We start from the raw sequence: 57,088 nt of genomic DNA, 5'->3' as shown, positions 1-57,088 counted from the left end.
CGCCGATGGTAGTTGGGGGCTTCCCCCTGTGAGAGTAGGACGTTGCCGGGCGATTAAAGCACAATCCAATAGGGTTGTGTTTTTTTGTGTGCATAAAATGATTGCTCAAGGTGTTGAAGAGCTCTAGTCTGAAGGAGCAGTATCTTCTAAGAAAAAGCCGATGGTAGCAGTATGAATGAGCTTCATTGAACTAGCTCATGTCCCCCTATAAGACGAGCTTATTTCTTTTCGTAAGCTACATGAGTTTCTTTTTGAAGTAGCGTGGTGATCACCATCCCTGTAAAAGAGGAATGGCGAGCAAGTGACGTGGTCGGGCACTTAAAAGCATTCCATTATGGATTGCTTTTTTATGTATAAAAGATTAGTTATAGATGTATCTAACTAAAGCTCACAAGTTGATTTGTTTTGCTGATCTCCTACTTAAACAGGATAGAGATGGACCAAATGAAAAAATTTTACTTGGATAGGCACAAAAGATACTTAAATAGAATAGAGTGAAAAAGAAGAGACGTTTAAAAATGTGATGGGCGGCCGATAATGATGGCAGGGGTGATGGAGTGTTGAAAACCAGAGTCATGCACATACGGCTAACAAATGTTTGTGTCATCTGTAAGGAGAATAAACAAGAAGGAATTCATATTGTTCATGCTTTTTTCTGTGCCAATTGTGAAGAAGAAATTGTAAAATCAGATGTCAAAACTCGGGTGTACGATAACTATGTGAAAAAGGTAAAGACTGCTTCTACATTTCTATATGATTAAAAATAATCTGTCTTAAGTAAGAAGAAAACGCTATGAATAGTAAATTTCATAAATATGAACGAAAAACCTAGTCAACTCCTTCTCTATTTATAGTTGCTAGGTTTTTTCATATATTGATGAACAAGTAATAGATAAACATGATAAGGAAGGTATCTCGTTCTAACTTGCATAGCTAATATTGGTATAATAGACAAATGGACAAGTTTGTTTATTAGTGATATCTAAACAACTTACAGGAGGGACGATCGTATCTTGCAACATAAAAATGTACCTTTAATTGAAGCAATAAAAGAACATCAACAGAAAAGCAAAGCTTCCTTTCATGTGCCAGGGCATAAAAATGGTCTCTATTTTCATGAAAGCTTACATAATGACTTTAGAAATGTACTGCCTTATGATGTAACAGAATTAGAAGGTTTGGATGATTTACATGCTCCCTCAGGACCTATAAAAGATGCCCAACGTAAGGCTGCACAGCTTTACGGCGCAGAAGAAACATTCTTTTTGGTAGGTGGAACAACCGTTGGCAATTTGGCGATGGTTTATGCCTTATTTGAACCTAGAGATGTCGTTTTTATTCAACGGAATAGTCACAAATCCGTTTTTCATGCGGCACAAATTGCTGGCGTTACCCCGATTCTTCTTACACCAGAGTATGATGCAATGTCAGGTCTGCCGATGGGAATTAATAGTGAGATATTACAGAAAGCAATAGCTCTTTATCCAGAAGCGAAGGGGTTGATACTAACATATCCAAACTATTTCGGGGTTAGTATAGATGTTTTACCGACGATTGAACTCGCAAAACAACACGATCTGCTTGTGTTAGTTGATGAAGCACATGCGCCTCATTATTGTTTAGGACGTCCGTTTCCACCATCGACTTTAGCTCTTGGTGCAGATGCTGTTGTTCAATCGGCGCATAAAATGCTCCCTGCTTTAACGATGAGTTCCTTTTTACATATTGGATCAACTCTTTCAAACGACCAACAGCAATGTCTTAAAGAAGCACTAACGATGTTTCAATCCAGCAGTCCATCTTACTTATTAATGGCTTCTCTTGATGGTGCTAGAGCTTATGTCGACTCATTAGACGATCAAATATTGAAGCGTATTCTTGCAGGAGTTGAGGAGCTAAAGCAAGAATTAGCTACTATAGACCAAATCAAAGTAATGAATTGGGATGAAGAAAGGTACCATTCTGATCCATTAAAAGTTACAATTAAATCAACAACAACCTTAACAGGATATGAACTGCAAAAGCTTTTCTATGAAGTAGGTCTCTTTCCTGAAATGGCTGATGAGAAACATGTTTTACTCGTACTTGGATTAGGGATATCTTCTATTGGGAAAGATGCATTGGAAAAGTTAAAAGAACTTCTTTCACCTTATCAAATTGTTGTAGAGAAGAATGATCGATTATCGACGAGACAAGAAAATGAGATTAGTAAGCTTCATGTTTTCCCTAGTAAAATCCGATCTTTACCTAAAAAGGCAGTTCCTCTTTCAAATGCAAATGGATTGATCGCGGCAGAAACACTTATTCCGTATCCACCAGGTGTTCCTTTAGTGTTAGCAGGAGAAAAAATAAATCAAGGGTTACTTATGAAGATTAAACAATTAAAACAGGCGGGAGCAAGATTTCAGGGGCATGAGGAAGGGTTTGAAACGGTTTTCGTTATTGATTCGGAGGAGAAAGAATGAATAAAGGGTATTTTATTACAGTTGAAGGCGGCGAAGGAGCTGGTAAGACAAGTGTCTTAGATCGAGTGGAATCTGCTCTTAAAGAGAAAGGGTATTCAGTGCTAAGGACGAGAGAGCCTGGTGGCATTCGAATCTCTGAAAAGATTCGTACGGTTATTTTAGATGTTAATCATACTGAAATGGATCGTCGTACAGAGGCTTTGCTCTACGCGGCCGCTCGTCGCCAGCATTTAGTCGAAAAGGTTATTCCAGCATTAAATGAGGGATACATTGTTCTTTGTGACCGTTTTGTTGATAGTAGCTTGGTTTATCAGGGTTATGCAAGAGGAATTGGCTTTGAAGAAGTGAAAGCTATTAATGAATTTGCCATTGAAGGGTATATGCCTGATTTAACGCTATACTTTGATGTTGATCCAAAAGTTGGTCTAACGCGTATTCAGGCAGATAATAACCGTGAAATAAATCGACTGGATCAGGAAAAAATGCAGTTCCATAAACGTGTACACGAAGGTTATAAAATGGTTCTTGATCAGTTTGGTCATCGGATGAAACGTATTGATGCAAATCAAACATTTGATGATGTTTATAAAGATGCGTTGCAGCAAATCGATTTGTTTTTACAATCTAAAAAGATAAATTGAAGCATTATACCAAGGCACTTACGCTTGCATATTCTATTGATAAAGGAGCTGATGAAGATGAAATTAATTATGGCAGTTGTTCAAGATAAGGATAGTAACCGCCTGTCGGATGCCTTAGTAAAGGCTAATCATCGTGCTACGAAACTAGCTAGTACAGGAGGATTTTTGAAGGCTGGTAATACGACCTTTTTAATTGGAACAGAGAATGAGCATGTCGAAAATGTCATGTCTATCATTAAAGAAAATTGCCAAAGTCGCAATCAGCTTGTTGCACCAATATCACCGATGGGCGGTAATGCCGATTCATATGTTCCTTATCCTGTTGAGGTACAGGTTGGTGGGGCAACCGTCTTTGTCTTACCAGTTGAGAGATTTGAACAATTTTAAAGGTGTGTAGATAAATGGATTCATGGGAGCAATTAAAAGAAATACAACCGAGAGTCGTGCAGTTACTTATGAAGACAATGGAAAAGGATCGTCTTGCTCATGCTTATTTGTTTGAGGGGAGCAGGGGAACAGGAAAAAAACGAGTAGCTCTTCAACTAGCGAAGAGCTTCTTTTGTCGAAATATAGATCATGTAGAGGCTTGTCAAACATGCAGTGATTGTAAACGAATTGAAAATGGGAACCATCCAGATGTTCATATCATTGAACCTGATGGACAATCGATTAAGAAGCATCAGGTAGAGTATTTGCAAAAGGAATTTACGTATCGAGGCGTTGAATCGGACAAGAAGGTCTACATCGTAAATCATGCTGACTTAATGACGGCAAGTGCGGCTAATAGTCTCCTGAAATTTTTGGAGGAGCCAACATCACCTACGCTCGCGTTATTATTAACGGAACAAGGCCAGAGAATATTGCCGACGATCCAATCGCGTAGTCAACTGTTGACCTTTGCACCGCTATCAAGACAATTATTTTTAGACAAGCTTGAAAAAGAAGGGAATTCTAGTGTGATTTCCAGTTTATTAGCTAGTTTAACAACAAGTTACGAGGAAGCGATGCACTTAATAGAAGGGGATTGGATTGCACAAGCACGAAGCGTAGTGATACAATTGATGGAAGAGCTTTATAATAGACCAAATCAAGTTCTTTTCACGCTGCAAGAGAAGTGGTTACCTCTTTTTAAAGAAAGATGGCAGCAAGAAATTGGTCTAGATATGATCCTCTTATGGTTAAGAGATCTGATGTATACAAAGGTCGGAAAGGTTGATTCCATCACCTTTATTGACCAAAAAAAGGAATTTGAACAACATGCGCTCTTAAGCTCGCAGGATCGATTGAGCCAAAAGATGTCTTCAGTCCTTGAGGCGAAAAGGCATCTTATCGCCAATGTGAATCCTCAGCTATTAATGGAGAAGCTGTTGCTTAATATACAGGAGGGATAGAAGATTGCATCAAGTTGTGGGCGTTCGCTTTAAGAAAGCGGGCAAAATCTATTATTTCTCCCCTGGTACGTTTCAGTTGGAGAAAGGGGAAACAGTAATTGTTGAGACATCACGAGGCGTTGAATATGGCCGGGTTGTCATTGGAACAAAATCTGTCGGCGAAAATGATGTTGTTCTCCCATTAAAACAAGTGATCAGAATCGCAACAAAGAAAGACAAGTTGACTGTTCAAGAAAATCTTGATGCTGCAAAGAAGGCGTTTGACGTTTGTACGCAGAAGATTACAGAGCATGAGCTCGATATGAAGCTTGTCGATGTTGAATATACATTTGATCGAAATAAGGTTTTGTTTTACTTTACAGCGGATGGTCGAATCGATTTTAGAGAGCTAGTGAAGGACCTAGCAGCGATTTTCCGCACGAGAATTGAATTGCGTCAAATTGGGGTTCGTGATGAAGCAAAAATGCTTGGTGGTATTGGACCATGTGGACGAGTGCTCTGCTGCTCTTCGTTTCTAGGAGACTTTGAACCAGTTTCGATTAAAATGGCAAAAGATCAGAATCTTTCCTTAAACCCTGCGAAAATTTCAGGTTTATGTGGCCGACTAATGTGCTGCCTGAAATACGAGAATGATATGTATGAATCAGCAAAACAAGAGCTTCCTGATGTTGGTAAACGTATTCAGACTCCTCATGGAAAAGGGAAAGTGATCGGGCTTAATTTATTAGAACGTCTTATTCAAGTTGAATTGTCTGATGGAGAACGCGTGCTCGAATTTACGATGGATGAGTTAATGAATAAAGAAGTTGTGTCGACAGAAGCCGCAGAATAATGAGGTGGGAGCAGCGTGGACAAAAAGGCAATTTTTACACAGGTGAGCCAACTTGAAGAACGGCTGGGTGAGCTGCATCATGAATTGCGCGGATTAAAAGATCAGCTTGCCTATTTAATAGAAGAAAACCATGCCCTGCGCATTGAAAATGAGAATCTCCGTGAACGTCTTGAGTCGCAAGATGAGAATCAATTGGAGAAAGGATCAAATAAGCAATCGCGTGCTAAAAAGTCGTTTATCGGTGAAGGTTATGATAATTTAGCGAGGCTGTACCAAGAAGGCTTCCACGTCTGTAATACGCACTATGGAAGTATTCGTTCAGATGGAGATGATTGCTTGTTCTGCCTTTCATTTTTGCATCAAAAATAATGGGCTGACAGTTACGGGGACAGACCTTTCGTGCAAATCGAGAGGTCTGTTCTTTCTTTTAATAAATATTCAAGGAGTGCACGGGAACAGTGGAATTATTAGATGATGAGAGACTAGACTATATTGCAGGAACAGAATTAAAGGTGATCCAAAGCCCAACTGTGTTTTCATTTTCCATTGATGCGGTTTTGTTAGCCCGCTTTGTCCGTGTTCCGATCCAAAAGGGACGCATTCTTGATCTATGTACGGGGAACGGGGTGGTTCCATTACTCCTTTCGACAAGAACAAAGGCTGAATTAATTGGAATTGAAATTCAAAACAGGCTAGTTCATATAGCTGAGCGAACAGTGGAATTGAACGAATTAAATGAACGAATACGGTTGGTTTGTGCTGATTTGAATCATATGCCTGATGATATCGTTCGGTCATCGTTCGATGTGATTACGTGCAATCCTCCTTACTTTGAAACGGTGACCGAAGAAGAACGGAATCGCAATTTACATTTGGCGATTGCTCGTCATGAAATTCATTGTTCACTTGAAGATGTCATTCGGGTATGTAGTCAATATGTAAAGCAAAAGGGGAAAGTGGCGCTTGTTCATCGGCCGGAACGATTAACTGATATTTTGACTCTCATGCGTTCCTATCGTATTGAACCAAAGCGAATCCAGTTTATTTATCCGAAAGTAGGAAAAGAAGCGAATATGGTCCTTGTTGAAGGGATCAAAGATGGAAAATCAGGAGTCACTTGTCTTGAGCCATTAACTGTATACAATGAAAATGGTGAATATACTAGTCAGTTCCATGAGGTGTATATTGGACGATGAATCATTTTATTTATATTCTCGAATGTAAGGATGGTACATGGTATACCGGATATACCACCGATGTTGAAAGAAGACTGAAGATGCATGAACAAGGGAAAGGGGCAAAGTACACACGGGGGAGAGGCCCCTTTTCTCTTGTGTATCAAAAAGCGTATCAGACGAAAGCGGAAGCATTGCGAGCTGAATATGATTTGAAGCAGCTAAAGCGTAAACAAAAAGAAGAATTTGTGGACAGAAAGGAAAACCAAGATGAAACAACAAAATAGTTTTTTAGATGAAGGAACAGAAGGTGTCCTTTATCTTGTCCCCACTCCAATTGGAAATCTTGAAGATATGACCTATCGTGCGGTTCGGATTTTAAAGGAAGCAGATCTTGTTGCAGCAGAAGATACGAGACAGACAATGAAGCTATTGCGTCATTTCGAAATTGAAGCATCACTTGTCAGTTATCATGAACATAACAAGGAGAAGGCTGGATTATCTCTAATCGAGCACATCAAGAATGGAAAAGTGGTTGCCCTCGTTAGTGATGCGGGCATGCCTGCTATTTCTGATCCCGGTCAAGAGTTAGTTCGTGAGGCAATAGAGGAAGATATCCGTGTGATAGCTCTTCCTGGTGCTAATGCTGCGCTGACTAGTCTCATTGCCTCTGGACTACCGACTTATCAATTTCAGTTCATTGGGTTTTTACCACGGCAAAATAAACAGAGGCTTGAGCTGTTAGAGCAAGTAAAGCAAAGCACGGCAACATTGCTGTTCTATGAATCTCCGCATCGTTTAAAGGAAGCATTGCAAGCTATGTTTCAGGTACTCGGTAATCGCCAAGTGAGCATTTGTCGGGAATTAACGAAGAAGTTTGAAGAATATCAGCGAGGGACTCTTGAAGAAGCGATTGAGTGGTGTGAGCACGGAATGATTAAAGGTGAGTTTTGTTTAGTCGTAGAAGGGCGTACAGAGGAGGAGCAAGCTGATAAATGGTGGGATACATTATCAGAGATTCAACACGTTAACCATTATATTGAATTAGGCATGTCGTCAAAGGATGCCATTAAGCAAGTAGCTCGGGAGCGTGACGTTTCAAAAAGAGATGTGTATGCAGCTTATCATCAAACGTAAGAAAGAATATAAACGCTACATGTTTAAATAAAAAAAGGATCTGGAAAACTAGATCCTTTTTAACAATGATGATTTTAATTAAGCTTGTGTTGTACGAGAAAGGTAATCTTGAAGATCTTTTAAGATTTCTTCTGCACCTTGTGGGCTAAGAATGATTTTGCCATTTGCGATTGATAAGTTATCATCAGATACTTCACCAGTGATTTGGCAAGTCATGTTTGGCTTGTACTTTTTCAAGATAATACGCTCGTTATCAACATAGATTTCAAGAGCATCCTTTTCAGCAATATCAAGTGTACGACGAAGTTCAATTGGAATAACTACGCGTCCTAATTCATCAACCTTACGAACAATACCAGTGGATTTCATATTAAATCGTCTCCTCTCAGACTTATACATGTTTATTTTTATGTGTCATTTTTCGACATTTTTCTATCTGAACTAAGAATACCAGTGTTTCCAAAAGGAGTCAATTACTTTTTTCTGTATTTTTATGATAAATAGTTGGAAATTTTTTATTTGTACCAAAAATACTAATAAAATGCTAATAAAACGCTAATTTTGATGTGAGGTGATAAAAGAATGTTGGAAATTTCTCCTGAATTAGTAGAAAAAATCAAGGGAATAAATGGTTTATTTAGAAGTGTATATAGTCATTCAACAGATGAAAAAAAGATAATTCGACAAAAATTGAAGGAATCTGGCGCTATCATTCGACAAATACAACGCTTTTCGACAAAATATTTGTCAAATTGGTTAATTGGACGTGAGGTAGCAGCGGTCGATGGTTCTGTTAATCAGACAAAAGGAGATGCTCCTCATCTGCTTTATTTATTTCAAGGACTAGCGAAAACAACATCAGGAGTTGAGTGTTTGACCACAGATATTTATGCTCCTTTAATTGATGAGAAAAGGTCAGAAGAAGAAGGAGTGAACTGGAGAGCGCATATTTTAGCAAAGCTTGAATTAGAGGCTGCTTATCAGCTCCTTGAAAAAAGGGATATTGCGCTTCTTTTGATGGACGGGGCTTTGTATCATTACCGCATTGATGCTCCTGATGAGTGGGAAAGACTCAGAAAAAAAGCGCTGGACCAACAGGTTCTTTTAGTTGGCGTTTCAGAAGAGATTACAACAGAGAATTTGGTTCAGTTAGATTCTTTTGCAAACTACCGGAAGCGGCCCAAAGCTTATGATCGAGATCTTCTGTTTGGCGTATTAGCACAGGAAGAAATGCTTTATATTGAACAAATTCAACATAAAGCAGGACTTCAATCCGTTTGGATGAGATTAAGTACAGACCCAGCAATTACTGGTTTTGATTTATTAGAAGAGCAAGCGCATATGAAAAATGAGGTAGCCAGTCTTTTATTAACATTAACGCCACAACATGGTAGAGGTATTCCATTATGGCTTGATTATGTTGACAGAGAAGTGAGAGTGACAGATAAACTCGTCGAAGCTCTTGTTGAACAATATATCGATTCAGAAATCAGGCAACGTTTTTTTGTGAAAAAGCGTCATGGAAGGCCTTATTAAAAGATAAAGGAGGCAGAATTCAATGCAAATAGTTGGTGTAACAACCCAGCATGAGGTGTATGTCGCCTCAAAGACACATAAATTTCGAATGAATGAAATGCTTGTGATGGAAGATGAAGACTTATATCAGCCCAAAGGAGAAGTAGTCGAAACGTTTTCCTATAACCGTTATATTCCGATGGGTTTTGACAAAGGTTTAGCAGATGATCAAGTGCTGAAAACATTAGAACATATTGGCTATGACATCGGTGCTGATGATATTCATTTAGCGAAGGTGCGTTTATTTGCAGAAGCGGTTCAACCGATTCAGACAGGAGCTAAGGTAAGACATCCTCATTTTGATGAAATTTCTTCATTATTAGTTAAAGCAAAACCCGAGGAAGGGCTCATTCTTGGTGAGGTGAAATCTACTGATTTTATTGATCCAACACTTCCTGAATCGTTAAAAGGATTGCTTCAAATTCAAGATCATGACGGGATTAGAGAGCAAAACGGGGTGCCATTCATCTTTGATATTAGAGCGATGCAGCAATATCCGCATATTGGTGTGTTTGGCGGATCTGGTTCTGGTAAATCATTTGGATTACGTGTCGTACTAGAAGAGTTAATGAAACTCCGCATTCCTACATTAGTATTTGATCCACATTTTGAAATGAATTTTGCCGCGAAAGCAGAAGGGGTAACTGAGGCAAAATCATATCAAGATCGTTATATTGTCGTTCAAATTGGTCAAGATGTTGGTGTAGATTTTTCTGCGCTTTCTGTTAGAGATGTGGAGCGACTGTTGTCGGCTGCAGGTTCATTAACTGAATCGATGGTTAATGTTATTCAAACGATTCATAAGCGAAAGGATAGCTATCAGTCTTTTAGTGATCGAGTGTCGAATTTAGCAAGTGCACTTGAATTAGGAAAGCAAAAAGTAGAAGCAATGGTACATGATGCTGGAATGTCACGAGAAGAGCTTGCACGCTATGATACATACCGTAAGCTTCTTGATCAATTTGGCAGCCTGCCACTTGCATCGGTTAAGGGGATTCAGTGGCGCGTCAATCGGCTTTATCAAGCGGGTTTGTTTCAACAAAATATTCGTTCAATTGAACAAGGCATTCATGCTGGTCAGCTAGTTGTGGTTCAAGGCCCTGTTTGGTTACTTCAAGTATTCTCAAGCTATGTCGTTGGTGCTCTTTATGGAAAAAGACGTACATATAAGGATGCGAAGCTCCAGCAACAGCAGGGAGAATTCTTTCCTCCTTTTGTGATTGTGACAGATGAAGCTCATAATTTTGCGCCAAAAGGATACGACGCGCCTGCTAAATCTGTTTTAAAGGAAATTGCGCAAGAGGGGAGGAAGTACGGGGTGTTCCTCGTTTTTGCGACGCAGCGCCCGACGTTACTTGATGAAACGATTACCGCACAGCTCAATTCGAAATTTGTTTTTCGGACGGTGCGTGGAACAGATATTCAAACGATTAAGGAAGAAACGGATTTAACGCATGAAGAAGGGAAACGCCTCCCGTATCTTCGTTCAGGCGATGTATTTGTCTCCTCAGCGATTATGGGAAGAACGATGGCAGTAAGGATCAGGCTTGCTCATTCATCAAGTCCACACACATTAAATCCATTTGATGAATTAAAAGAAATGAATAAAAAAGATACAGATCAATTAGTAGAAATACTCGATCCGCATTTGCCAATGGCTGAGATGAGTATTATGAACCATCTAACAGAATTAAACGCCGCGGCTAAGAAAAGTTGGGATGTTCAGACGTGGAAAAAGGAATTAGAACGGCTAAGTAATGAAGGGGTGATCAAAAAAGAAAAAACCCCATTCGCAACGCTTTATACGCGACCTTGACAGGGATGGACGGAATTCGGTATATTTTGGGTAGTATGAAGGTATAATTGATGAATAAGGTGACATCCGATGAAGGGATAAGTACGGCAGGTTTGTCTATAGGTAGCGCGTGCTATGCAGAGAGCCGGGGTAGCTGGAAACCGGTATAGATGATGGTTGGAAAATGGTCCTGGGAGGAATTCGTTTTCGAGTGTGCATGATGATGATGCCATAAGGGAACGACGTAGCTGGCGTTAACAGAGGAAGTCAAAGCGAATTGACTTCGTGAGCCTTTTTGCTGTGAAGTGAAAAGGGAAGCTGGGTGGTACCACGTGAGAGTCGCTCTCGTCCCGATGCGGATGAGGGCTTTTTCTATGCAAAAAAAGAGGAGGATATGAACGTGACAGAACAAAAAAAGACATTTTACTTAACGACACCAATTTATTATCCGAGTGATAAGCTCCATATTGGACATGCGTATACGACGGTTGCTGGTGATGCGATGGCAAGGTACAAGCGCTTACGTGGCTATGAGGTGCGCTATTTAACAGGGACAGATGAACATGGACAGAAAATTGAACAAAAGGCGGCCGATAAAGGGCAAACACCGCAGCAGTTCACAGACGAAATTGTCGCTGGTATTCAAGATCTTTGGAAAAAGCTTGATATTTCTTATGATGATTTTATTCGTACAACAGAAGAACGCCATAAGAAGGTTGTTGCGCAAATTTTTGAGCGCTTGCTTGCACAAGGAGACATTTACTTGGATGAGTATGAGGGCTGGTATTCGATTCCAGATGAAACCTTCTATACAGAAAGACAGCTTGTTGATCCGATTAAGGATGAGAATGGCAAGATTATTGGTGGAAAGAGCCCAGATAGTGGACATCCTGTTGAAAAGGTTCGTGAACAATCGTATTTCTTTAAAATGAGTAAATATGCCGATAGGTTGCTGAAATATTATGAAGAAAATCCATCGTTTATCCAACCTGAATCGCGTAAAAATGAAATGATTAACAATTTTATTAAGCCAGGTCTTGAAGACTTAGCGGTTTCAAGAACATCTTTTACATGGGGTGTTCAAGTACCAAGCAATCCAAAGCATGTTGTTTATGTATGGATTGATGCGTTATCTAACTATATTACTGCTCTTGGTTATGGGAATGACGATGATCAACTCTATCAAAAGTTTTGGCCAGCAGATGTTCATCTTGTCGGAAAAGAAATCGTTCGCTTCCACACGATTTATTGGCCGATTATGTTGATGGCATTAGACTTGCCATTACCGAAAAAAGTGTTTGGTCACGGCTGGTTATTAATGAAAGACGGGAAAATGTCGAAATCAAAAGGAAATGTTGTTGATCCAGTACCATTAATTGATCGTTACGGCTTGGATGCCCTTCGTTATTATCTACTTCGAGAAGTGCCATTTGGTTCAGATGGGGTGTTCACACCTGAAGGATTTGTTGAACGAGTCAATTATGACCTAGCAAACGATCTTGGAAATTTATTAAATCGTACAGTTGCGATGATTAACAAATATTTTGATGGTAAGATTCCTACTTACGTTAAGGATGCAACACCTTTTGATGCTGACCTTCTTGATTTAGTCCAAGCAACAGTGGTAAAAGTAGAAGAGGCAATGGAAGATATGGAGTTCTCTGTTGCGCTGACGGCTATTTGGCAACTTGTTAGTCGTACAAATAAGTACATTGATGAAACACAACCATGGATGCTAGCAAAGGATGAATCCAAACAAGAAGAGCTTGGTTCTGTTATGTACCATTTAGCTGAATCCCTGCGTTATGTATCCGTCTTAATCCAACCATTTATGACGGAAACACCGAAAAAGATTTGGCAACAGCTCGGATTAAAGGAAACGATCACAGATTGGACATCAATTCAAGCATTTGCCCAAATCCCTGCTGGAACGGCTATTGAAAAAGGAGAACCAATTTTCCCAAGGCTTGATATGCAAGAAGAAGTGGCCTATATTGTCGAGCAAATGGGTGGAACATTGAAGCAGCCTGAAGATCAGAAAGAAGATAAGCAAGATGTACCAGAAGTCGATGAAATTACAATCGATGATTTTTCAAAAGTTGAGTTAAAAGTAGCAGAAGTATTGAAAGCAGAACCAGTTCCAGGAGCTGATCGACTGCTAAAAATTCAGTTAGATCTCGGCTCTGAGCAACGTCAAGTTGTATCTGGTATTGCAAAATATTATTCTCCAGAAGATCTTGTTGGAAAAAAAGTTATCTGTGTAACAAATTTGAAGCCGGTTAAACTAAGAGGAGAACTTTCTCAAGGTATGATTTTAGCTGGTTCAAAAGGGAAGAAGCTTCAGTTAGCAACGATAGACGGTCATTTACCGAATGGGGCACAAGTAAAATAAGATGAAAAGGGGGAGAGTCGATGATTCTCTCCTTTCATTCTTATATAATTATATTTATATAATAATATTGATCAATAGAGAGGATAGGGAAAAATGCTTTTTGATACACATGTACATTTAAACGCAGATCAGTTTGAGGAAGACCTTGAGGATGTTATGACGCGTGCCAAAGAAGCAGGTGTTGTGAATATGGTTGTCGTCGGTTTTGATGAGTTGACGATCAAACGTGCTATTGAGCTAGTTGAACGTTATGACATGCTATATGCAGCAGTTGGTTGGCATCCTGTTGAGGCTATTGATATGAAGGATGAACATTTGCATTGGTTAGAAGAGCTTGCAACTCATCCTAAAGTTGTTGCTCTCGGTGAAATGGGCCTGGATTATCATTGGGATAAGTCGCCTAAAGACATTCAAAAAGAGGTTTTTCGTAAACAAATTCGTTTAGCGAAAAAAGTGAAGTTACCGATCATCATCCATAACCGTGAAGCCGATCAAGATATTGTTGATATTTTAAAAGAAGAAGAGGCTAGTGTTGTTGGTGGAATTATGCACTGCTTTGGTGGGAGTGTGGAAATAGCTAAGCAGTGCTTAGATATGAATTTCTATATTTCACTCGGAGGTCCTGTTACGTTCAAAAATGCCAAGCGGCCAAAAGAAGTGGCCAAAGCGATTCCATTTGATCGTTTGTTAATTGAAACAGACTGCCCATATTTGGCCCCGCATCCTTATCGCGGAAAACGAAATGAGCCTGCTTATGTCAAACTTGTGGCAGAGCAGATTGCCGAGCTGAGAGAGATCAGCTATGAAGAGTTAACGAGACAAACAACCGAAAATGCAAAAAAACTTTTTAACATTTCTTGATAGTCTATTTTGACGGGGCGTGACGAAGTTTGTCTGTTCATTCTTTCCTTCGAAAAAGTTCTACACAAGCCTTTGTTTGCATAGATTGGACGTGTCGAGAAGTTTTTGTTTCCAATGCTTGCTTCCTCATGGATAATGAGAGCAATGCGGCGAGAAGTAAAAACGAAAAAGTTGACAAAGGGAGGTGTAGTGTTTATATTAGGACGTTGAGAAGGAGGAATGCATGACATGGAAGCAAACAGACTCCGAATTCTTCCTGTAAATGGGTTTTGGAAGAAGGTGGTTCTCCCCGTCATAAGTCTTATTCTCTTTATAAGCGTAATTGCGTACGCGGTACACGAGACGACGAAAGCAACAGTAACAGTCTCCATTGATGGTGAAGATGTTACGGTGCAAACACATGCATCAACAGTTGCTGATTTGATGAGGGAGCAAGAATGGAATGTCCATGACTATGATCATGTTGAACCTGGATTAGACACAGATATTACAGGCAATATGAATATAACTTGGGACACGGCAAAGCAGGTCTTTGTGACAGCAAACGGTCACGAACGATCGGTATGGACGACCGCAGAAAACGTCAAGCAACTTATACATGAACTAGACATTGATTACAAGAAGCAAGATTTGATTAAACCTGGATTGGATGAGGACATTTCAGATGAAATGAATCTAACTTATGAATCTGCCTTTCGGGTTGAGCTTACAAGTGACGGTGAACAACAAGAATTATGGACAACTTCGACGACTGTCGCTGACTTTTTAGAGAGAGAGAATGTTTCATTAGGAGAACTAGATCGAGTCGAGCCAGCGCTTGAAGAGCGCATAGACGAAGAAACAGACATTCAAGTGATACGTGTAGAAAAAGTCACCGATGTGGTGGAAGAGACCGTTGCATTTGGAACGGTAACCCGTAAAGATGATGACTTAGCGAACGGCAATGAAAAGGTCGTTCAAGAAGGTACAGAGGGTCGGGTCAATAAGCATTATGAAGTCGTTTTAGAAAACGGTAAGGAAGTCTCTCGTGAGCTTTTGAGAACTGAAACGATTAAAGAAAGTACAGATAAGATTGTAGCGGTTGGCACACGGCCAGCTGCAACGAATGTATCTCGTAGCCAAAGTCCGACTCAATCGTCCGAAGCTCAAAGTGGACGAACGTTGACTGTGACGGCTACAGCTTATACAGCACAATGTAGTGGTTGTAGTGGGATTACCGCAACAGGTATTAATCTTAACAATAATCGTAATATGAAAGTAATAGCTGTTGACCCAAGTGTCATTCCGCTTGGATCACGTGTTCATGTTGAAGGATACGGTACGGCAATTGCTGGTGATACTGGTGGCGCTATTCGTGGACAAAAAATTGATGTCCATGTTCCAACAAAGGCAGAGGCTAAGCGTTGGGGACGTAAGCAAGTTAAAATTACAATCCTTAATTAAGGTTGTCTAGGCACAGAGTGGGATTTCCGCTCTGTGTTTTTTCTAATTTTTATTATAAGTATTTATCTATTTACGCAATACAGGCTAAAATAGAATGAGCATATGAGTTAGGAGTTAGAGGATGAAAATAAAAGAGGTTATTGTTGTTGAAGGAAAAGACGACACAGTGGCGATCAAGCGAGCTGTTGATGCGGACACAATTGAAACGAATGGGTCAGCAGTAAATAAAAGCGTACTTGCCCAAATTGAACTAGCCCAGAAACGTAGAGGGGTTATTATTTTGACAGATCCAGACTATCCAGGAGAGAGAATTCGTCGTATTGTCAGTCAACATGTGCCAGCTTGTAAGCATGCGTTTTTACCAAAAGAAGAAGCAATCTCAAAAAACAAAGATGACCTTGGAGTTGAAAATGCTACTCCAGAAGCCATCCGCCAGGCGTTGATTCATGCGAAACAAGAAGATGATCATCATCTTGAGATTGTCTCATGGCAGGACTTACATGCTGCGGGGTTGATTGCAGGTCCATCTGCCAAAAAGAGGCGTGAACGATTAGGTGTCTTACTTCATATTGGCTACGCGAACGGCAAACAGCTTCATAAGAGATTACAAACATTTCGCATTACAGCAGAAGAATTCTCAGAAGCTGTCAAGCGTGTGTTTGAGGAGGAAAAATAACAATGACAAAAGATATTGCAACTCCAGTACGAACAAAAGAGATTCTAAATAAATTTGGGTTTAGCTTTAAGAAGAGTTTAGGCCAAAATTTCCTGATTGATACGAATGTTCTTCGTAATATTGTTGATTCTGCTAATATTGGTGATACATCTGGTGTGATTGAAGTCGGTCCAGGAATTGGTGCACTAACTGAGCAACTCGCTAAAAAAGCAAAGCAAGTTGTCTCTTTTGAAATCGATCAACGCTTGCTACCTGTGTTGGAAGAAACGCTGGCGCCTTATTCGAATGTGAAGATTATTCATTCAGATGTGTTGAAGGCTAATATTCAAGAAACGATTGATGAGAATTTTAAAGACATTGATGATCTGATGGTTGTTGCCAATTTACCTTATTACGTAACAACACCAATCTTAATGAAATTGCTTGAAGAGAAGCTACCCATTCGCGGTATTGTCGTGATGATCCAAGCTGAAGTGGCTGATCGGATTGCCGCCAAGCCAGGATCAAAGGATTACGGTGCTCTTTCGATTGCTGCTCAATACTATGCGCAAGCTGAGAAGGTCATGACTGTACCAGCTACTGTCTTTGTTCCACAGCCTCGTGTTGATTCAGCGGTATTACGTTTAACGATTCGTGAAAAACCAGCTGTAGAGGTTCAAGATGAAGCATACTTTTTCCAAGTGTTTCATGCGAGCTTTGCCAATCGTCGTAAAACAATTTTAAATAATCTTGTTCATAATCTAGGTCCAAAGGAAAAGAAAGATGACATTCTTGAAGCGCTAGTAGAAGCTGAAATTGATCCTGTCAGACGAGGGGAAACATTGTCACTAGAAGAGTTTGCTCGTCTTAGTGATTCTCTTCTAAAAAGATTAAAGGTATCCTAGCACGTTAACCGCCCTCTTCACATAGTTTAAGTGGAGAGGAGGCCGTGACAATGAAGCTGAGAAAAGGAGATATCGTTGCTCGCCTTTCCTATCAGTGTGATCTGTTATTTAGGATAGTAGCGTTGCACCCAGATTACGTAGAGCTTGTAGGGGAGGACATGCGTCTAATTGCTGATGCTCCTATTGATGATGTTGTGATCGTAACAGAAAAAGAGCGTGCAGCCCATCAAAAGAAGGCGAAGACATTGGAAGAAGATTCATACCTACTCTTTAGACAAGATGCTAAGCTGATGAAACAGCGTAGTGATTATGAAGTGACTTCTGAATATACAAATGAATCAAGCTATTTCGAACTGCGTGGACGTGTGCTTCACATAGATGGTGATGGCTTGTACTTGCGTAAGTGTACGGATTTATACGAGAAATTAGGCGTGCCTGTGTACGGAGTCCATTTACATGAAAAAGAGATGCCAGAACAAATTGGTTCGTTACTAGAAATGGTACATCCTGATATTGTTGTGGTGACTGGACATGACGCTTATTTGAAATCGAAAGGCAGTGAACGAGACCTAAAAGCATATCGTCATACAAAATATTTTGCCGAGTGTGTAAGGATTGCTAGAAAACATACATGGCATCGCGATGAACTAATTATTTTTGCGGGAGCTTGTCAGTCGCATTTTGAAACATTAATTAAAGCTGGTGCTAATTTTGCTAGTTCGCCAGAGCGTGTAAATATTCATGCGCTTGACCCCGTTTATATTGCATCAAGAATTAGTCTTACGTCATTCATGGATCGAATCAGTCTCTCTGGTGTATTACGGAATACGATTACAGGGGAGAGGGGATTAGGTGGGATTGAAACAAAAGGTGTGATGAGACGAGGCATGCCTATGAAATATGAATAGCAAATAGACGTGCTCTCGCTTATCGAGAAAAGCACGTCTATTTTTGTTAGAGATTCAAAATGAGTTTTTCTATACATACTATCTCAAAACAAGGCCATACTAAACAAGAATGATGCATATAGCGATAAATAGATATTATTGTCGAAACAATTGACAAGATTATTGTCTGCTTGTTATAATTTTAAATTTGTTTGACGGATTTCGGTTTTTATGCTATGCTACATATAGAGTGAGGTGGGATGTATTAATGGCAAAAACGTTGATAGACATTAAACGAGCATTAGATGCTAATGTTGGTAAGAGAATTACAATCAAGGCAAATGGTGGTCGTCGGAAAACGTCAGAGCGTTCTGGTCTCCTCGAAGAAACATACCCGTCAGTTTTCATCGTGAAATTAGATGAACATCAAAATGCATTCGAGCGAGTGTCTTACAGTTATGCTGATATTCTTACAGAAACGGTTGAACTTATGCTTTGTGAGGATGGCGTTGAATCGACTGTTCTTAAAGCATAATGAGCAATTGGATATACAACAAATATGACCTCCTGTTGTTAAATTCAGGAGGTCATATTTGTTTTTGAACTGCGAATACTATCTACTGTCATGGTTATGCTTAATTTTTAAAAAGGGAGTTGTGATGACATGAGTAGAAGACGGGGAGTCATGTCAGACCGTTTAAAAGAAGAGCTAGCAAAAGAGCTTGGATTTTATGACATCGTTCAGAAAGAAGGATGGGGAGGCATTCGTTCAAGGGATGCTGGTAATATGGTCAAACGGGCGGTTGAGATCGCCGAACAACAGCTCATAAAAAAACAAAAATAAAAAGCGAATCATGATAAAGGCTATCCCAAAAGGACGAAAAACGATCGTACTATTGGTAAATGGCTTCGAGGATGACTTAAAGGTCAAAAAGGACCCTTTAAGTCATCCTCTTTTTCATTTCTAATGGGAACTTAGACGAAAAATCGAGTAGTTGTGGTATGTTAGTTGGACAAATGATAAAATAACCTAAGCAAATGGAAATGACAGAAGGTGATTTTAGTGAGATATTCAGTGAAGGCACCAGCAAAAATCAACTTATCGCTAGATGCACTAAGTAAGCGACCGGATGGGTATCATGAAGTTGCGATGATTATGACGATGGTTGATTTAGCTGACCGAATTGATTTAACAGAAACAAATGACGATAGAATTACAGTTGATGTATCAGAAGGGTTTGTTCCAAATGATCATCGTAATTTAGCCTATCAGGCTGCTGATTTGTTAAAAAAGAGGTTTAATGTAAAAAAAGGTGTGTCTATTTATATTACGAAGAGAATTCCTGTTGCTGCTGGTTTAGCTGGTGGAAGTAGTGATGCTGCGGCAACACTTAAAGGATTAAATCAGTTATGGCAATTAGGACTGACACAAGACGAGCTTGCGGAGTTAGGTGCAGAAATCGGGTCTGATGTCTCATTTTGCGTGTACGGGGGAACAGCACTAGCTACAGGGCGCGGAGAAATCATTCAGCAGATTGCTTCTCCACCACCATGCTGGGTTATTTTAGCCAAGCCCCCTATAGGCGTTTCAACAGCAGATGTGTACAAGCGTTTAAATGTCCAAGATGTTCAACGTGCGAATACAAAAGAGATGATCCGTGCGATTGAAGAGCAAAATTTTAATGAAATTTGTCAAAACCTTCATAACGTATTGGAAACAGTGACACTAGATATGTATCCAGAGGTTCGAAATATTAAAGAACAGATGATTCGCTTCGGCGCGGATGGAGTGCTTATGAGCGGTAGTGGACCAACGGTGTTCGGTCTTGTTGAACATGAATCGAGATTGAACCGAGTGTACAATGGTTTACGTGGCTTCTGTCAAGACGTCTATGCTGTTCGCCTTATTCGTTCATCAGATACTTGCTAGAAACCGGATAAAAATGTTATGTTAAAGGAAAATATTCGGTTTTGGTGGGGGTAGCATGAAAAAGCTTAAACGAAGTGGTCGTCTTGTCGATATGACCTATTACTTGTTCCAGCATCCACATGAGGTTATTTCCCTAACTCATTTCTCGGAACGATATCGGTCTGCAAAGTCTTCCATTAGTGAGGATCTTGTTATCGTCAAGGAAATTTTTGAAGATGAAGGATACGGTACACTCCTAACGATTTCAGGTGCAAGTGGTGGAGTGAAATTTATCCCTCGTATTCATCATGAACAAGCCCAGGAATTTGTCGATGATCTTATTAAACAGTTAGCTGTCCCGGAACGGATTCTCCCTGGGGGTTATTTGTATATGATGGATTTACTTGGAAGTCCTAAGTTTATTCAGCGTGTTGGTCAAGTATTTGCTTCCGTTTTAGCAAATAAGAAAATTGATGCGGTGATGACGGTGGCTACGAAAGGAATCCCTCTCGCTTATGCTGTTGGACAGTATTTAAATGTCCCAGTTAGTATTGTGCGACGAGATCATTTAGTGACAGAAGGGTCAATGGTTAGCATTAATTATGTGTCTGGTTCATCCAAGCGGATTCAAACGATGACGCTTGCTCGTCGGAGTCTCGCTCCTGGATCTCGTGTCTTTATTGTCGATGACTTTATGAAGGCTGGTGGAACGATTCGTGGAATGATGGACCTCCTTGAAGAATTTCAAGCAAAACTTGTTGGAATTGGCGTTCTTGTTGAATCGGTTGGAGCTGAGGAGCGACTTGTCGATGAATATATGTCGATTACGAGATTGTCCGAGGTGAATGTCCGAGATCGAACGATTACGGTAGAGCGAGGAAATCTGTTAGACTTATTACAAACAATGAAATTGGAGGATGATGACAAATGAAGACAATTTACACAAAAAATGCCCCAGATGCAATTGGACCTTATTCCCAAGGGATTGTAGTCAATAACCTTTTTTATAGCTCTGGTCAAATTCCCCTTACTGCTGAAGGTGAACTTGTTCAAGGAACAGTCGAAGAACAAACACACCAGGTTTTTAAAAATCTTCAAGCTGTTTTGGCTGAGGCGGGAGCTTCACTTGAAACGGTTGTCAAAGCAACAGTTTTCATTAAGAATATGGATGAATTCCCATTAATCAATGAAGTGTACGGACAATATTTTAATACTCACAAGCCTGCTCGTTCTTGTGTTGAGGTTGCGCGCCTTCCTAAAGATGTTCTTGTGGAAATCGAAGTTATTGCATTAGTGAAAGCATAATAGAAAAAGGTTCCTAACTTGTTTAGGGCCTTTTTGCTTTATATTGATGGCTCTGTGTAGGTTATTGAGAATAGATTGTTGAAAAAGTTAGAAAATTTTTTAGTAATAAAGAAGGAATTACCATCTTTTTAGAGAATTATTATAGCATGATAAATCATTCTAGAGGTGGTGAACAACATGCAGGTAACAGATGTGAGATTACGTCGAGTCAATACAGAAGGACGGATGCGTGCAATTGCTTCTATTACAATTGACCATGAATTTGTCGTTCATGATATTCGTGTAATTGATGGAAATAATGGGCTATTTGTCGCGATGCCAAGTAAGCGAACGCCTGATGGTGAATTCCGAGATATTGCACATCCAATTTCTTCTCAAACGAGAGATAAAATTCAAACGGCTGTGTTAGCGGAGTATGATAAAGCTGGTGAGTACGATGAAGCTGAATATGAAGAAGCGGGTGCTTCTTAGGAAGGAGAGAGTTCCACTTATGCATAGTGGAACTCTTTTTTTTTTGAATACTATGTGAAAAGTTCTTGTAGCTTCTTGCAAACTACTGATCTATCCTTGAAAAGACCACGGTTTTAGGATATATTCGTAAGGGAAAAAGGAACACCTGGAGGGAAATCATGAGCAATCGTTATGCGGTCATATTAGCAGCTGGGCAAGGAACGCGTATGAAGTCCAGCTTATACAAAGTGCTTCATCCAGTATGCGGGAAGCCAATGGTTCAACATGTCGTTGATCAAGTCTCTGCTTTAGGATTTGAGGAAAAGGTTGCTGTCGTCGGTTACGGAGCTGAAGTGGTGCAGGAGAAATTAGGAGGTCAAGTTTCTTATGTAGTGCAAGAAGAACAGCTTGGTACAGGTCATGCTGTCATGCAAGCAGAAACCCTTTTAAAAGATAAGCAAGGGACGACTGTTGTTCTTTGTGGAGATACGCCTTTGTTAACAGCAAAGACGATTGAGGACTTGCTTACATGCCATGCCGAAGAAGGAGCAAAGGCAACAATTTTAACAGCGTTAGCTGATGACCCAACAGGATACGGACGTATTATTCGTAACGACGAGGAGCTTGTTGAACGAATTGTTGAGCATAAAGATGCTACAGAAGACGAACGTGCTGTCAAAGAAATCAACACGGGCACCTATTGTTTTGACAATAAGGCGTTATTTGAGGCTTTAAAACAAGTAGGCAATGATAATGTGCAAGGAGAATATTACTTACCTGATGTGATTGAAATACTTAAGAGTAGTGGTGAAACAATCGCAGCATACCAAACTCCTAATTTTGAAGAGACACTAGGTGTTAATGACCGAGTTGCTCTATCACAAGCAGAGAAAATTATGAAGCGTCGCACGAATGAATATTGGATGCGTCAAGGGGTTACGATCCATGATCCAGATCATACGTATATTTCGACAGAAGCTACGATTGGGCAAGATACTGTACTTTACCCAGGCGTTATCATTCAAGGGCGTACACAAATTGGAAATGAGTGCGTTATTGGAGCGAATACGGAAATAAAGGATAGTTCGATAGGTGATCAAACGGTTATTCGTCAATCAGTTGTACATGATAGCGACATTGGCAAGGCGGTTAGTATTGGACCGTTCGCGCATATCCGACCCCATTCATCTATCGCTGATGATGTTCGAATCGGAAATTTTGTTGAAATTAAAAAGTCATCGCTCGGTCAAGGAAGTAAAGCCTCTCATTTAAGCTATATTGGTGATGCAGAAGTTGGAGAAGGTGTTAATTTTAGTTGTGGGGCTGTAACGGTGAACTACGACGGGAAAAATAAATTTAAAACAAAGATTGAAGATGGAGCGTTCATTGGTTGTAATGCTAATTTAATTGCGCCTGTTACTGTAGGCAAGAATGCTCTAGTTGCAGCTGGTTCAACGATAACAGACGATGTTCCTGGGGAAGCTCTTTCAATAGCGCGTGCACGACAAACGAATAAAAACGATTATCGAAAAAATAAATAATCTGCTAATGTGAATCAATTTTTGGAGGGAATAGAAGATGGCTAAATACGGTGATCCAAGTTTAAAAGTATTTACACTTAATTCAAATAAAGGCCTTGCTCATGAAATTACAGAACATATTGGGGTAAGAATGGGTGAGAGCTCTGTTACTCGATTTAGTGATGGTGAAGTACAAATTAATATTGAAGAAAGTATTCGTGGGTGTGACGTGTATTTGATTCAATCAACATCAGCTCCTGCTAATGAGCATATTATGGAGTTGTTGATTATGATTGATGCCTTAAAACGTGCATCGGCACGTACGATTAACTTGGTTATGCCATATTATGGCTATGCTCGTCAAGATCGTAAGGCGCGTTCACGTGAGCCAATTACAGCAAAGCTCGTTGCCAATCTTATTGAAACAGCGGGAGCAACAAGAGTGGTGACACTTGACCTCCATGCTACGCAAATTCAAGGCTTCTTCGATATTCCTGTTGATCAATTAATGGGTGTGCCGATTTTGGCTGATTATTTCCAAACAAAGCAATTAGATGATATTGTCATTGTCTCGCCAGACCACGGCGGAGTAGTACGTGCACGTAAAATGGCTGATCGACTAAAAGCGCCAATTGCAATTATTGATAAGCGTCGCCCTCGCCCTAATGTTTCGGAAGTGATGAATATCGTTGGTAATATTGAAGGGAAAACGGCGATTATTATTGATGATATTATCGATACAGCAGGAACGATCACATTAGCAGCAAATGCTTTAGTTGAACATGGAGCAAAAGAAGTGTACGCTTGTTGTACACACCCAGTTTTATCAGGACCTGCGATGGAACGAATTGAAAATTCAAAGATTAAAGAACTTGTCGTTACAAATTCGATTCAATTAGATGAAAACAAGAAGAGTTCAAAAGTAACAGAGCTTTCTGTTGCGGCATTAATGGGTGAAGCAATTATTCGTGTCCATGAGAATTCTTCAGTTAGTACGTTATTTGATTAAGAAACAACCTTGGTACATTGGAACATGCTATTAAAAAAGGTTTAAAACATCTGATTAGGGGAATACAAGATATAGATACTTGAAAACTAATTAGAGGTGATATTCATGGCAACCGCTCTGAAAGCTAATCCACGTACCGATCTTAAAGGTTCAGCAACAAGAAAGATTCGCAAAGATGGATATGTTCCTGCTATTTTATACGGAAACAAAATTGAGAGCCAGCCTGTTGCAGTTGAAGGGGTTGAGCTGTTAAAAACAGTGAGAGCTATTGGGAAAAATGGTCTGTTCTCTCTTGATGTTGAAGGAAAGAAAAAGCATCAAGTAATGATCCATGAAATTCAAACTGACCCACTTAAGGGTGAGTACACGCATATTGATTTCTTTGAAGTTGATATGACGTCTAAAATCGATGTAGATGTACCTGTTCGATTAGCAGGTGAGGCACCAGGGGCAAAAGAAGGTGGGGTTGTTTCGCACTTGCTATACGAAATAACAGTCAATTGCTTACCTTCTGAAATACCTGAAGAGATCGAGGTAGATATTTCAAACTTGAATATTGGTGACTCGATTCAAGTAGCGGATATTCGTTCACAGGTTTCAGTTAATGTAGTAAGTGAAGATGAAGAAACGATTGTAACGATCCAAGCTCCAGCTGCAGAAATTGAACCAGAGCAATTGGAAGGGGAAGAATCTGAACCAGAAGTCCTTGGTGAAAAGCAATCAGAAGAATAAAATTGCGTATTAAAAAGGTATAACCAAAAGGTTATACCTTTTTAGACAGATAAAGTATACACTCGATGATGTCTAGCGCAAGCAGCCTAGCCGCTTGCGCTTTTCATTATGGTCATAGGGCAAGGAGAGATTGAAGTGAAACTAGTTGTAGGTCTCGGCAATCCAGGTGAGAAGTATGCTGGTACTAGACATAATATTGGATTTGATTGCATTGATTATTGTGCCAAGGAAATGTATCTAGAACTTAACGAGGCAAAATTTAAAGGTGTTTTTGGGAAAGGAATGGTAAGTGGAGAGAAAGTAATTCTTCTCAAACCATTAACATTCATGAACCTCTCAGGAGAATCGGTTAGACCTTTAATGGATTATTATGATATTAAAATAGAAGATCTCGTTGTGATTTATGATGATATGGATTTACCAACAGGGAAGATTCGCCTTAGACAAAAAGGAAGTGCAGGTGGACACAACGGGATTAAGTCACTTATTGCACATTTAGGAACACAGGAGTTTAATCGAATCCGTGTTGGTGTCGACAGACCTCAAAATGGCGAATCGGTTATTAATCACGTGTTAGGAACTTATCGTCCTGATGAACGTGATGCGGTAAGTGAGTCGATTCTAAAAACCTCAAAAGCGGTTGAAGCATGGATGTCCAAACCATTTCTTCAGGTGATGAATCAGTTTAATTAATGTGTATAGAGCTTCCCTTTACTGTTCATACTATAAAAATAATTAAGTAGAGGGAGGCGCATACAATGACTATTCATTATGAATGCCGTCATTGCCATGCTAAGCTGGGGGCTATTAGTCATCAAGTCAGTTCAGAATCATTAGGCTTTCATCATTTGACAAGCACAGAACGTACGGACATGTTGACATATACTGCTAATGGTGATATACATGTGAATGTTATATGTGAGGATTGTCATGAATCGCTCACACGAAATCCTGATTTTTATGAACTAGATAAGATTATTCAATAAGTACATGAGGTCAGAAGCTTTGGTTGATTAACCAAAGCGTTTTTCTGTTGTAACTCTCAGCTTTATCATGATGAAGCAGGATTCGAGCCTTCTAGCAAGAATAGAAGTACAGAGCGATTATTTATTAGATGAATAAAAAGAAGATAGACATAAACCATAACTTAATTGAGTAGCATTACTCAAAGAAAAGGTGTAGGAATAACAGGGGGAACAGCATGTTAGGATTGCAGCAATATTTTCGATCAAACGATGAGATAAAAGCGGTTTCAAATAGTCTTGAAACGAATATGAAGGAACAACTTATTTCTGGACTGACAGGATCAGCGAGAACGTTATTTATATCCTCGCTATATTTGGAGACTGCTCGTTCAAAGCTTGTCATTACTCATAACTTATATCAAGCTCAAAAGCTATATGATGATTTAATCGATTTTTTAGGTGAGGATCAAGTTCTCCTCTATCCAGTAAATGAGCTGATTTCCGCAGAAATTGCGATTGCAAGCCCAGAGATGAAAGCGCAGCGTATTGATGTTTTAAATAAACTTGTCCAATCTGATTCGTTTAAAGGGATTGTGATTGCGCCATTGGCGGGAGTTCGCCGTCAGCTTCCTCCAGTAGAAGTTTGGAAAAACTATCAGCTTTATTTAGAAGTCGGAATGGACATTGGTGATATAGAGACGATCTTGAAAAAACTCGTTGTGATGGGATTTCAAAGAGTTGATATGGTCGCATCCCCAGGTGAAGTGAGTGTGCGAGGTGGGATTATCGACCTTTATCCACTGACAGAGCCAGATCCGATTCGAATTGAGCTTTTTGATACGGAGATTGATTCGATTCGAACATTTCAAGTAGAAAACCAACGTTCGAAAGAAGAGCGTCAATCTGTTGTTCTTGGTCCAGCTCAAGAAGTATTGTTAGATCGTATACATTACTCCCAAGCGGCAACACGATTATCTGAAGGGCTTTCAGCTACGTTAAAGAAAGTGAAGGCGAAAGAAACGAAAGAAAAATTGTCACAAAATATTTCCTATGAAATCGGACAGCTAAAGCAAGGTTCAACATTCCAAGGAATGTACAAATACATGTCTCTTTATTATGAAGGCGAGCATTCATTGCTTTCTTATCTTTCTAATGACACGGTTATGGTGATTGATGAAATATCGAGAGTGAAGGAAATAGCCGATAATTTGGATAAGGAAGAGGCTGAATGGAGTACAGCATTACTTGAACAAGGAGAAATTGTTCACGATGTCTCGATGTCTGTTCCAGTATTTGAGCAGATGAAACAAATGCCTCAGCCGATTTTGTATTTATCACTCTTTTTAAAGCATGTCACAGCGACAAATCCAGAAAATGTATTAAGCATAACGTGTAAATCGATGCAACAATTTCATGGTCAAATGGAGCTGCTTCAATCTGAAGTGAAAAGATGGCAAAAAGCGGGTCAAGCGGTTGTTTTCATCGCTGGTTCAAAAGATCGTGCCAACCGTCTTTCTTTAAATTTAGAAGATGAGGGTATCGATACACGGATTGTTGAGCGGGCAACGCAGCTTACACCAGGCCATGTTCATATTATGGTTGGTAGTCTTCAAAGTGGTTTTGAACTTCCAACAAGTAAACTCGTTGTGCTTACGGAGGAAGAAGTATTTGCAAAGAAGCAGACGAAGAGACCACAAAGAAAGCAAACGTTATCGAATGCAGAGCGGATCAAGAGCTATTCAGAGCTTAAGGTCGGCGATTTAATCGTTCATACAAACCATGGGATCGGGAAATACCTTGGCGTTGAGACATTAGAGATCAATGGTCTTCATAAAGATTACCTTCATTTACGATATAAAGGCAATGACAAGCTTTATGTACCTGTTGAACAAATCGATCAAGTTCAAAAGTATGTCGGCTCTGAAGAAAAGGATCCAAAAATTTATGCACTTGGCGGAAATGACTGGAAAAAGGTTAAGAAAAAGGTTCAGTCGTCTGTTGAGGATATAGCTGATGATTTGATTAAACTTTACGCAGAGCGCGAAGCAAGTAAGGGCTTTGCCTTTTCTGAAGATGGACCTGAACAAGCTGAATTTGAAGCGTCGTTTCCGTACCAAGAAACGGAGGATCAAATTAGAGCGATTACAGAAATTAAGCAGGACATGGAAATACCACGTCCAATGGATCGCTTGCTTTGTGGAGATGTTGGATATGGAAAGACAGAGGTAGCCATTAGAGCAGCGTTTAAAGCGATTATGGATGGGAAGCAAGTTGCTATTTTAGTTCCAACAACGATCCTAGCACAGCAACACTATGAAACAATTAAGGAAAGATTCTCTGAGCACCCAATTCATATTGGGGTTTTAAGTCGTTTTCGTTCTAAAAAGGAGCAAACAGAGACATTAAAAGGCTTAAAAGCTGGCTCAGTTGATCTTATTGTCGGGACCCATCGTCTATTATCAAAGGATGTTGTTTTTAAAGATTTAGGGCTGCTTATTGTTGATGAAGAACAACGCTTTGGGGTTACACATAAAGAAAAAATTAAACAACTAAAGGCCAATATCGATGTTTTGACATTAACGGCAACCCCGATTCCACGAACATTACATATGTCCATGCTTGGTGTTCGAGATTTGTCGGTTATTGAGACACCGCCAGAAAATCGTTTTCCTGTGCAAACGTATGTAGTGGAATATAATGCCGCACTCGTTCGTGAAGCGATTGAAAGAGAGCTGACACGCGGGGGGCAGGTTTACTTTTTATATAATCGTGTAGAAGATATCGAGCGGATGACAGAACAATTGTCGATGCTTGTACCAGATGCGCGAATTAGTTATGCCCACGGTCAGATGAATGAGCGTGAATTAGAAACGATTATGCTTGATTTTCTAGAAGGTAATAGTGATGTACTCGTGACAACAACGATTATTGAAACAGGGGTAGACATTCCGAATGTGAACACGTTAATTATCTATGATGCAGATAAGATGGGTCTTTCACAGCTCTATCAAATTCGTGGTCGTGTTGGGCGCTCAAATCGTGTTGCATATGCATATTTCACGTATCAACGTGATAAAGTGTTGACTGAAGTGGCAGAGAAACGTCTGCAAGCAATCAAAGAATTCACCGAGCTAGGTTCTGGCTTTAAAATTGCAATGCGTGACTTAACAATTCGCGGAGCGGGAAATCTTCTAGGGGCACAGCAACATGGATTTATTGAATCAGTTGGGTTCGATATGTATTCACAAATGCTCAAAGAAGCGATTGAAGAACGAAAAGGGGATAAACCGAAAGAGCCACCTTTCCAAGTCGAATTAGATATTAAAGTGGATGCGTATATTCCGGAATCGTATATACAAGATGCCAAACAAAAAATTGAAATGTATAAACGATTTAAAGGGGCAGAATTTGTAAGTGATATTACGGATTTAAAGGATGAGATGTTTGATCGCTTTGGTGAGTATCCGAAGCAAGTAGACTTTCTTCTCCGCCTAACAACGATTAAGCTTCTCGCTAATGAAGAAAAAATTGAACAAATCGTTGAAACAAAAGATGAAGTTGCTATATTAATATCAGCTGAAGCCTCTAAGCTAATGGATGGAGCAAAATTATTTGAAATCGCACATGGTCTCGGGCGAGAAGTAGCGCTTGGAAGTGCAGGAGAAAAGATTAAGTTTTCGATTAAAACAAAAGCATTCAGTGATGAGCAGATATTAGCAACAATTGAACAGATTATTCAAGGTATACAAAAAGCGAAAAAAGAAGTTAACGTATAACTTGAAATGATTATGCCTTGATTGCATCTAAGTGATGGTAACATTCGGTTGTTTTAGCACTCAAATAAATTGAAACATTGGTGAATAGTTCTTTTTTTAAGAAAGATACTATAATCAATTCCACTTACTCCATCAAGCGAATACATCATTAGAAAGTGAGGCTAGACAACATGAAAGCTACAGGTATCGTACGCCGTATTGATGATTTAGGTCGTGTTGTAATCCCAAAAGAAATTAGAAGAACGCTTAGAATCCGTGAAGGAGATCCACTTGAGATATTTGTCGATCGTGACGGTGAAGTCATTCTTAAGAAGTACTCACCCATTTCTGAGCTTGGTGATTTTGCTAAGGAATATGTAGAAGCCTTGTATGACAGTTTAAACCATTACGTTTTAATTGCTGATCGCGATACATTTATTGCCGTTGCTGGCGCTCCAAAGAAAGAATATACGAATAAAAGCATTGGTGAAATTGTCGAAACAGTAATGGATGAACGAAAAACAAGAGTAGAGACAAGTCCAGGTGAACATAACCTTGTTGGAGATCATATCGATCAAATGAAAGGGTTTGTCATTGCGCCTATTATTGCAAATGGTGACCCGATTGGCGCTGTTGTCTTATTTAGCAAAGAGCAAGAACTATCTGGAGCACTGGAACAGAAACTCGCAGAAACAGCAGCGAGCTTCCTTGCACGTCAAATGGAATCATAACCACAAGAAGCTCGTCTGCTCGCTCTGAGAGACGAGTTTTTTCGATCCTTTAATTAATGCTATTCACGTTCTAAGGGGCAGGGAAACTTGGCTACACATATTCTCTTACTTGGCGTACGGTAAGTTATTGCGTATGATAGGGAAAGGCAAAGAAAAGCGAGGCGAACAAATCGTGCAAGTTCGAACGAATAAGGCTATGCCAGTTTGGCAAGGAGTCTTGATTTTATCTATTGCTGCCCTATTTGCAAAAATCCTTAGTGCAGTTTACCGTATTCCATATCAAAATATGTCAGGTGACATGGGGTTTTATGTGTATCAACAAATTTATCCGCTTTACGGGATTGTGATGATACTTGCGATGTATGGCTTTCCAGTTGTCCTCTCAAAATACCGAGCGGAGTTACTCTCAGCTGGTAAAGACTTCGAGGCGAAGCAAATAACGAGCCTGCTTTTCTATAGCTTGCTTATCTTTGTTGCCATTACATGGAGCTTAATATACATATTAGCAGATGTCATTGCATCAGTTATGGGAGACCAGCAATTAGCTGATCCTATTCGGGCAATGAGTTATATATTATTTTTATTACCGTTTTTAAGCGTTGGCAGGGGCTTTCATCAAGGCAATGGTGAGTTAGTACCAACAGCGGTTTCACATGTATTCGAACAATTAGTGCGCGTCGCATTGATTTTAGGATTTACATATTTTTTTATCAAATCGGGCTTTGATGCCTATCAAATCGGTGCGGGTGCAGCGTATGGCTCGATTTTCGGTGGGATCGCTGGAGTTGGTGTGTTACTCATAATGACTAAGGGGGCCTGGGTAAAGCAACTCATTAGGCCAAACCAACTCAATGTAACAATGTTAAAACAAAACATTGGGCTTTTTAAACAAAGTGGCTTTATTTGTCTAAGTGCTCTTGTGTTTGTTTTGTTTCAATTACTTGATGCTTTTTCAGTTATTCGTCTCTTGCAATGGCAAGGATTAGGTGCAGTAGAGGCATTTGTTGCAAAAGGCGTATATGATCGCGGTCAGCCGTTGTTGCAACTTGGTACAGTGTTAACAACAACACTTTCATTGGCACTTGTCCCGATGCTCACAAAAGCGGTGACAGAGAACAATTTGGTGGAAGCAAAGTATTATCAGCACCTTTCATACCGATTAACACTTGTTGTCGGGGGAGCAGCAACGGTTGGGTTAATGGTGATTATTGAACCGACCAATTATATGTTATTTACTAATACAGTTGGTTCTGATGTGCTTAGAATTATGGCGCTGGCGATCGTCTTTAGTTCTTTTTTTGTGACACAAGCAGCCATTTTACAAGGGTATCAATTAGCGCAATATCCAGCACGAGCTGTTGTGTTTGGTTCTTTCATAAAAGGATTAGGAAATCTCCTCTTTATCCCTCTCTACGGAACAATTGGGGCCTCGTGGTCAACAGTAGTGGCACTTTGTGTTATGGTCCTTTATCTTTTTATGGTGATGCAACGTAGACAGTTGCTGTTTTTTGGACCAATTAAAACATATTTTATAATAAGTGGATTGTTAACTGTAATGGGTGTTGTTACATGGTTGTGGAAAACGGGGTTTGTCAATATCGTCAATGAGTCAAGTAGAGGAATCGAGACAATTGTTGCCTTAACGTCTGTCGGTATTGGAGCGTTAAGCGTGGTAGCTTGCTTATTTACCTGGCCTATTTTTACAGAAGACGAGTGGGAGACGATTCCAAAGGTGAAAAAGATTAGAATGATGTTGAAAAGGAGAGGGTGACCATGAAAAAAATAACAATTATTGGATTAGGTGCTGGTGACTTAGAGCAGATGCCATTAGGTGTCTACCGTCATCTTAAGGAACAAAATAAGGTCTATGTCCGTACAAATGACCATCCTGCGGTTTCTGAGCTGATAAATGAAGGTGTAAACTTCGAGTCGTTTGATGAAGTTTATGAACAGCATGACGATTTTGAATCTGTTTATAATGAAATCGTGCAAATATTGGTCGACAAAGCTGAAGGTGAGGCAATTACTTATGCGGTACCAGGGCATCCATTAGTAGCCGAGCGAACGATCCAGCTGTTGTTAAGTAGGTCAGAGCAAAAAGAGTTAGAGCTTGTCTTTTTAGGCGGACAAAGCTTTTTAGATGCTATGTATACATCGCTTCGCATTGATCCGATTGAAGGATGTCAAATTGTTGATGGGACAGCTCTAAGGCGAGATGATCTAACGTTGAACCAGCATATCATTATTGTTCAAGTTTATGATGCGATGATCGCTTCAGACGTAAAGTTGACATTAATGGAGCGTCTCCCTGATGATTATGAGGTGACAATTGCAACAGCTGTCGGTTCTAAGGAAGAACAACTGACACGTGTTCCTCTTTTTGAGTTGGACCGAGTAACAACTTTAAATAATTTAACAGCTGTGTATGTGCCGCCTGTGCAGGAAGAAGAGCTTTTATATGGTGAATTTGCGAAGCTTCGCGAAGTCATTGCAACGCTTAGAGGACCAGGTGGTTGTCCGTGGGATCAAAAGCAAACCCATCAATCATTAAAGAAGTACTTATTGGAAGAAGCATATGAAGTGTTAGAGGCTATTGATGAAGAAGATGATGAGCATTTGATTGAGGAACTAGGCGATATTCTACTTCAAGTGATGCTTCATGCGCAGATTGGAGAAGATGAAGGCTTTTTCTCAGTCCGCGATGTGATCGAGGGAGTCACAGGAAAAATGATTCGTCGTCATCCACATGTCTTTGGCGAACTAACAGTTAATGATGCTGACGAGGTCGTCACAAATTGGGATGACATTAAGAAGCAAGAAAAGGGCAACACCGATGATGATTCCGTACTTGCAACGATACCTAAAGGGCTTCCTGCTCTGTTGGAAGCGACCAAATTGCAGAAAAAAGCAGCGAAGGTCGGGTTTGACTGGGAAGATGCAGCTCCGATATGGATGAAGCTTCAAGAGGAAATTGGCGAGTTCATGCTTGAAGTGAAGGTGAACAGTGAAGAAAACATGCACAAGGAGTTCGGAGACATTTTATTTGTACTTGTTAATCTTGCCCGTTATTATAAAATCGATGCTGAAGATGCGTTGCTTAGTACGAATCGAAAATTTATGAGACGTTTCCGCTATATTGAGGAAACATCAAGACAAGAGGGTAAAATTTTAACAGAGATGACTCTGAGTGAGCTTGATCAAAAATGGGAGCAAGCAAAGCAATTAGAACAATAGGGGGAATGATTGATGCGTTTAGATAAATTTTTGAAAGTATCACGATTGATTAAAAGACGTACATTGGCTAAGGAAGTATGTGATCAAGGACGCATTGCCATTAATGGACAAGTTGCTAAAGCAGGTTCGACTGTGAAGGCAGGTGATGAACTTGTGATTCGTTTTGGGCAAAAATTAGTAACGGTTCGAATTGATGACATCCGTGAAATTGTTCGAAAAGATGAAGCGAGTTCAATGTATACAATTGTGAGCGAGGATCCAGTTTCGTAAAATCCAAAAATAGAACGAGTCTATCTAGATGTAGGGCTTGTTCTATTTTTTTTCCTCCTTTCATACACTGCTATGAGAGCATAAGGAGGAGGGATTATGAATGGACCAGCCATTTGAATTTGGTACACCAATGGGACGAGAGAGAAAAAATAACGATCATGATATAACGTTAAAAGGGCGAAGACAACTTGATATTACAGGTGTGAAACAAGTTGAAAGCTTTGATAATGAAGAATTTCTTCTAGAGACAGTAATGGGTTTTCTATCTGTTCGTGGTCAAAATTTGCATATGAAAAATTTGAATGTTGAGCAAGGAATCGTCTCTATCGAGGGAAAGGTTTTTGATCTTGTTTATTTAGAACAGGGTCAGCAAGATAAATCCAAAGGCTTCTTTGGGAAGTTATTCAAGTGAGCCTAACGATTCAACTTTATACGATGCTATCAATGGCTGCCATGGGGGTCTATATTGGAGCCGCTATTGATACGTATAGTCGGTTCACAAAGAAAAGAAAAACCTTTCACTTCCTTGTTGCTTGTAATGATCTAATGTTTTGGCTCATACAGGCATTGGTTGTTTTTTATGTTTTATTACAATCAAATCATGGAGACATTCGTTTTTATATTTTTTTAGCGTTAATATGTGGATACGCAGCTTATCAGGCGTTATTTCGTAGGATTTACCAAACATTGCTAGAGCGATTCATCCAATTTGTTATTCATATGTATCGATTCATCGTTAAGCTTATTATCTTATTCTTTGTTAAACCAATTAAGTTCATATTGAAACTCCTTTATTCCTTATGTATGATGGTAGTGACAGGATGTTTAACAGTCTTACTGTTTTTCATTCGTCTTGTCTTAAAACCAATTTATTTCGTATTCTCGTTATTTTATAAGTGGACAGGACTGCATAAGCAAGTTGAGAAAATAAAACCAATTTTACGAAAAATAAAGGATTTTATTAGCTCAATGAAGAAAAGAAAAGAATAAGCGGGGTGATAAAATGATCACAAATCGTTCATCTAGAGTACGAGAAATGGATAAAACCTACATTAAACAGCGAGAACAAGAGCTTGAAATTCAAGCAAAAAAGCGTAGAGGATTAATAAGACGCTTAAGTGCTTTAGCTATTATTGCTTTTACTCTAGGGTGCATTGGTTTGGTGACAATTTATTCCCAAGCAGGAGCGCTTGAAGCTAAGCGAGAAGAAAAACTTGTGCTTGATGAGCAGTTACGCCAGCTGAAAATGGAGGAACAACGCTTGCATCAGGATATAAAGAATTATAATGATCTTGATTATATTGCTGAAATTGCAAGGCGTGATTACTATCTTTCAAAACCAGGCGAGACATTGTTTAAATTACCTGAATCATCATCAGATTGACACGTTTTTTCCCATTTAGGTATAATATAAAAAATGAACATTTTCAGATTTCTTAAGGAGGATCTATTTTTTCATGTCAATCGAAGTAGGCAGCAAGTTACAGGGTAAGGTTACAGGAATTACTCATTTCGGTGCGTTTGTGGAGCTGCCGGGTGGTTCTACTGGCCTTGTACACATCAGCGAAGTAGCTGACAATTATGTTAAGGATATTAATGAAGTTTTGAAGGTTGGAGACGAGGTTCTTGTTAAGGTCGTCAATGTAGAACAGGATGGTAAGATTGGATTATCGATTCGTAAGGCACAAGATCGTCCAGATCGTCCGGATCGCCCTGAACGTCCAGCGCGTCCTAGTCGTCCTGAAGGATCTGGTCGCCCTAGTCGCCCGTTTAACTCGCAACGTCCTAATCGCCCACAAGGTGGAGGTCGGGGACCAAGACCAAATCAAGCAAGACCGACTGTCTCTTTTGAAGACAAGATGAGCCGTTTTCTAAAGGACAGTGAAGAACGTATTTCTACCTTGAAACGACAAACAGAATCTAAGCGTGGGGGTCGTGGCGCCCGTCGAGGATAGCTTGCTGCTCCCTTTGGAGAATAAATGAGAAAGAGGTAAGTGCCCTCACTTACCTCTTTTATTATTTTTCTGATATACTCTTGACTAATTGTTGAAATATGAGTATTATAATATTTGTCGCATATGATGTGGCGGTGTAGCTCAGCTGGCTAGAGCGTACGGTTCATACCCGTGAGGTCGTGGGTTCGACTCCCTCCGCCGCTACCAATACTTACATACTAACCTACATTCAATGAAATTGAATGTAGGTTTTTTTCGTTTATTTAAAATAAAACGTTTTTTTGTCCTTACTTTTCCGCACACTATGCAATTATCTTTCATAAAAGGAGCCGCTCCGCAGACTGCTTCTGCGCTCTATAGCTACCACTACATATTGAAGCCGAAACAAGTCGAAAGGTTTATCTGGATCTTGTTGTCATTTTGACAAAAATTGAGAGTGGTTTCTGCTTATAATGAAGGCACGACTTTAATGAGGGTGGTGGCAGGTAATGATTCGGAAAGGAATGAAAGCATGGGAGGAGACAGCTGCACAAGATGTACTGATGAAAACAAAGTGGACAAGTTGGATCCGATCAATAAGTAAAAAAACGTCAGCAGTTATTCACACGGCTTTTTATCAATATGGTTTGCTTGTAGCGATCGTTGGTTTTTTGCTTGGAAGAGCAATGATTTTGTCAGAGCTCACTCCATTTGTTTTACCATACTTAGCTGCGGTATATATGCTCAAACGAGAACGGGCGGGAATTGCAGCTCTTTCATTAGTAGCAGGTGCACTGTCGAGTTATCATGGACAACTTGTTTTTGTCATATTGGCTATTGTTACGTATGTCCTCCTTCAAAAAGCTGTTGCGAAATTTGTGATTAACAAGACAGCTGCGATCCCGTATACCGTATTTGCAGCAAGTATTGTGACACGCTTAAGTCTTGTGTTCGCAGGAGAAGGAACAATTTCGAACTATGCATTAATGATGGCAACAGTCGAGGCTGGACTTAGTTTTATTTTAACAATGATTTTCTTACAAAGTGTTCCGCTTGTGACAGCTAGAAAGATTCAACAGCCATTACGGAATGAAGAAATTATCTGTTTAATTATTTTACTAGCTTCCGTCATGACAGGAACAGTTGGCTGGGTAATTTATGATATGACAGTGGAACATGTGCTTGCGAGATACTTAGTGCTACTATTTGCTTTTGTTGGTGGAGCGGCAATTGGATCGACAGTTGGTGTTGTGACTGGATTAATCTTAAGTTTAGCAAGTGTTGCTAGTCTCTATCAAATGAGCTTGCTCGCCTTTGCTGGTCTTCTTGGCGGATTATTAAAAGAAGGGAAAAAAATAGGCGTAGGGGTCGGTTTACTTGTCGGTACATTATTAATTGGGTTATACGGCGAGGGTCAAGCACAAGTGACTGTTACATTACTAGAGTCGTTGGCTGCCATACTCGTCTTCTTTCTAACACCGAAGGGTCTGATTAGTAAGCTTGCCCGCTTTATTCCAGGAACGATGGAATACTCAAAGGAACAGCAGCAATATTTGCGCAAAATCCGTGATGTGACCGCTGGCCGAGTTGAGCAATTCTCGACGTTATTTCAAACACTTTCAAATAGTTTTCAAACACCACCTCAGACAGTAGAAGAAGATGAGGAGGAAAGGGAGGTTGATTATTTCCTGAGCAATGTTTCTGAGAAGACGTGTCAGACATGTTTTAAAAAAGAACGTTGTTGGGTTCAGAACTTTACTAAAACCTATGATTCTATGCAACGAATTATGACTGAAACAGAGAGGTATGGTGAAGTGAAGGATCACTTTTTATTAACAGAGTGGAAAAATCATTGTATTAGGCCAGAAAAAGTTATTCAAGCGATCACGCAGGAACACGGGGCACATCAGGCAAATCAACAATTAAAGCGTCAAGTGCTTGAAAGTCGAAAGCTAGTTGCGGACCAACTCCTCGGTGTCTCGCGTGTTATGGGTGACTTTGCAAAGGAAATTCAAAAAGAGAAGCAAGCACATCACTATCAAGAGGAACAAATGCTAGAAGCCCTTCGTGGAGTTGGTCTTGAGATTGGTCATATTGACATATACCTCTTAGAGAAGGGGAATATTGAAATAGAAATGAGTGTCTCTGCTGATAACGGACACGGTCAAAGTGAAAAAGTCATTGCCCCAATGTTATCTGATTTAGTGAGAGAGACGGTGGTCGTGAAAAAGGAAGAGGCTAACTTTTATCCAAATGGGTATAGTCATGTATCATTTGGTTCAGCAAAGAAGTTTGTCATTGATACAGGAGTTGCACATGTGGCCAAAGGTGGTGCGTGGGTCTCGGGTGATTGTTATTCAACGCTTGAGCTCGGTTCTGGGAAATATGCGATTGCCATCAGTGATGGGATGGGCAACGGAGAGCGTGCTCATCTTGAAAGTAACGAAACTCTACAGCTTCTCCAAAAGGTTCTCCAATCTGGCATCGAGGAAACAGTAGCCATTAAGTCTGTTAATTCTGTTCTCTCATTACGAACAACAGATGAAATTTTTTCAACTCTCGACCTAGCAATGATCGACTTACAGGATGCCTCAACTAAATTTCTGAAAATTGGGTCTATTCCTAGCTTTATTAAAAGAGGGAAAACCATTATGAAGGTTGAAGCAAGTAACTTGCCAATGGGGATATTCCAAGAATTTGATGTCGACGTTGTTAGTGAGCAATTAAAGGCTGGTGATCTTCTTATTATGATGAGCGACGGTATTTATGATGCCCCGAAGCATGTTGAGAATAAGGAAATATGGATGAAACGGTTGTTAACGGAGATCAAGACAGATGACCCACAGGAAGTGGCAGATATGATTCTTGAGAAAATTATCAGGTCTGAGCATGGTGTCATAGATGATGATATGACGGTCATTGTAGCAAAAATAAAGCGCAATACACCGAAATGGGCCGCAATCCCGTTGTATAAATCACCAAAAATAAATAGGAAGAAAACGCAAAGAGCTGCTTCATTTTCGTAAAATAAGTGACGATGTATAAAACCTCTCAAGCTAGTGAATGATGGTAACATTTAGACTACTTGGAGGAGATAAGTGATGAGTAAAGGTACGTTAAAACAAATTCTCTTATTAACAGATGGTCATTCTAATCAAGGTGAAGACCCTGTTGCTATTGCGGCGCTTGCGAGAGAACAAGGTATTACTGTCAATGTCATCGGTGTTGTTGATGATAATCATTTAAATGAGAAAGGAATTGAAGAAATTGAGGCAATTGCACTAGCTGGAGGCGGAGTTAGTCAAGTCGTTTATGCGAAGCAATTAGCAAAAACGGTTCAAATGGTTACAAGAAAGGCTATGACCCAAACAATACATGGTGTAGTTAATAAAGAGTTGCAACAAATTCTTGGACAGCATCAAGAAATGGAGGATCTCTCTCCTGACAAGAGAGGACAAGTAATGGAGGTTGTTGATGAGCTTGGAGAGACAATGGACCTTGATATATTTGTTCTTGTCGATACGAGCGCAAGTATGAAAAATAAGCTGCCGATGGTGCAGGAAGCATTAGTCGATTTATCGATTAGTCTAACTTCACGGATGGGTGCGAATCGATTTGCGCTTTATTCCTTTCCCGGGAAAAGAAAAGAAATAGATAAGCTTCTTGATTGGACGCCTCAGCTTAGTTCTTTAACGGGTATATTTCAAAAGCTGTCATCAGGCGGGATTACCCCAACTGGCCCTGCGTTGAAAACGGCTCTTCAGAAATTCACGAAGTCAGGCTCAAGAAGGAGTTTGATTGCTGGTGATAAAGAACAGCTACTCGAAGAATCAGGAATGTAAGCTTCATGCAGGATCAAAAGTACTTGGGAAATGGCATCGCAACCCTTATAAAGTCATTAGAACACTTGGGGCAGGTGCAACTGGTACGGTTTATTTAGCTGAATCAGCGGCGGGACTTGTCGCACTTAAGGTTGGTACTGACAATATGTCTATAACGTCCGAGGTTAATGTATTGAAGCACTTTTCGAAGGTCCAAGGACAAGTTCTTGGACCTTCTTTGCTTGATGTTGATGATTTAGTTACTAGTGGAGGCACCTTTCCTTTTTATGTGATGGAATATTTAAGAGGAACAGAGTTCATTAGCTATATGCAAAGTCGTGGTAGTGAGTGGCTTGGCATTTTAATGATTCAATTGCTGGGAGATTTAGATCGTCTTCACTCGGCTGGGTGGGTATTTGGGGATTTAAAGCCTGACAATATCCTTGTGATTGGCCCGCCAGCAAGGGTACGCTTGCTTGATGTTGGGGGTACAACATTAATTGGACGCTCCATTAAGGAATACACCGAATTTTATGATCGTGGCTATTGGGGGTTTGGTTCAAGAAAAGCAGAGCCAAGTTATGATTTATTTGCTGTTGCGATGATCATGATCAATTGCGCCTATCCAAAGCGTTTCGAAAAGCAAGGAGAAAAAACGTTTGAGCAATTAAAAAGAAAAGTGGAGGAACAACCATCTTTACTCCCATATCGTGATGTGATTGCACGAGCTTTGCAAGGTAAGTTTGATGATGCAAAGGTAATGAGGAAAGAAATGATGAAAGCTATCTCGAACATCTCAAGCTCACAACAGGCAACTAGCAAAATAATAAAAAATCAAACGAAAAAAAGAAAACACAAACAAAAAAAGAAATCTTCCTACTTTATTGAGATCTTCTTGCTAGCCTCTTTCCTTCTATTAGCATATATCCTATACTTATTTGGACAAATGATGTAGGCGATTATATTTAATAGGTATGCAGAGGATGGAGGCATTAGCATGAATGCGGATCAAATGATGGATATATGCATGCTAGCAGGCGAAATCATGCTTACTAATGGGGCTGAGACGTACAGAGTTGAAGAAACGCTAGAAAGAATGGCTAAATCTGCAAAGTTCCGTAATGTGCACAGCTTTGTGACGACTACGGGTATTTTCCTTTCCTTTGAGGATGATATGCGTGGTGATACGATGCAGATGATTCGTGTTGATGACAGGATGCAGGATTTAAACAAAGTCACGCTCGTTAATCAAGTATCAAGAGAGTTTGTAAACGGGGATATTGATGGCGAAGAAGCGCTTTTGCAATTACAAGCGATAGCGAAAGCTCCGATGAACTATTCGTCGTTATTGGTACACTTTGCATCTGGAGTAGCAGGGGGAGCTTTTTCATACTTATTTGGTGGGAATATGACAGATACAATTCCTGCCTTTTTTGCTGGATTTGCTGCAAGCTGGAGTATTGTAACCCTACAAGAATATATTAAAGTGAAATTTTTTTCTGAATTTATGTCTGCTTTTCTAGGAGGTACCGTTGCGATTGCTCTCGTTCTACTTGGACTCGGTGAAAATCTTGATCAAGTGATTATCGGGACTCTGATGCCGCTTGTTCCAGGAATTCCCCTCACAAATGCTGTTCGGGACTTGATGTCTGGGGACTTAATAGCAGGTGTAAGCAGAGGGGCTGAGGCAGTTATTACAGCTCTGTCGATTGCAACGGGTATAGCTCTTGCGATTGCTCTGTTCTTGTAGCGAGATATCAGAGAGGAGGAAGGGAAATGGTCATTGAGCTGATATTTTGTTTTATGGCGACAGTTGCATTTGGTGTCATTTTTAATGTCCCAAAACGCGTAGTATGGATTGGTGGTGTCATTGGTGCATTAGCATGGTTCATTTATTCAACATTACCAGAGTTTGGTGTTACGGTTGTGTTTGCAACGGCAGTGGCTTCACTTGTGAGCGCCACAAGCTCTCACTTATTAGCAAGAAAGTATCGAGTGCCAGTAACGATTTTCAGTATTCCTGGTATTATTCCTCTTGTTCCTGGGAGTAGGGCCTATTTTACGATGTTGGCTTTTGTTGATGGTGATTATATTTTAGGACTACAGTTAGGGATTGAAACGATGCTGCAAGCGGGTGCGATAGCAGCGGGGCTTGTTTTTGCCTTATCGATCTTCTCGATTGGTAAAGGAGGAATTGGACAACGTTATGAAACAAGAAGTTCATAAATTTATTAACCGCCATCAGCTTATTAGTCCTAATGAAACGATTATCGTTGCTGTTTCTGGTGGGCCTGATTCAATGGCGCTGCTTGAGTTTCTATGGTCTGAGCGGGAGCGATATCACATAAAAGTGTGCGTATGCCATGTTCATCACCAGCTGCGTGGAAGCGAAGCGGATGAAGATGCCAAGTATGTGCAAGCTTACTGTGAGGGGAAGAATATCCCGTTTTATCAAAAGCGTGTTCAGGTAAAGGAATATGCGGCAAAACAGCAAATTGGAACACAGCTTGCAGCAAGAGAGCTGAGGTATGAATGGTTTTCGGAACTTCTTTCTACGATTCCAAACAGCAAAATAGCCACAGGACATCACGGAGACGATCAGGTTGAGACGATGCTCATGAAAATGATTAGAGGAAGTATGCCATTACATTCTTTTGGGATCCCAGCAAAAAGAGAGCTTGGATTTGGTTTGATCATTCGTCCGTTTCTTAGCATAACTAAAGAAGAAATTGAGCAATATTGTAAAGAGGCTTCTATCTATCCTAGATACGATTCAAGTAATCAATCACAAACCTATACAAGGAATCGCGTTCGACAAGACATTCTGCCGATTTTGAAAAGAGAAAATGGCAATATTCATATACATATGCAGAGGCAGAATGAGTGGGCTGATGATGATCATGACTTCCTCATGTCGTTAGCTGGTGAAGTATTACCAACGATTATTATCGAAAAAAGTGAACGAAACGTTACAATTTCACGTCAAGCTCTTCTAAACGTCGTCGTCCCTTTACAAAGAAGGTTGATTCATCTAATATTAAGTTATCTTTACGGGAAAAATTCACCATTAACGACGTCTATACATATCGAACAGGTGCTCGAACTATTTAATCGTGAAAAGCCATCAGGAGAACTTCACTTATCAGACTCTGTTTTTGTTCGTCGAGATTATGATGTTTGTCATTTTTCAGATGCTTTGATGAAGACGATAAAAGAACGAGAACATGTACTATCCATTCCTGGTCGTATTTTCACTTCCAATTGGACAATGGAGGCTTCTCTGACAGATAACAACGAGGTCACTGAAGCACAAAATCAAGTTGTGTTAGATCTAGATGCAATTACTGAGCCACTGATTGTAAGGAGTCGACGACCAAGTGATCGAATCGCTTGCCGAGGTATGGAAGGTACGAAAAAAGTGGGGCGTTTATTCATTGACCGTAAAATTGTCAAGCATGAGCGAGAGCAGTGGCCAATCCTGGTTGATGGAAATGGACAAATCCTTTGGGTTCCTTTTTTGCATCGAACGAGATTGGCGAACGTAGGGCCACAAACGAAGAACAAGCTTGTTGTGACTTGCTACCGTCAAGAAAAAAGCGGACCGAATACTGGATCCGATTCAATAATAGGAGGTTTTTTTAACATTGATTAGGGATGAGATTGAAGAAATACTTATAACAGAAGAAGAAATTCAAGCAAAATGTCGAGAGTTAGGAAAACAAATTACAGAAGAATATAATGGGCGTTTTCCTCTTGTTGTCGGTGTTTTGAAAGGCGCAATGCCATTTATGGGTGATTTAACGAAGCGTATTGATACTCACATTGAAATGGACTTTATGGATGTATCGAGCTACGGTGCAGGTATGGTTTCATCTGGAGAGGTCAAAATAGTAAAAGATCTTGATACGTCAGTTGAAGGAAGAGATGTCCTTATTTTAGAGGATATTATTGATAGTGGGTTAACGCTTAGTTATCTTGTTAAGCTTTTCCATTATCGCAAAGCAAAAACTGTTAAGGTTGTTACACTCTTAGATAAACCAGATGGACGCAAAATTGACTTAGTTCCAGATATGGCTGGTTTTATCGTTCCAGATGCATTTGTTGTAGGTTATGGATTAGATTATGCAGAACGATATCGAAACCTTCCGTATATTGGTGTGCTAAAGTCTGAAATCTATGAGAGTTAACGTTTGTGAAGAAAAGAACAGTTGTGATACGATAAACAAAGCTATATTGCTTGTGGGAGGAGGTCAAGAATGAATCGTATATTCCGTAATACCATTTTTTACTTACTTATCTTTCTTGTCATTGTCGGAATTGTGAATGTCTTTAGTTCTGATCAGACACAGACAGAAAGCGTGACATTTACAACATTCACTGAAAGACTGGAGCAAGGTGAGGTTCGCGAACTCACAGTAAAGCCAGAGCGTCAAGTATACCTTGTTCGTGGCCAGTTTACTGACCAGCCAGAAGGGGAGTACTTTGAAACCCACGTTCTAAGAAGTGAACAAACAGCTGAATTGCTTTTTAATGCTCAATCAGCTACAGGTGGTACCTTTGAATTAGATGTTCAACCAGCTGATGAAACAAGTGGTTGGGTTACATTTTTTACAGGGATTATTCCGTTTATTATTATTTTCATCCTATTCTTCTTCTTACTGAGCCAAGCGCAGGGCGGCGGTAGCCGTGTAATGAACTTTGGTAAAAGTAAGGCGAAAATTGTGAGTGATGATAAGAAGAAAGCGAAATTCAAAGATGTCGCAGGAGCAGATGAAGAGAAGCAAGAGCTTATTGAGGTAGTTGAATTCTTGAAAGACCCTCGTAAGTTCTCGGCCATTGGTGCTCGTATTCCAAAAGGGGTACTTCTTGTTGGGCCTCCAGGTACTGGTAAGACTTTGCTTGCTCGTGCTGTTGCTGGAGAAGCTGGCGTACCATTCTTCTCCATTAGTGGTTCTGACTTCGTTGAAATGTTCGTCGGTGTCGGTGCCTCGCGTGTACGTGACCTATTTGAAAATGCAAAGAAAAACGCGCCTTGTATTATCTTTATTGATGAAATTGATGCGGTCGGTAGACAACGTGGCGCTGGTCTTGGCGGTGGTCATGATGAACGTGAGCAGACGTTGAATCAGCTTCTTGTTGAGATGGATGGATTCAGTGCGAACGAAGGAATTATTATTATCGCAGCGACGAACCGTGCAGATATTCTTGATCCAGCCTTATTACGTCCTGGTCGATTTGACCGTCAAATTCAAGTTAACCGTCCAGATGTAATTGGTCGTGAAGCTGTATTAAAAGTTCATGCTCGCAATAAGCCTTTGGATGATGATGTGAACTTAAATGCAATTGCGGCACGAACACCAGGATTTTCTGGTGCCGATCTTGAAAACCTCTTAAATGAGGCAGCGTTAATCGCAGCTCGAAATGACAAGACGAAAATTAACATGATTCATGTTGAAGAAGCGATCGATCGCGTTATTGCTGGTCCAGCTAAGAAGAGCCGTGTCATTTCGAAAAAAGAGAAAAATATTGTTGCATGGCATGAAGCTGGTCATACGGTAGTCGGCGTTAAATTAGAAAATGCTGATATGGTTCATAAAGTTACGATTGTTCCGCGGGGAATGGCGGGCGGTTATGCTGTGATGCTTCCTAAAGAAGACCGTTACTTTATGACAAAGCCTGAGTTGCTCGATAAAATCGTCGGCTTACTTGGTGGTCGTGTCGCAGAAGAAGTTACGTTTGGTGAAGTGAGTACAGGTGCTCACAATGACTTCCAACGTGCTACTGCAATCGCTCGTAAGATGGTGACTGAATACGGGATGAGTGATAAAATTGGTCCTATGCAATTTGGTTCCAATTCTGGCGGTCAAGTGTTCCTAGGCAGAGATATTCAAAATGAACAGAATTACAGTGATGCAATTGCTCATGAGATTGATATGGAAACACAGCGTATCATTAAAGAGTCTTACGAGCGTTGTAAACAAATTCTGTTAGAGAATAAAGAGAGCCTTGATCTTGTTGCGAAAACGTTACTTGAGCTTGAAACGCTTGATGCAGAACAAATCAAGTCACTTATTAACGAAGGAAAGCTTCCTGAGAATCATCATATGACGAAAAGACTTTCGGGTAACGATGAGGATTCTGATTCCGATGTGAAGGTGAATATTCATTCTAAGAAGGACGAAGAAATAGCTCCAGCTGAATCTGATCAGACTCCAGCAGAAGAGTCACCTTCAAAAGAAGAAACACCACCAAAAAAAGATGAATAATAAACAATGAACGAAGAGAGGGTGTCCGAAAAGGCATCCTCTTTCTTTTGTAAACAGAAGAGATACATTTTTCATATTCAAAGAGCTATAATGAGCGAAATTAGATGTAATGTTTTATAATGAGGTTGGTTAACTTAGTGGAAAGGTAGAAAAAGGTTGGCGGTGAAGGTCTATGGTGTTGGTCATTGATGTCGGAAATACGAACATCGTGTTAGGTGTCTATAAAGAGAAGGAATTAAAGTTTCACTGGCGAATTGCAACAAGTAGGCAAAAGACAGAAGATGAATGGGCTATGTCTATAAAAGCACTATTTGAAGATGTGGGTGTCACGTTTCAATCAATCGAGGGAATTATTATTTCTTCAGTTGTTCCGCAAATTATGTTTGCGCTTGAGCAAATGTGCAAGAAATATTTTCATATTAAACCGATGATCATCGGCCCAGGCATTAAAACAGGTCTAAATATAAAATATGATAATCCGAAAGAAGTAGGAGCTGATCGTATTGTCAATGCCGTAGCGGCAATTGCGCTGTACGGAAGTCCTCTTATTATTGTTGACTTTGGCACAGCAACAACATATTGCTATATTAATGAAAAACGAGAATATATGGGTGGAGCAATTGCCCCAGGCATTTCCATCTCCACAGAAGCTTTGTATACACGTGCTTCTAAGTTGCCAAGAATAGAAATAACAAGGCCAACACAGGTAGTTGGTAAAAATACCGTCAATGCGATGGAAGCAGGAATATTTTATGGATATGTCGGTCAAGTTGACGGGATTGTTAACCGGATTAAGTCGCAGGCAGACACCAGTCCGACTGTGATTGCGACTGGAGGACTAGCTTCCCTAATTGCATCAGAAGCGGAGTCGATTGATATCGTCGAACCGTTTTTGACGTTAAAGGGATTACAAATGATATATGAAAAAAACGTGTGAGGAAGGGAATTATTATGGGAGATTATTTAATTAAAGCAACTGCGTTTGAAGGAAAAGTAAGAGCTTATTCATTGGTAGCAACAGACATGGTGAATGAAGCTGTTCGTAGGCAAGGAACATGGCCGACGGCTTCTGCTGCATTAGGGAGAACAATGATGGCAGGAACAATGATGGCGACAATGCTAAAAGGAGACTCAAAGCTTACTGTTAAAGTTGAAGGTAAGGGTCCAATTGGTGCAATCATTGTTGATGCTAATACACAAGGTGAAACAAGAGGATATGTAAGCAATCCGCAAACTCATTTTGAACTAAATAGCCAAGGAAAGTTAGATGTTGCGCGCGCTGTAGGTACGGATGGCTACTTATCGGTTGTGAAAGACCTTGGTTTAAAAGAGCACTTTACTGGGAGTGTACCACTTGTTTCTGGGGAATTAGGAGAAGACTTCACTTATTACTTTGCTTCATCTGAACAAACACCGTCATCTGTTGGAGTGGGTGTTCTTGTCAACCCGGATAATACAATCCTTGCTGCGGGAGGATTCATCATTCAACTGATGCCAGGTGCAGATGATGCTGTAATTGAGCAAATTGAAAAGCGTTTGTCAACGATTCCACCAATTTCTAAACTCGTTGAAGCTGGTATGCCTCCAGAAGAAATTCTGCAAGCGTTGCTTGGAGATGAAAATATTAAATTTTTAGATAAAATGCCGATTAAATTTGCATGTCGTTGTTCAAAGGAACGCGTTGAAAATGCGATCATTAGTTTAGGAAAAAAAGAAATTCAAGAGATGATTGATGAAGATGGTGGAGCAGAAACTCGCTGCCATTTCTGTAATGAAGAATATCATTTAACAGCAGAGGAATTAGAAGAACTACTTGTGCAATCAAAATAAAAATTGGAAAAAATAATCATGATGATTGACTTCTCTACAAACGTTTGCTACTATAATCTTAATAAAACCAATAAAATTACTTGGGATTGAGGAGGCGTCATGATGAAGGTTGCAAATTCAATTATAGATTTAATCGGTCAAACCCCATTAGTAAAGTTGAACCGTTTGGTTTCCGACAAGCATGCGGATGTTTATTTGAAATTAGAGTATATGAACCCTGGTAGCAGTGTTAAAGATCGTATCGGTCTTGCTATGATCGAAGCTGCTGAAAAATCAGGAGATCTGAAGCCTGGTGATACAATTGTTGAACCAACAAGTGGTAACACAGGAATTGGTCTGGCTATGGTTGCAGCGGCAAAAGGCTTTAAGGCGAAGCTTGTTATGCCTGAAACGATGAGTATGGAACGTCGTAATTTACTTCGTGCTTATGGTGCTGAGCTTGTTCTTACTCCAGGGCCTGAGGGTATGGGTGGAGCAATTCGTAAAGCGACTGAGCTTGCACAAGAAAATGGCTACTTCATGCCACAGCAATTTGAAAATGAAGCCAATCCAGAAATTCACAGACTAACGACTGGAAAAGAGCTTCTTGAGCAAGCGGACGGTCAGTTAGATGGATTTGTATCTGGTATTGGTACAGGTGGAACAATCACTGGTGCGGGTGGATTCTTAAAAGAACACTTCCCTAATCTGCACATCGCGGCAGTTGAGCCAAGTGATTCTCCAATCCTTTCAGGTGGTAAACCTGGACCGCACAAAATCCAAGGAATCGGTGCTGGATTCGTGCCAAAGATTCTAAAGACAGATGTGTATGATGAAGTAATCCAAGTGACGAATGAGCAAGCATTTGAATATGCTCGTCGTGCAGCAAAAGAAGAAGGAATTCTTGGTGGTATTTCTTCTGGTGCGGCAATCTATGCTGCGCTTTTGCTAGCTGAGAAGCTTGGACCTGGTAAAAAGGTCGTTGCAATCATTCCTTCTAATGGTGAGCGTTACCTTAGTACACCACTTTATCAATTTGAAGATTAATTTATGCAGCAGCCTCTCGTATAGGGGCTGCTTTTTGTATTAATATGACTCGAGGTTGTTGTCTTTTTCGTCTATTCTCATGTAGAATAGACGAAAAGGAATGGAGATGGGAGTGACACCCTTGAAACAAGATAAGAGTGACAATCAGCCAAACCGTTTGAAGAGAGTGAGATCTTTCTCGCTAGCAGAAGGTAAATGGTTTGTGCGATATAAACAGCTAGCAGCCGATGAACCGCAGCATGTTCTTTTAGAAAGTGGACGGGGTGGACGCTACAGTATTATTGGTTTAAAGCCATTTGCAATTATTTCTGGTAAAAATGATACGCTAACGATCGAAAAACACGGCGTAACAGAGAGCAAAAAAGGATTGCTATTAGAAGCTTTAAAAGAAGTTCTCAAGCCTTATTACCAAGATTCATTGCCTGAACTTCCTCCTTTTCAAGGAGGAGCGATTGGCTACTTAAGCTATGATATTGTTCGAGAAATCGAATGTCTAGAAGAGCAGGCAGCTGATGATTTAGGACTGCCAGATTTGTATTTTATGGTCTTTGATGATGTGTTTATCTATGACCATCAAAAAAGTGAGATGTGGGTTATTGTTCATGGTGATGCAGGAGTTGAGCGAGAATTAGACAAGCGTCTTGAAGAGTATGTAATGAAGTGGACACAGGATGAGCAGTCTCGACCTTGGGCGAAAGAAGGTTGGCATTCAAGCGAAGAAACAAGCGTGCAAGCTTCCTTTTCAGAAGGGGCATTTTGTGAAGCTGTTGAGAAGATTAAGGAATATATTGCAGCGGGAGATGTGTTTCAGGTGAATCTGTCTGTTCGTCAAACAAAAGAGCTGACGACAGAGCCGATGCACGTTTATGAAACACTTCGTACATTGAACCCATCACCGTACATGAGTTATGTTCACACACCTGATTTTCAGCTTGTGAGTGCTTCTCCAGAGTTACTCGTGAAGAAAAATGGGCAAGAACTTAGTACGAGACCAATTGCGGGTACTCGTTCTCGGGGGAAAGATGATGAGGAAGATGCGTTGCTTGCAGCTACCTTAATTGACAATGAAAAAGAACGAGCGGAGCATGTGATGCTTGTTGATTTAGAGAGAAATGATTTGGGGCGGGTGTCAGCTTATGGCACAGTGGAAGTTGATGAGTTGATGGTGATTGAAAAGTACTCCCACGTTATGCATATTGTTTCAAATGTGAAAGGTACCTTAGATTCACAATATAATCTCTATGATGTGATCCGTGCGACATTTCCAGGTGGAACAATAACAGGTGCACCTAAAGTAAGAACGATGGAAATTATTGAAGAGCTGGAACCTGTTCGAAGAAGCGTTTATACTGGTTCCATTGGTTGGATTGGCTTTGATGAGAATATGGAATTAAATATTACGATTCGGACGATGCTGTGTAAGGATGGCAAAGCACATGTGCAAGCAGGTGCAGGAATTGTGATAGATTCAGAGCCGAAAAACGAATATAAAGAATCATTGAAGAAGGCAAGAGCACTTTGGCGGGCGCTTGAGCTTAGTGAAGAAGAGATGAGAAAACAAGTACAGATGAGCTGAGGAGGAAATTAATATGATACTAATGATTGATAACTATGATTCGTTTACGTATAACCTTGTCCAATATTTAGGTGAGATGGGGCACGAGCTAGTCGTTCATCGTAATGACCAAATTACGATCCAAGAGATTGAACAATTAAATCCCGATTACCTAATGATATCGCCTGGTCCGAAAAGTCCAAATGAAGCGGGAATTAGCCTAGAGGCAATTCAATATTTTGCTGGTAAAATTCCGATCTTTGGTGTCTGCCTTGGTCACCAATCGATAGCGCAGGTGTTCGGTGGGGATGTTATTCGTGCGGAACGATTGATGCATGGTAAAACATCTGAGATGAAGCATGATCAGCGTACGATTTTTAAAGGACTTCCAACCCCGCTTACGGCAACACGTTATCACTCCCTTATTGTGAAACGAGAAACACTTCCTGACTGCTTTGAGATTTCTGCAGAAACAGAGGAAGGGGAAATCATGGCTATTCGTCACAAGGAGCTTCCGATTGAAGGAGTGCAGTTTCACCCAGAATCAATTATGACTGCTGAGGGTAAGCAGCTTCTTAAGAATTTTGTTGAAGCGTATCGGAAGGAGAATCCGGTTTGTACGTCTATGTAAATGATTCAATTGTCAGCGCAGAACAGGCGAAAGTTTCTGCCTTTGATCATGGTTATATGTATGGCCTAGGTCTATTTGAAACATTTCGTGTTGAGGATGGTCATCCATTTTTGTTGGATGACCATTTTCGCCGTTTGGACGATGGGCTAAGGTCGCTTGGAATTGAGTGGTCGATGAAAAGAGAACAGGCCATAACGATTATTCAAGACTTACTTGAAGCCAATCAGTTAAACAGTGCATATGTTCGTTGGAATGTATCAGCGGGACCACATGAGCTTGGACTTTATACAGGTACTTACTCAGAACCAACGACGATTATTTATATGAAGTCACTACCAACGCAGTTAAACGGCGTAAAAGATGCGGTCATCCTTTCGATTAAGAGAAATACACCAGAAGGGGATATTCGTTTAAAGTCCCATCATTATTTAAACAATGTGCTAGCCAAGCGTGAGCTCGGTGCAGTGGGAAATGTAGAAGGGATCTTTTTAAATGGATCGGGTTATGTAGCAGAAGGAATTGTCTCAAATGTGTTTTGGATCAAAAATAACACTGTCTATACACCCGCGATCGAAACGGGAATATTAGATGGTATTACAAGACAATTTGTTTTAACTTTACTAAAACAGCAAGGAGTTTCTGCGCAGATCGGTTTGTACAAGCCTGAGGAATTATTATCAGCTGATGCTGCCTTTGTTACAAACTCAATACAAGAAGTTGTTCCGCTAAGGAGCTGTAATGAAAAACAGTATAATAGTGAGCATGAGCTAATAGCCAGTCTATCAAAAGAGTTTGATCGTTATCGTCAGTGGTTATGGAGTAGATATGAACTTCAGGGAGGTAAGCAATGAATCTAAGTCGAGAAAACCGAAACGAGGTTCTTCGGTCCGTTGATGATCGTACACTTATTATGGGAATTGTTAATGTCACACCAGATTCTTTTTCAGATGGAGGAGAATTTGATGAAGTAGAAGCAGCAGTCAAACATGCGCGTGAATTAGTCGATGCTGGTGCTGATATCATTGACATCGGTGGAGAGTCCACGAGGCCAAATGCGATTAAGGTAGAACAAGAGGAAGAGCTCCGTCGTGTATTACCAAAGATCAAGGCGATAGCTGAAGTTGTCAATGTCCCGATTTCGATCGATACGTACAAGGCTGAAGTAGCGAAACAAGCAATTGAAGCAGGTGCTACGATTATTAACGACGTCTGGGGAGCGAAATGGGACAAAGAGATGGCGGGAGTCGCTAGCGCCTATCAGGTTCCAATCATTTTGATGCATAATCGAAAAGAGGCAGTATATACAAACTTAATTCAAGATATGATAACAGACTTAAACGAAAGTATCGCCATTTGTACAGAGGCTGGGGTAAAACATGAGAATATCATCCTCGATCCAGGTATCGGCTTTGCTAAGTCCCATGAAGAAAATCTTGAAGTGATGCGAAACCTTGATGTTTTTGTTAATGTGGGATACCCCGTTCTCCTTGGAACATCGAGAAAATCGATCATTGCAAAGACATTGAATCTACCTGTTGGAGAACGTGTTGAAGGGACAGGTGCGACTGTCTGTTATGGAATCATGAAAGGATGCCAGATCATGCGTGTCCATGATGTGCTAGAGATTAGTCGGATGGCAAAAATGATGGATGCATTAATGATGAAGGGAGCGAGCGGAAATGGATAAAATCTACTTGAATGAATTAGCTTTTTATGGCTATCACGGTGTATTCCAAGAAGAAAAAAAGCTTGGACAGCGTTTTTTAGTTGATGTCACATTACAGCTCGATTTAAAAAAGGCCAGTCATTCTGATAACATTGATGAATCGATCGACTACGGAGACGTGTATAAACGGGTGAAGGACATTGTTGAAGGAAAACCTTATAAGCTTGTTGAGACAGTGGCTGAAAAAATTGCATCTGAGCTTTTACATTCGTATGAACACCTAGGAGCATGTACAGTAAAAGTAATCAAGCCTGATCCACCGATTCCTGGACACTACAAGTCTGTCGCGGTTGAAATAACGAGGTCACGCTCATGAGCCATCATGCTTTTATTGCACTTGGTTCTAATATCGGTGACCGAGCTGGCTATTTAGAGCAAGGGATCGCCTTACTCGCTGATCATAAAGATATTGAGCTTATCAAGCGTTCGTCGATTTATGAGACAGAGCCAGTCGGTTATGTGGAACAACAGTCATTTTTGAATATGGTCATTAAAGTTCAAACTTCGCTTTATCCTAGTGAATTATTGGCAGTCACTCAATCAATTGAGCTGCAGTGCGGGCGGAAGAGAGATATAAGATGGGGGCCAAGGACAATAGATCTTGACATTCTCCTATTTGACCAAGAAAATATGGAGGTGGAGAACCTAACAATTCCTCATCCGCGTATGTGGGAGCGAGCTTTTGTGATTGTACCACTAATGGAGCTTGAACCTAATTTATATGTAGAGCAGCGCGGTCAATCACTTCAGGAAGTATATGATGAACTACCTGATAAAGAAGGGGTACTGTTATGGAATCCGCAAGTAATGGAAAACGCATCCGAGCTTACAGAAAGCTCAAAGGATATACGCAAGAAGGTTTCGCAAAAGAGATAGGTATCTCAGTCTCGGTGTTAGGAGAAATTGAAAGAGGTCAACGCTTGCCAAGTGAGTTAATGCTAGAGAAAATGTCTAATGTATTAAATATCTCACAATTGGAGTTACTATCTAAATAGAAAAGATCACTTGGAGGTGAATGAAGTGCTTAAGATTGGAAATATTGAAATGAAGAACCAAGTTGTTTTAGCGCCGATGGCTGGGGTTTGTAATCCGGCGTTCCGTTTAATTGCGAAAGAATTTGGTACGGGTCTAGTCTGTGCTGAAATGGTAAGTGACAAAGCGATTTTGCATAAAAATGAAAAGTCACTTAGCATGCTTTATGTAGATGAGCGTGAAAAGCCATTAAGTCTCCAAATTTTTGGTGGTGAAAAAGAAACGCTTGTTGAAGCAGCGAAATTTGTTGATAAGAATACGAATGCTGATATCATTGATATCAATATGGGTTGCCCTGTTCCAAAAATCACGAAATGTGATGCGGGGGCAAAATGGTTACTAGACCCAAATAAAATCTATGAAATGGTAGCAGCTACTGTTGATGCAGTTGATAAGCCTGTTACGGTTAAGATGCGTATCGGTTGGGATTCTGACCATATTTATGCGGTTGAAAATGCGCGTGCAGTAGAACGTGCAGGTGGTAGTGCGGTTGCTGTACATGGTCGTACTCGTGTACAAATGTACGAAGGTAAAGCTGATTGGAATATTATTAAAGAAGTCAAACAAGCAGTGAATATTCCTGTAATTGGTAATGGTGACGTAACAACTCCTCGAGAAGCACGTAGAATGCTTGATGAAGTTGGAGTTGATGGTGTTATGATCGGCCGTGCAGCACTTGGAAACCCATGGATGTTGTATCAAACGATTCAATATCTTGAAACAGGCGAGCTTGCTTCTGCTCCGAGTCCTCGTGAAAAGATCGATGTATGTATGCTTCATCTTGATCGATTGATTGCTTTAAAAGGAGAAAATGTTGCGGTGCGTGAAATGCGTAAACACGCAGCTTGGTATTTAAAAGGTATGCCTGGAAATGGACGTATTCGTGATAAAATTAACAGTTTTGAGACAAGAGATGATGTCGCAAATTCATTATATGCATATATTGATGAAGTAGAAGCTCGCATGGCTGAAGAAGCGAGTGTCGTTTGACTTTTCTCTGCTAGTTCACTATAATGCCTTTGTGATAAGTATGCTGCCAGTGTGTATCGCTGGCAGTTTTTCTGCATAAATAACAAAGAGCAGACGGATAGAGATGATGAAATATATTAAATAGAGGAGATGATAGGCGAAATGACTCAAGAGCTCGAGTTAAACGATTTGTTGGCAGTGCGTAGAGAGAAACTGAATCAATTGCAAGAACAAGGACAAGACCCATTTGGAGCGCGTTTTGAACGCTCTCATACAGCTAGTTCTATGAATGAAACTTTTGCTGAGTTATCTAAAGAAGAGTTAGATGAAACGGCTCATGAAGTGACGCTTGCTGGGCGTATTATGACGAAGCGTGGTAAAGGTAAGGCGGGCTTTGCTCATATTCAAGATTTAACAGGTCAAGTGCAAATCTATGTTCGTCAAGATGCAGTAGGACAAGAACAATATGATCTGTTTAATACGATTGATATTGGTGATATTGTTGGTGTAACTGGAACCGCGTTTAAAACCAAGGTTGGTGAGTTGTCAGTTAAAGTAACAAATTTCCAATTGCTTTCGAAATCATTACGACCATTACCTGATAAATTCCATGGATTAAAGGATATCGAGCAACGTTACCGTCAGCGTTATGTTGATTTAATTATGAACCCTGAAGTGCGTAATACATTTGTTCTTCGCAGTAAAATTCTACAATCGATGCGTCGTTATTTAGATTCTAAAGGATATCTTGAAGTAGAAACACCGACAATGCATTCGATTGCAGGGGGAGCGTCTGCGCGTCCGTTTATTACCCATCATAATGCTTTAGATATGACCCTTTATATGCGAATTGCAATTGAATTACATTTAAAGCGTCTAATCGTTGGTGGTTTAGAAAAAGTATATGAGATAGGTCGCGTATTCCGTAATGAAGGTGTATCAACTCGTCACAACCCTGAATTTACAATGATTGAGCTATATGAAGCTTATGCTGATTATCATGATATCATGGAGTTAACAGAACAATTAGTAGCTCACATTGCCAAAGAAGTCCTAGGTTCAACGAAAGTGACTTACGGTGAAGATGAGATTGATCTAGAGCCAAAGTGGAAGAGACTCCATATGGTTGATGCAATCAAAGAGAAAACAGGAGTGGATTTTTGGAAAGTGATGAGTGATGAAGAAGCTCGTAAACTTGCCAAAGAACATAATGTACCAGTTAAAGAAACAATGACATACGGGCATGTTGTTAATGAGTTCTTTGAACATTTCATTGAAGAGGAGCTAATTCAACCAACATTCATTTATGGACATCCAGTCGCTATATCTCCGCTTGCAAAGAAGAATGCAGAAGATGAGCGTTTTACCGATCGTTTTGAATTGTTTATTGTTGGACGCGAGCATGCAAACGCCTTTACAGAATTAAATGATCCTATTGATCAGCGTCAACGTTTTGAACAGCAGCTTATTGAACGTGAGCAAGGTGATGACGAAGCGCAGATGATGGATGAAGATTTTGTTGAAGCGCTTGAGTACGGAATGCCTCCAACAGGCGGTTTAGGAATTGGAATCGATCGATTGGTTATGCTATTGACGAATTCACCTTCTATTAGAGATGTCTTATTATTTCCGCAGATGAGACATCGTGAGCAAGGAGAGTAATATTGTTTAGTTATTGAAGAGGGTGGCTTATGGGATTCTGTTTCTATTAGGTGCTAAGTTCTATTCTGCCGAAAAGGCAAGTGCCTTGGATCAAGCTACCCTCTTTAATACTGTGTTAATTTCTTTTGAAATTTCTTTTAAAAAATGCTTGCAATTAGAAACTCAGGATGATATATTATTACTTGTCGCTAAGACGGATTAAACAAAATAAAAAACATTGTTGACAAGCCGTTAAGGATTTGTTATGATGTGAAAGTCGCCAACAAGCGACACCGAGTTCTTTGAAAACTGAACAAAAGCCAAGCGAAATAGAGATACATGATATCTCGTCAATTATTAAGAAGTATCGTTAGCGATACATTTTGAGCTAATGGATTTTTCAAAAGGTGACCGACTAAGTTCGCAACGTCCTGTTGCAACGTCGGCATTAGCACATCTATGTGCGTCACTTTTATGGAGAGTTTGATCCTGGCTCAGGACGAACGCTGGCGGCGTGCCTAATACATGCAAGTCGAGCGGATCAAAGGGAGCTTGCTCCCAGAGATTAGCGGCGGACGGGTGAGTAACACGTGGGCAACCTGCCCTGTAGACTGGGATAACAC

General features: G+C 40.2%; 59 protein-coding genes, 1 tRNA gene and 1 rRNA gene. 60 read left to right on the top strand and 1 reads right to left on the bottom strand.

The window, feature by feature from the left end:
- Nucleotides 1-557 precede the first annotated feature (557 nt).
- The 10 genes from IQ10_RS17150 to rsmI all read left to right on the top strand — a co-directional run bounded on the left by IQ10_RS17150 (nt 558) and on the right by rsmI (nt 7,641).
- Nucleotides 558-761: a sigma factor G inhibitor Gin gene (locus tag IQ10_RS17150; RefSeq protein ID WP_144451692.1), complete on the top strand. Its 204-nt coding sequence runs from the start codon at nt 558-560 to the stop codon at nt 759-761.
- A gap of 252 nt (nt 762-1,013) precedes the next feature.
- Nucleotides 1,014-2,465, top strand: coding sequence for an aminotransferase class I/II-fold pyridoxal phosphate-dependent enzyme (locus IQ10_RS17145; RefSeq protein ID WP_144451691.1), 1,452 nt, complete (start codon nt 1,014-1,016; stop codon nt 2,463-2,465).
- Nucleotides 2,462-3,106 carry a dTMP kinase gene (tmk, locus tag IQ10_RS17140; protein ID WP_144451690.1) on the top strand — a complete coding sequence of 215 codons (645 nt, stop codon included), beginning with the start codon at nt 2,462-2,464 and terminating at the stop codon, nt 3,104-3,106. The genes IQ10_RS17145 and tmk overlap by 4 nt, the downstream gene beginning before the upstream one ends.
- A gap of 57 nt (nt 3,107-3,163) precedes the next feature.
- Nucleotides 3,164-3,493, top strand: a complete 330-nt coding sequence (gene darA, locus IQ10_RS17135; protein ID WP_144451689.1) for a cyclic di-AMP receptor DarA — start codon at nt 3,164-3,166, stop codon at nt 3,491-3,493.
- Between the two features lie 14 nt (nt 3,494-3,507).
- A complete protein-coding gene (gene holB / locus IQ10_RS17130; RefSeq protein ID WP_144451688.1) occupies nt 3,508-4,497 on the top strand; it encodes a DNA polymerase III subunit delta' in 990 nt (329 codons plus the stop codon).
- A 4-nt stretch (nt 4,498-4,501) separates the two neighbouring features.
- On the top strand, nt 4,502-5,329 hold the full coding sequence (locus tag IQ10_RS17125; protein WP_144451687.1) for a PSP1 domain-containing protein: 828 nt from the start codon (nt 4,502-4,504) through the stop codon (nt 5,327-5,329).
- A 15-nt stretch (nt 5,330-5,344) separates the two neighbouring features.
- Entirely contained in the window at nt 5,345-5,698 is a 354-nt protein-coding gene (gene yabA, locus IQ10_RS17120; RefSeq protein WP_144451686.1) for a DNA replication initiation control protein YabA, read from the top strand.
- 89 nt (nt 5,699-5,787) lie between these two features.
- On the top strand, nt 5,788-6,525 hold the full coding sequence (locus tag IQ10_RS17115; protein ID WP_144451685.1) for a tRNA1(Val) (adenine(37)-N6)-methyltransferase: 738 nt from the start codon (nt 5,788-5,790) through the stop codon (nt 6,523-6,525).
- Nucleotides 6,522-6,791, top strand: coding sequence for a GIY-YIG nuclease family protein (locus IQ10_RS17110; protein ID WP_144451684.1), 270 nt, complete (start codon nt 6,522-6,524; stop codon nt 6,789-6,791). The genes IQ10_RS17115 and IQ10_RS17110 overlap by 4 nt, the downstream gene beginning before the upstream one ends.
- Complete coding sequence (gene rsmI, locus IQ10_RS17105) at nt 6,775-7,641, top strand: 16S rRNA (cytidine(1402)-2'-O)-methyltransferase (RefSeq protein ID WP_144451683.1); 867 nt, start codon at nt 6,775-6,777, stop codon at nt 7,639-7,641. The genes IQ10_RS17110 and rsmI overlap by 17 nt, the downstream gene beginning before the upstream one ends.
- A gap of 78 nt (nt 7,642-7,719) precedes the next feature.
- Here the strand turns inward: rsmI and abrB are convergent, their stop codons facing one another.
- Complete coding sequence (gene abrB / locus IQ10_RS17100) at nt 7,720-8,010, bottom strand: transition state genes transcriptional regulator AbrB (RefSeq protein ID WP_144451682.1); 291 nt, start codon at nt 8,008-8,010, stop codon at nt 7,720-7,722.
- Nucleotides 8,011-8,223: 213 nt separating this feature from the next.
- Here abrB and IQ10_RS17095 point away from each other — a divergent pair, with 213 nt between their 5' ends.
- The 50 genes from IQ10_RS17095 to IQ10_RS16850 form a co-directional block, all read left to right on the top strand.
- Nucleotides 8,224-9,177 (top strand): DNA double-strand break repair nuclease NurA, encoded by a 954-nt coding sequence (locus IQ10_RS17095; protein ID WP_144451681.1) that lies wholly within the window; start codon nt 8,224-8,226, stop codon nt 9,175-9,177.
- Between the two features lie 22 nt (nt 9,178-9,199).
- A complete protein-coding gene (locus IQ10_RS17090) occupies nt 9,200-11,032 on the top strand; it encodes an ATP-binding protein (RefSeq protein ID WP_144451680.1) in 1,833 nt (610 codons plus the stop codon).
- 379 nt (nt 11,033-11,411) lie between these two features.
- A complete protein-coding gene (metG, locus tag IQ10_RS17085; RefSeq protein ID WP_144451679.1) occupies nt 11,412-13,403 on the top strand; it encodes a methionine--tRNA ligase in 1,992 nt (663 codons plus the stop codon).
- A gap of 93 nt (nt 13,404-13,496) precedes the next feature.
- The gene (locus IQ10_RS17080; RefSeq protein ID WP_144451678.1) at nt 13,497-14,264 is read left to right on the top strand and encodes a TatD family hydrolase; all 768 of its coding nucleotides are present in this window, start codon (nt 13,497-13,499) and stop codon (nt 14,262-14,264) included.
- Between the two features lie 228 nt (nt 14,265-14,492).
- Entirely contained in the window at nt 14,493-15,707 is a 1,215-nt protein-coding gene (locus IQ10_RS17075; protein ID WP_144451677.1) for a resuscitation-promoting factor, read from the top strand.
- 121 nt (nt 15,708-15,828) lie between these two features.
- Nucleotides 15,829-16,383 carry a ribonuclease M5 gene (rnmV, locus tag IQ10_RS17070; protein WP_144451676.1) on the top strand — a complete coding sequence of 185 codons (555 nt, stop codon included), beginning with the start codon at nt 15,829-15,831 and terminating at the stop codon, nt 16,381-16,383.
- 2 nt (nt 16,384-16,385) lie between these two features.
- The gene (gene rsmA / locus IQ10_RS17065; RefSeq protein WP_144451675.1) at nt 16,386-17,267 is read left to right on the top strand and encodes a 16S rRNA (adenine(1518)-N(6)/adenine(1519)-N(6))-dimethyltransferase RsmA; all 882 of its coding nucleotides are present in this window, start codon (nt 16,386-16,388) and stop codon (nt 17,265-17,267) included.
- A 50-nt stretch (nt 17,268-17,317) separates the two neighbouring features.
- Complete coding sequence (gene yabG / locus IQ10_RS17060; RefSeq protein WP_144451674.1) at nt 17,318-18,175, top strand: sporulation peptidase YabG; 858 nt, start codon at nt 17,318-17,320, stop codon at nt 18,173-18,175.
- 247 nt (nt 18,176-18,422) lie between these two features.
- Nucleotides 18,423-18,689 (top strand): biofilm formation stimulator Veg, encoded by a 267-nt coding sequence (veg, locus tag IQ10_RS17055; protein ID WP_144451673.1) that lies wholly within the window; start codon nt 18,423-18,425, stop codon nt 18,687-18,689.
- A 129-nt stretch (nt 18,690-18,818) separates the two neighbouring features.
- Complete coding sequence (locus IQ10_RS17050) at nt 18,819-18,998, top strand: small, acid-soluble spore protein, alpha/beta type (RefSeq protein ID WP_144451672.1); 180 nt, start codon at nt 18,819-18,821, stop codon at nt 18,996-18,998.
- Nucleotides 18,999-19,217: 219 nt separating this feature from the next.
- Entirely contained in the window at nt 19,218-20,084 is an 867-nt protein-coding gene (gene ispE, locus IQ10_RS17045; protein WP_144451671.1) for a 4-(cytidine 5'-diphospho)-2-C-methyl-D-erythritol kinase, read from the top strand.
- 55 nt (nt 20,085-20,139) lie between these two features.
- Complete coding sequence (purR, locus tag IQ10_RS17040; protein WP_144451670.1) at nt 20,140-20,994, top strand: pur operon repressor; 855 nt, start codon at nt 20,140-20,142, stop codon at nt 20,992-20,994.
- Nucleotides 20,991-21,368 carry a RidA family protein gene (locus IQ10_RS17035; protein WP_144451669.1) on the top strand — a complete coding sequence of 126 codons (378 nt, stop codon included), beginning with the start codon at nt 20,991-20,993 and terminating at the stop codon, nt 21,366-21,368. The genes purR and IQ10_RS17035 overlap by 4 nt, the downstream gene beginning before the upstream one ends.
- A gap of 177 nt (nt 21,369-21,545) precedes the next feature.
- Nucleotides 21,546-21,839: a septation regulator SpoVG gene (gene spoVG / locus IQ10_RS17030; RefSeq protein ID WP_144451668.1), complete on the top strand. Its 294-nt coding sequence runs from the start codon at nt 21,546-21,548 to the stop codon at nt 21,837-21,839.
- A gap of 158 nt (nt 21,840-21,997) precedes the next feature.
- The gene (gene glmU / locus IQ10_RS17025) at nt 21,998-23,359 is read left to right on the top strand and encodes a bifunctional UDP-N-acetylglucosamine diphosphorylase/glucosamine-1-phosphate N-acetyltransferase GlmU (protein ID WP_144451667.1); all 1,362 of its coding nucleotides are present in this window, start codon (nt 21,998-22,000) and stop codon (nt 23,357-23,359) included.
- A 37-nt stretch (nt 23,360-23,396) separates the two neighbouring features.
- The gene (locus IQ10_RS17020; protein ID WP_144451666.1) at nt 23,397-24,347 is read left to right on the top strand and encodes a ribose-phosphate diphosphokinase; all 951 of its coding nucleotides are present in this window, start codon (nt 23,397-23,399) and stop codon (nt 24,345-24,347) included.
- 105 nt (nt 24,348-24,452) lie between these two features.
- On the top strand, nt 24,453-25,079 hold the full coding sequence (locus IQ10_RS17015) for a 50S ribosomal protein L25/general stress protein Ctc (protein WP_144451665.1): 627 nt from the start codon (nt 24,453-24,455) through the stop codon (nt 25,077-25,079).
- A gap of 135 nt (nt 25,080-25,214) precedes the next feature.
- On the top strand, nt 25,215-25,772 hold the full coding sequence (gene pth / locus IQ10_RS17010; RefSeq protein WP_277878096.1) for an aminoacyl-tRNA hydrolase: 558 nt from the start codon (nt 25,215-25,217) through the stop codon (nt 25,770-25,772).
- Between the two features lie 65 nt (nt 25,773-25,837).
- A complete protein-coding gene (gene fin, locus IQ10_RS17005) occupies nt 25,838-26,065 on the top strand; it encodes an anti-sigma-F factor Fin (protein WP_144451663.1) in 228 nt (75 codons plus the stop codon).
- Between the two features lie 215 nt (nt 26,066-26,280).
- Nucleotides 26,281-29,820: a transcription-repair coupling factor gene (gene mfd, locus IQ10_RS17000; protein ID WP_144451662.1), complete on the top strand. Its 3,540-nt coding sequence runs from the start codon at nt 26,281-26,283 to the stop codon at nt 29,818-29,820.
- Between the two features lie 170 nt (nt 29,821-29,990).
- Nucleotides 29,991-30,530: a stage V sporulation protein T gene (gene spoVT, locus IQ10_RS16995; protein ID WP_144451661.1), complete on the top strand. Its 540-nt coding sequence runs from the start codon at nt 29,991-29,993 to the stop codon at nt 30,528-30,530.
- Between the two features lie 133 nt (nt 30,531-30,663).
- Nucleotides 30,664-32,301 carry a putative polysaccharide biosynthesis protein gene (locus IQ10_RS16990; protein ID WP_144451660.1) on the top strand — a complete coding sequence of 546 codons (1,638 nt, stop codon included), beginning with the start codon at nt 30,664-30,666 and terminating at the stop codon, nt 32,299-32,301.
- Nucleotides 32,302-32,303: 2 nt separating this feature from the next.
- Nucleotides 32,304-33,764, top strand: coding sequence for a bifunctional methyltransferase/pyrophosphohydrolase YabN (gene yabN, locus IQ10_RS16985; RefSeq protein WP_144451659.1), 1,461 nt, complete (start codon nt 32,304-32,306; stop codon nt 33,762-33,764).
- A gap of 12 nt (nt 33,765-33,776) precedes the next feature.
- A complete protein-coding gene (locus IQ10_RS16980; RefSeq protein WP_144451658.1) occupies nt 33,777-34,034 on the top strand; it encodes an RNA-binding S4 domain-containing protein in 258 nt (85 codons plus the stop codon).
- A 130-nt stretch (nt 34,035-34,164) separates the two neighbouring features.
- Nucleotides 34,165-34,446, top strand: coding sequence for a sporulation protein YabP (gene yabP, locus IQ10_RS16975; RefSeq protein ID WP_144451697.1), 282 nt, complete (start codon nt 34,165-34,167; stop codon nt 34,444-34,446).
- The gene (gene yabQ, locus IQ10_RS16970; protein ID WP_144451657.1) at nt 34,443-35,024 is read left to right on the top strand and encodes a spore cortex biosynthesis protein YabQ; all 582 of its coding nucleotides are present in this window, start codon (nt 34,443-34,445) and stop codon (nt 35,022-35,024) included. Before yabP ends, yabQ begins: the two co-directional genes overlap by 4 nt.
- Before the next feature lie 46 nt (nt 35,025-35,070).
- Nucleotides 35,071-35,418 (top strand): FtsB family cell division protein, encoded by a 348-nt coding sequence (locus IQ10_RS16965; RefSeq protein ID WP_242009871.1) that lies wholly within the window; start codon nt 35,071-35,073, stop codon nt 35,416-35,418.
- Nucleotides 35,419-35,491: 73 nt separating this feature from the next.
- Nucleotides 35,492-35,989, top strand: a complete 498-nt coding sequence (locus tag IQ10_RS16960; protein ID WP_144451655.1) for a S1 domain-containing RNA-binding protein — start codon at nt 35,492-35,494, stop codon at nt 35,987-35,989.
- 130 nt (nt 35,990-36,119) lie between these two features.
- A tRNA-Met gene (locus tag IQ10_RS16955) sits at nt 36,120-36,196 on the top strand.
- Nucleotides 36,197-36,477: 281 nt separating this feature from the next.
- A complete protein-coding gene (spoIIE, locus tag IQ10_RS16950) occupies nt 36,478-38,994 on the top strand; it encodes a stage II sporulation protein E (protein WP_242009870.1) in 2,517 nt (838 codons plus the stop codon).
- Between the two features lie 75 nt (nt 38,995-39,069).
- On the top strand, nt 39,070-39,810 hold the full coding sequence (locus tag IQ10_RS16945; protein WP_144451654.1) for a vWA domain-containing protein: 741 nt from the start codon (nt 39,070-39,072) through the stop codon (nt 39,808-39,810).
- Nucleotides 39,773-40,744, top strand: a complete 972-nt coding sequence (gene prkT, locus IQ10_RS16940; protein ID WP_144451653.1) for a serine/threonine protein kinase PrkT — start codon at nt 39,773-39,775, stop codon at nt 40,742-40,744. Before IQ10_RS16945 ends, prkT begins: the two co-directional genes overlap by 38 nt.
- A gap of 42 nt (nt 40,745-40,786) precedes the next feature.
- Nucleotides 40,787-41,539 (top strand): threonine/serine exporter family protein, encoded by a 753-nt coding sequence (locus IQ10_RS16935; RefSeq protein ID WP_144451652.1) that lies wholly within the window; start codon nt 40,787-40,789, stop codon nt 41,537-41,539.
- A gap of 26 nt (nt 41,540-41,565) precedes the next feature.
- Nucleotides 41,566-42,015 (top strand): threonine/serine exporter family protein, encoded by a 450-nt coding sequence (locus IQ10_RS16930; protein WP_144451651.1) that lies wholly within the window; start codon nt 41,566-41,568, stop codon nt 42,013-42,015.
- Nucleotides 41,996-43,441 (top strand): tRNA lysidine(34) synthetase TilS, encoded by a 1,446-nt coding sequence (tilS, locus tag IQ10_RS16925; protein ID WP_144451650.1) that lies wholly within the window; start codon nt 41,996-41,998, stop codon nt 43,439-43,441. Before IQ10_RS16930 ends, tilS begins: the two co-directional genes overlap by 20 nt.
- Nucleotides 43,437-43,976 carry a hypoxanthine phosphoribosyltransferase gene (gene hpt, locus IQ10_RS16920; RefSeq protein ID WP_144451695.1) on the top strand — a complete coding sequence of 180 codons (540 nt, stop codon included), beginning with the start codon at nt 43,437-43,439 and terminating at the stop codon, nt 43,974-43,976. Before tilS ends, hpt begins: the two co-directional genes overlap by 5 nt.
- A gap of 69 nt (nt 43,977-44,045) precedes the next feature.
- The gene (gene ftsH / locus IQ10_RS16915) at nt 44,046-46,055 is read left to right on the top strand and encodes an ATP-dependent zinc metalloprotease FtsH (protein WP_144451649.1); all 2,010 of its coding nucleotides are present in this window, start codon (nt 44,046-44,048) and stop codon (nt 46,053-46,055) included.
- Nucleotides 46,056-46,227: 172 nt separating this feature from the next.
- Nucleotides 46,228-46,992 carry a type III pantothenate kinase gene (locus tag IQ10_RS16910; RefSeq protein ID WP_144451648.1) on the top strand — a complete coding sequence of 255 codons (765 nt, stop codon included), beginning with the start codon at nt 46,228-46,230 and terminating at the stop codon, nt 46,990-46,992.
- Between the two features lie 14 nt (nt 46,993-47,006).
- Nucleotides 47,007-47,885, top strand: a complete 879-nt coding sequence (hslO, locus tag IQ10_RS16905) for an Hsp33 family molecular chaperone HslO (RefSeq protein ID WP_144451647.1) — start codon at nt 47,007-47,009, stop codon at nt 47,883-47,885.
- A 102-nt stretch (nt 47,886-47,987) separates the two neighbouring features.
- Complete coding sequence (gene cysK, locus IQ10_RS16900; RefSeq protein ID WP_144451646.1) at nt 47,988-48,911, top strand: cysteine synthase A; 924 nt, start codon at nt 47,988-47,990, stop codon at nt 48,909-48,911.
- Nucleotides 48,912-49,017: 106 nt separating this feature from the next.
- The gene (locus IQ10_RS16895) at nt 49,018-50,487 is read left to right on the top strand and encodes an anthranilate synthase component I family protein (protein WP_277878093.1); all 1,470 of its coding nucleotides are present in this window, start codon (nt 49,018-49,020) and stop codon (nt 50,485-50,487) included.
- Nucleotides 50,488-50,500: 13 nt separating this feature from the next.
- Nucleotides 50,501-51,097 carry an aminodeoxychorismate/anthranilate synthase component II gene (pabA, locus tag IQ10_RS16890; protein ID WP_144451645.1) on the top strand — a complete coding sequence of 199 codons (597 nt, stop codon included), beginning with the start codon at nt 50,501-50,503 and terminating at the stop codon, nt 51,095-51,097.
- Nucleotides 51,082-51,948, top strand: coding sequence for an aminodeoxychorismate lyase (gene pabC, locus IQ10_RS16885; RefSeq protein WP_144451644.1), 867 nt, complete (start codon nt 51,082-51,084; stop codon nt 51,946-51,948). The genes pabA and pabC overlap by 16 nt, the downstream gene beginning before the upstream one ends.
- Nucleotides 51,945-52,784 carry a dihydropteroate synthase gene (folP, locus tag IQ10_RS16880; RefSeq protein ID WP_144451643.1) on the top strand — a complete coding sequence of 280 codons (840 nt, stop codon included), beginning with the start codon at nt 51,945-51,947 and terminating at the stop codon, nt 52,782-52,784. Before pabC ends, folP begins: the two co-directional genes overlap by 4 nt.
- Nucleotides 52,777-53,139 (top strand): dihydroneopterin aldolase, encoded by a 363-nt coding sequence (gene folB / locus IQ10_RS16875; RefSeq protein WP_144451642.1) that lies wholly within the window; start codon nt 52,777-52,779, stop codon nt 53,137-53,139. The genes folP and folB overlap by 8 nt, the downstream gene beginning before the upstream one ends.
- A complete protein-coding gene (folK, locus tag IQ10_RS16870) occupies nt 53,136-53,699 on the top strand; it encodes a 2-amino-4-hydroxy-6-hydroxymethyldihydropteridine diphosphokinase (RefSeq protein ID WP_144451641.1) in 564 nt (187 codons plus the stop codon). Before folB ends, folK begins: the two co-directional genes overlap by 4 nt.
- The gene (locus IQ10_RS16865) at nt 53,615-53,818 is read left to right on the top strand and encodes a helix-turn-helix domain-containing protein (RefSeq protein ID WP_144451640.1); all 204 of its coding nucleotides are present in this window, start codon (nt 53,615-53,617) and stop codon (nt 53,816-53,818) included. The genes folK and IQ10_RS16865 overlap by 85 nt, the downstream gene beginning before the upstream one ends.
- A gap of 25 nt (nt 53,819-53,843) precedes the next feature.
- Complete coding sequence (dusB, locus tag IQ10_RS16860) at nt 53,844-54,845, top strand: tRNA dihydrouridine synthase DusB (RefSeq protein WP_277878092.1); 1,002 nt, start codon at nt 53,844-53,846, stop codon at nt 54,843-54,845.
- 141 nt (nt 54,846-54,986) lie between these two features.
- Nucleotides 54,987-56,486: a lysine--tRNA ligase gene (gene lysS, locus IQ10_RS16855; protein ID WP_144451639.1), complete on the top strand. Its 1,500-nt coding sequence runs from the start codon at nt 54,987-54,989 to the stop codon at nt 56,484-56,486.
- A gap of 450 nt (nt 56,487-56,936) precedes the next feature.
- Nucleotides 56,937-57,088 (top strand): 16S ribosomal RNA (locus IQ10_RS16850); the annotation flags it as partial.

It is taken from the genome of Halalkalibacter nanhaiisediminis (genome assembly GCF_007830185.1).
Classification (GTDB): Bacteria; Bacillota; Bacilli; order Bacillales; family Bacillaceae_D; genus Halalkalibacter; species Halalkalibacter nanhaiisediminis.
Note: the sequence above shows the minus strand (reverse complement) of the source record. Positions and strands in the feature narration are given on the sequence as shown.

What these genes read in the sequence shown, in the direction of transcription:
- yabN (WP_144451659.1), top strand. Translation starts at nt 32,304, where the DNA reads ATGAAAAAAATAACAATTATTGGATTAGGTGCTGGTGACTTAGAGCAG.
- IQ10_RS17035 (WP_144451669.1), top strand. Translation starts at nt 20,991, where the DNA reads ATGAAGACAATTTACACAAAAAATGCCCCAGATGCAATTGGACCTTAT.
- holB (WP_144451688.1), top strand. Translation starts at nt 3,508, where the DNA reads ATGGATTCATGGGAGCAATTAAAAGAAATACAACCGAGAGTCGTGCAG.
- IQ10_RS17050 (WP_144451672.1), top strand. Translation starts at nt 18,819, where the DNA reads ATGAGTAGAAGACGGGGAGTCATGTCAGACCGTTTAAAAGAAGAGCTA.
- IQ10_RS17020 (WP_144451666.1), top strand. Translation starts at nt 23,397, where the DNA reads ATGGCTAAATACGGTGATCCAAGTTTAAAAGTATTTACACTTAATTCA.
- IQ10_RS16910 (WP_144451648.1), top strand. Translation starts at nt 46,228, where the DNA reads ATGGTGTTGGTCATTGATGTCGGAAATACGAACATCGTGTTAGGTGTC.
- mfd (WP_144451662.1), top strand. Translation starts at nt 26,281, where the DNA reads ATGTTAGGATTGCAGCAATATTTTCGATCAAACGATGAGATAAAAGCG.
- veg (WP_144451673.1), top strand. Translation starts at nt 18,423, where the DNA reads ATGGCAAAAACGTTGATAGACATTAAACGAGCATTAGATGCTAATGTT.
- fin (WP_144451663.1), top strand. Translation starts at nt 25,838, where the DNA reads ATGACTATTCATTATGAATGCCGTCATTGCCATGCTAAGCTGGGGGCT.
- yabP (WP_144451697.1), top strand. Translation starts at nt 34,165, where the DNA reads ATGGGACGAGAGAGAAAAAATAACGATCATGATATAACGTTAAAAGGG.
- rsmA (WP_144451675.1), top strand. Translation starts at nt 16,386, where the DNA reads ATGACAAAAGATATTGCAACTCCAGTACGAACAAAAGAGATTCTAAAT.
- IQ10_RS17075 (WP_144451677.1), top strand. Translation starts at nt 14,493, where the DNA reads ATGGAAGCAAACAGACTCCGAATTCTTCCTGTAAATGGGTTTTGGAAG.
- hslO (WP_144451647.1), top strand. Translation starts at nt 47,007, where the DNA reads ATGGGAGATTATTTAATTAAAGCAACTGCGTTTGAAGGAAAAGTAAGA.
- IQ10_RS16935 (WP_144451652.1), top strand. Translation starts at nt 40,787, where the DNA reads ATGAATGCGGATCAAATGATGGATATATGCATGCTAGCAGGCGAAATC.
- rnmV (WP_144451676.1), top strand. Translation starts at nt 15,829, where the DNA reads ATGAAAATAAAAGAGGTTATTGTTGTTGAAGGAAAAGACGACACAGTG.
- IQ10_RS17110 (WP_144451684.1), top strand. Translation starts at nt 6,522, where the DNA reads ATGAATCATTTTATTTATATTCTCGAATGTAAGGATGGTACATGGTAT.
- IQ10_RS16895 (WP_277878093.1), top strand. Translation starts at nt 49,018, where the DNA reads ATGGGAGTGACACCCTTGAAACAAGATAAGAGTGACAATCAGCCAAAC.
- spoVT (WP_144451661.1), top strand. Translation starts at nt 29,991, where the DNA reads ATGAAAGCTACAGGTATCGTACGCCGTATTGATGATTTAGGTCGTGTT.
- purR (WP_144451670.1), top strand. Translation starts at nt 20,140, where the DNA reads ATGAAAAAGCTTAAACGAAGTGGTCGTCTTGTCGATATGACCTATTAC.
- tilS (WP_144451650.1), top strand. Translation starts at nt 41,996, where the DNA reads ATGAAACAAGAAGTTCATAAATTTATTAACCGCCATCAGCTTATTAGT.
- folB (WP_144451642.1), top strand. Translation starts at nt 52,777, where the DNA reads ATGGATAAAATCTACTTGAATGAATTAGCTTTTTATGGCTATCACGGT.
- darA (WP_144451689.1), top strand. Translation starts at nt 3,164, where the DNA reads ATGAAATTAATTATGGCAGTTGTTCAAGATAAGGATAGTAACCGCCTG.
- IQ10_RS16990 (WP_144451660.1), top strand. Translation starts at nt 30,664, where the DNA reads ATGATAGGGAAAGGCAAAGAAAAGCGAGGCGAACAAATCGTGCAAGTT.
- yabG (WP_144451674.1), top strand. Translation starts at nt 17,318, where the DNA reads ATGAAGCTGAGAAAAGGAGATATCGTTGCTCGCCTTTCCTATCAGTGT.
- IQ10_RS16980 (WP_144451658.1), top strand. Translation starts at nt 33,777, where the DNA reads ATGCGTTTAGATAAATTTTTGAAAGTATCACGATTGATTAAAAGACGT.
- cysK (WP_144451646.1), top strand. Translation starts at nt 47,988, where the DNA reads ATGAAGGTTGCAAATTCAATTATAGATTTAATCGGTCAAACCCCATTA.
- IQ10_RS16945 (WP_144451654.1), top strand. Translation starts at nt 39,070, where the DNA reads ATGAGTAAAGGTACGTTAAAACAAATTCTCTTATTAACAGATGGTCAT.
- ftsH (WP_144451649.1), top strand. Translation starts at nt 44,046, where the DNA reads ATGAATCGTATATTCCGTAATACCATTTTTTACTTACTTATCTTTCTT.
- pabA (WP_144451645.1), top strand. Translation starts at nt 50,501, where the DNA reads ATGATACTAATGATTGATAACTATGATTCGTTTACGTATAACCTTGTC.
- IQ10_RS17095 (WP_144451681.1), top strand. Translation starts at nt 8,224, where the DNA reads ATGTTGGAAATTTCTCCTGAATTAGTAGAAAAAATCAAGGGAATAAAT.
- folK (WP_144451641.1), top strand. Translation starts at nt 53,136, where the DNA reads ATGAGCCATCATGCTTTTATTGCACTTGGTTCTAATATCGGTGACCGA.
- spoVG (WP_144451668.1), top strand. Translation starts at nt 21,546, where the DNA reads ATGCAGGTAACAGATGTGAGATTACGTCGAGTCAATACAGAAGGACGG.
- lysS (WP_144451639.1), top strand. Translation starts at nt 54,987, where the DNA reads ATGACTCAAGAGCTCGAGTTAAACGATTTGTTGGCAGTGCGTAGAGAG.
- IQ10_RS17090 (WP_144451680.1), top strand. Translation starts at nt 9,200, where the DNA reads ATGCAAATAGTTGGTGTAACAACCCAGCATGAGGTGTATGTCGCCTCA.
- spoIIE (WP_242009870.1), top strand. Translation starts at nt 36,478, where the DNA reads ATGATTCGGAAAGGAATGAAAGCATGGGAGGAGACAGCTGCACAAGAT.
- IQ10_RS16930 (WP_144451651.1), top strand. Translation starts at nt 41,566, where the DNA reads ATGGTCATTGAGCTGATATTTTGTTTTATGGCGACAGTTGCATTTGGT.
- glmU (WP_144451667.1), top strand. Translation starts at nt 21,998, where the DNA reads ATGAGCAATCGTTATGCGGTCATATTAGCAGCTGGGCAAGGAACGCGT.
- IQ10_RS16960 (WP_144451655.1), top strand. Translation starts at nt 35,492, where the DNA reads ATGTCAATCGAAGTAGGCAGCAAGTTACAGGGTAAGGTTACAGGAATT.
- IQ10_RS16965 (WP_242009871.1), top strand. Translation starts at nt 35,071, where the DNA reads ATGGATAAAACCTACATTAAACAGCGAGAACAAGAGCTTGAAATTCAA.
- folP (WP_144451643.1), top strand. Translation starts at nt 51,945, where the DNA reads ATGAATCTAAGTCGAGAAAACCGAAACGAGGTTCTTCGGTCCGTTGAT.
- IQ10_RS17080 (WP_144451678.1), top strand. Translation starts at nt 13,497, where the DNA reads ATGCTTTTTGATACACATGTACATTTAAACGCAGATCAGTTTGAGGAA.
- abrB (WP_144451682.1), bottom strand. Translation starts at nt 8,010, where the DNA reads ATGAAATCCACTGGTATTGTTCGTAAGGTTGATGAATTAGGACGCGTA.
- rsmI (WP_144451683.1), top strand. Translation starts at nt 6,775, where the DNA reads ATGAAACAACAAAATAGTTTTTTAGATGAAGGAACAGAAGGTGTCCTT.
- IQ10_RS16865 (WP_144451640.1), top strand. Translation starts at nt 53,615, where the DNA reads ATGGAATCCGCAAGTAATGGAAAACGCATCCGAGCTTACAGAAAGCTC.
- tmk (WP_144451690.1), top strand. Translation starts at nt 2,462, where the DNA reads ATGAATAAAGGGTATTTTATTACAGTTGAAGGCGGCGAAGGAGCTGGT.
- IQ10_RS17015 (WP_144451665.1), top strand. Translation starts at nt 24,453, where the DNA reads ATGGCAACCGCTCTGAAAGCTAATCCACGTACCGATCTTAAAGGTTCA.